Here is a 57,671-nt window from a genome sequence, read left to right as displayed (position 1 = left end):
TAATGCACAATTGGTAGACAGCATGGTGGCTGATGGTTTAACCGATGCCTATAACCAGTATCACATGGGTATTACCGCAGAAAATATTGTAGAAAAACTGGGTTTAAACCGTGAAGAGCAAGATCAACTTGCATTGACTTCACAACAACGTGCTGCGGCAGCTCAGGCAGCTGGCAAGTTTAAAGATGAAATTGCCGCAGTCAGCATTCCACAACGTAAAGGCGAGCCTGTCGTATTTGCTGAAGATGAATACATTAAAGCCAATACCAGCCTTGAAAGCCTAGCAAAACTACGCCCAGCCTTTAAAAAAGATGGCAGCGTAACCGCAGGTAATGCTTCAGGCATTAATGATGGAGCAGCAGCAGTACTGATGATGAGTGCAGACAAAGCGGCAGAATTAGGTCTTAAGCCATTGGCACGTATTAAAGGCTATGCCATGTCTGGTATTGAGCCTGAAATTATGGGGCTTGGTCCTGTTGAAGCAGTGAAGAAAACCCTCAACAAAGCAGGCTGGAGCTTAGATCAGGTTGATTTGATTGAAGCCAACGAAGCATTTGCTGCACAAGCTTTGGGTGTTGCTAAAGAATTAGGCTTAGACCTAGATAAAGTCAACGTCAATGGTGGTGCAATTGCATTGGGTCACCCAATTGGGGCTTCAGGCTGCCGTATTTTGGTGACTTTATTACATGAAATGCAACGCCGTGATGCTAAGAAAGGCATTGCAACCCTCTGTGTTGGGGGTGGTATGGGTGTTGCACTTGCAGTTGAACGTGACTAAGTACACCATTGCATCGAATCTTGAAACTTGATTAAGATTGACAAAAAATTCAATACATAATGGGAGCTCAGGCTTCCATTATTTTTTTAGATGCATGCTGGAGTGAATAGCCACCGATTTTATCGACAAGTTCAAAGCAGGATGAATCGGTGCTTTAATCCACAGAAAGTAAATGCTGAATGTGGTCGCTAAAATGATAAAAATTCATGCTATCAGGTTGTTGTTTAAGTTGCTGCCATGCTTCAGCCAGTGATAGCCAACCTAAATCTTTGAGCAATTGCACAATAATTTCCACTTGCGCTACTGTCATGTCCTTAGATTGTTTAAGTCGGATTTGTCGATCTAACTCTTCCAATTTTTGCCCCAATTGAAAGAATAAAAAAATATTTTGCGGCTCAGCTTCTAGAACATCGTGGCAGTCTTGCACCACATCACAAATATAAGCAGCATTGTCACGGGCATTTCGAATGAGGCGTATCAATTCTGTATAGGCTTGAGGTGATAACACATCTGCTAAATTATGAATTTTTACGCTACTTTGCTGGAATTGCATGGCAAATGACGCGGGTTGCTCTTCATTTAAAATTAGCTCATTTAGAGATGCAGCATCAAAAGCAGGTAAACAAAAAGCATGTGCATAGCTTAAAGCAGCCGCATTTTGTTTAAAGGGAAATTGCTGACATAAATATTGAATACGGGTTAAATAGCGGGCTAACCAAAAAATTTCTCGTGCATCGCTGCTAGATAAATTCACGGTTGATTGTTCCTCCTTATTTCAAGTTAGGTTTTGTCCAAATTGTGTGCTTAATTAAACTACAGCACCATAAGGCAATACGTGTTTTTATTTACATAAACCCGCCTCAAACACACAAGAAAAAGACTTGACCTTACTTAAAGCATACAGTTTAAGCTTGCTTATTAAAAAGCACCCTCTCAAATCACCCGAAATTCTGAGTTGTCTTGCATCAATCACATACTTTTTCACATAGTTTAATCTAATTTAAAATACGTTAATCCTCTGAACTCACTGCATAGATGCATGATCTGAATATGTACTGCACCGCCCTTTTTGAGTAAAAAACTTGCTAAACATTCTAAGTTTTCTTATTGTGTTAACACTCACGTTCTGACTCATTTAAAACGACCAAGCAAATACTGAATATGTCTATACAAGAAAAAGAAACATCGAATAGTTTATATCGCCAATGGCAAATTTTATCGCGACTCTCTACAGGTAAATGGATGGGTACGCGTGAATTACACGATGTCTTGCAACGTGAAGGCATTGACATCAGTTTGCGCACCATTCAGCGTGACTTAAACCAAATTTCGCAACGCTTTCCTATTGAAAGTAACGGTACCGTGCCACAAGGTTGGCGTTGGCGATCAGATGCACCTATTCAAAGCTTGCCACACATGACCAGCTCACAAGCGGTCACCTTTATGATGGTCGAAGAACATTTAAAACACTTGTTGCCACCAAGTCTGATTGAAGAAATGAACCCTTGGTTTGATTTGGCACGGCGTAGTCTATCTACGCAAAATAATGTTCGCCAATGGATTAACCGTGTACGGATTGTGCCTGCAACACAACCCTTAATTCCACCACTGGTAGACCGTAATGCGCAGCAAGCAATTTATGAAGGCTTGCTACAAGACAAACAACTGGAATGTATTTACCAATCACGCAGCAGTTCAGGTGAAGAAAAAACCTATGTGCTAAATCCTTTGGCACTGGTACAAAAAGGCGCAGTCATTTATTTAATATGTACCCGCTTTGATAAAACAGATATTCAGACCTTTGCCCTGCATCGTTTTAAAGCCGCAAAAGTTTTAGATTCACGCGCATTACACCCTGTCAATTTTGATATTGATGCTTATATTGAATCTGGCGAACTGGGCTTCAGAGTCAATTTCAGCAAAGCCACAGAAAATATTCAGCTCAAACTGACCATGCAAAAAGCTGATGCAATTTACTTTGATGAAAGTCAGTTAAGTAAAGACCAGACCATTGAAACACTGGAAAATGGTGATGTATTGGTAACAGCCACTGTCCCTTTTACCTCGCAATTGGTTTGGTGGTTACGCAGCTTTGGTAAAAAGTTAATTCAAATTGAGCCTGCTGAAGTAGCGACTGCAGTGCATCAAAGCAATGAATGATAAACTGAGAAATAAAAAGGTCCCAAATACTGGGACCGATAGTTTTATATTTATTATTTAAATTTTGTTGTTAGAGCTGCTGATTTAAAATTTAGACCTAACTTGGCATTGCGTTTATTTAGCATGCCAATTCAGCCGTATTATAACGAATCTTTTTTAAAGTCATGTTTTACTCCTATCTATGTTGATAAAAGCCACTTTAACTGTTCTCGTCCCTGCCGTGAAATCATAATATTCGTAGTATAAATCTTTTATTTTCTTAAACTTAATTTCTACTTTACTTAGCATCTTTTTAAAATTTTAGCGCATAAAAAAAGCCCGCAATCTGCGAGCTTTCTTAACAGGCATATCAAATCTTAAGCAGATTTACGTCCCTGTGCATTTTTACGAATGGTGATCATCACCAATTGTACTGCTGCAGGTGTCACACCTGGAATACGACTGGCTTGCGCTAATGTTTCAGGCAAGACATGCTTCAACTTTAAGGTAATTTCACGTGACAAGCCTGACACAGCATCATAATCAAAATCGGCTGGAATTTTGGTTTCTTCCAGACGTTTTAACTGAGCCACATCTTCATGCTGACGGTCAATATAACCTGCATATTTCACTGCAATTTCAATTTGATCACCAACTTGTGCAGACACTTCTGAACCAGTCAATTCTGCAATTTGCGCAAAACTGATATTAGGACGTTTAAGCAGATCAATTGCAGAACATTCTTTAGATAAATCTGCACCAGTCATTTCTACAAATTTTTTACCCATTGGGTTGTTCGGTGCAGCCCACAAATGCTGTAAACGTCCTGTTTCACGCTCTACAGCTTCCATTTTTTCACAATAAGCCGCCCAACGGGTATCATCCACCAAACCAAGTTCACGACCAATTGGGGTTAAACGCTGATCTGCATTGTCCTCACGCAACATCAAACGATATTCCGCACGTGACGTAAACATGCGGTACGGTTCTTTAGTGCCTAATGTGATCAGGTCATCTACCAATACCCCGATATAGGCTTCGTCACGTTTTGGCGTCCATTGTTCCTGATCCCAAGCACGACGTGCCGCATTCAAACCTGCCAATACACCTTGCGCACCTGCTTCTTCATAACCGGTTGTACCGTTAATTTGTCCCGCAAAATACAGGTTATTAATGGCTTTGGTTTCTAAAGTAAATTTCAATGCTTGCGGGTTGAAGTAGTCATATTCAATCGCATAGCCTGGACGCAAAATGTGCGCATTTTCCATACCACGAATTGAACGTACCAATTCAAACTGCACATCAAACGGCAAAGAGGTTGAAATACCATTTGGATACAACTCATGTGTGTCTAAGCCTTCTGGCTCCAAAAACACCTGATGCGAGTCTTTGTCTGAAAAACGATGGATTTTATCTTCAATAGATGGGCAATAACGTGGGCCAACGCCTTCAATCACGCCTGTGTACATTGGTGAACGATCTAAGCCACCACGAATGATTTCGTGAGTGCGCTCATTGGTATGGGTAATATAGCAATTCACTTGCTCTGGATGCATCGACACATCGCCCATGAATGACATGGTTGGTGATGGAAAATCACCTGGCTGTGGAATCATCACAGAAAAATCGACTGAACGTGCGTCAATACGAGGTGGCGTACCTGTTTTTAAGCGTCCCACTGGCAAATTTAATTCGCGTAAACGTGCTGCCAAAGCAATTGATGGCGGATCGCCTGCACGACCGCCGCTTGATTTTTCCAAACCAATATGAATAACGCCACCTAAGAAGGTACCTGTAGTCAATACCACCGTTTTTGCATCAAAGCGAATGCCCATTTGGGTCACAACACCTTTTACGGTATCGCCTTCAACAATCAGGTCATCTGCAGCTTGCTGAAAAATATCTAAATTGGCTTGGTTCTCCAAAGTGCTACGAATGGCTGCTTTAAAACGCACACGGTCTGCTTGCGCACGTGTTGCACGAACCGCAGCACCTTTACGCGAGTTTAAAATACGGAACTGAATACCGCTTTTATCGGCAGCCAAAGCCATTGCGCCGCCCAAAGCATCAATCTCACGCACAAGATGAGATTTACCAATACCACCAATGGCAGGGTTACAGCTCATCTGCCCTAAAGTCTCAATGTTATGAGTTAACAGTAAGGTTTGACGACCCATACGTGCTGCTGCAAGCGCCGCTTCAGTGCCTGCATGACCGCCGCCAATAACAATGACATCGTAAACTTTAGGATAGTGCATAATGGTCAATGAGAGATATAAAAATAAAGACGGAATATTATAGCAAAACTTCAGGCATAAGTTGACAGATTCAGTCGATTTTATTGGCGGTGATGCACTATAGAATTAATACTTTGTAATCTAAATTTGCATTTTTACTGTATATAAAAACATTTAAACCCATCAATTAACCAGATCACCGTTGTTTTAATTTGCCTATTTTTTATCCTATTAAGCACAGGTATTAGAAACAAAGGGAAACATCATGAATAAGAAAATTTTACTGTCATCTATGCTTTGTGGTTTATTTATTAGTCCATTTGCAGTGCAGGCAAATGACAAGGTAGAAACCATCTACAATGCGCAAAAATTTCAGCAAGTCTGTAAAGGAAAAACTCAAGGTACCGCTGTAAGTTTTGCGCATCGTGGCATTATTTGGAATGGTACGTGCGAACCACAATTCTTTAGTTCATCTAAAGCAGTACAATTACAAGGCAACGAACCTGAGTTATACCGTGCCTGTATGGCAGATGCACAGACCACTAGCATTACGCTCAATGGTACAGAACTGAAAGGAAAATGTGCGCTCGGCTTTACTCCGCCACGCCCACAAGCGATGTAATTCAGCATAAAACAACGTAGTCTAAAATTTGCTATCTAATAACAAGATCAGTAGCTTTTACCCCCAAAAGCAGTCACTTAAAAATAAGTGACTGCTTTGTTTATTGCACAACACTAAAAAACAATTAAACTGCAAAAAGGATCACAAGAATAATGTCACGATAAAAGATAAAAGGATGTGCAATGGACTCCAGCTTTTTTACCTTTTTTCTACCGCTCACCCTAGCAGTCATGATGATGGGTTTAGGCTTACAACTCACGCCTAAGGACTTTATTCGTGTCAATCAATTTCCTAAAGTCATCTTTTTAACTTTATTTTCGCAATTGGTGATTTTGCCTGTTCTGGCTTTTTTAATTTGTTTATTTCTAGAGCTCCCGCCATTATTGGCCATTGGTCTCATGTTATTGGCCGCATCCCCTGGCGGTCCAACAGCGAATCTATTTAGCTACGTTTATAAAGGTGATGTCGCCTTAAATATTACCCTAACAGCCATGAACTCGGTGATGGCCACATTTACACTGCCTTTTATTGTAAATCTGTCTTTTCTATATTTCATGACTGACCAACAACAAATTGGCCTACCAATTGAAAAAATGGCGCAAGTGTTTTTATTGATTATTGTACCTGTTTGTGTAGGCATGGCCGTGCGTAATGCCATGCCACAAATTGCGACACACTTGGGCAAACCGATGCGTTTAATGTCCATTTATTTTATTTTTGCCCTGTTTTTTTATGCGTTGTTTCGTGAACGCGCCAACGTCTTTGACTATTTCAGCGCAATTGGTATTGCCACCGCATTATTTTGTTTTTTAAGCTTATTAATTGGGTATCTGGTTCCTTATCTGTCGGGTGTTCCAGACCAGCAGGCTCGCTCTTGCTGTTTTGAAATAGGTATTCATAACACCGCCGTTTCACTCACCATTGCCCTATCGGTTTTACAAAGCACAGAAATTGCCATTCCTTCTGCGATTTACACGATTTTTATGTATATGTTCAGCTTTATGTTAGGCAATATGATGGCAAGACAGTCTGCCAAACACAGCCTAGCTTTAGAGCAAGGACAAAACTTTAGCCACAAGAAAAATGCAGTCTAGCAAGAGCAATATCGCACTAATATTTTAAATCAAACAAAAACTAGAGATGTCTTAGTTTAACAAGGAGTGTTTATGGATTCAGGATTAATCACAATATTTTTACCACTCGCTCTAGCTGTTGTCATGGCTGGACTGGGTTTAGAACTCACACCGAATGATTTTAAACGGGTCAGCAAACACCCTAAAGCAGTATTGGTGGCTTTATTTTGTCAATTGGCACTCTTAACAGCCATTGCCTTTGTCATTTGTAAACTGCTCAATTTACCACCGCTGCTCGCTGTAGGTTTAATGCTACTTGCTGCATCGCCAGGTGGCCCAACGGCAAACCTATTTAGTTATTTATATAAAGGTGATATTGCCTTAAATATCACACTCACCGCAGTCAATTCCGTTATTGCCGCATTTACCTTGCCACTCATCGTCAATTTTGCAATTCAGCACTTTATGCAAGATGGACAGCAAGTCGGTTTACAGTTTGCCAAAGTATTACAAGTCTTTCTCATTATTATTGTGCCAGTCACGATTGGTATGCTAGTCAGACATTTCAGTCCACAGATTGCAGATCGACTCAATAAGCCTGTGCGTATTTTTGCCGTGGTTTTTCTGATTGTGATTATCATTGGAGCAATTGCCAAAGAGCGCCATAATATTATGCTATATCTAGCCGATGTCGGACTTGCAACTGCCCTATTCTGTGCCTGCAGCTTATTGATTGGTTATTTTGTACCACGTTTCTTTGGGGTAAATAGTCAGCAAGCTCGCGCCTGTGCATTTGAAATTGGCATTCACAACAGTACCCTTGCCATGACGATTGCACTTACCGTGATGGCAAGCTCCACGATTGCAATGCCTGCTGCGGTCTATTCGATCTTTATGTATATCTTTGCGGCCATTTTGGGCACTTTGCTCAATAAGTTTGTCCCGACACCCGCAGCAGAAACATCGGCATCTTAACCCAGACTAGAGACTATTTATTACAACCCCAAACCCGTATTGTGTTTGGGGTTTTATTTTTTGGCTATGATTTTTGCATATTCATGGTCAAAAAAAAGAAACTAACTCAGCGAACTATTCCCGCTCGTTTCCCAAACAACAGCAGGCTAGCTGAATAAAAAATAGCGGCAATTGCCTGAGTTCAGTTACAATAGTGCTTTCGCATAGAATTTTAGGTTATATCCGTGAAGTGGTTACAAATACATATTACTGTTGATCAAGCACAAGTTGATTTTACTGAAACGCTACTCAGTTCTTTGGGTGCGGTAAGTGTCACATTAGATGATGCAGAAAATCAGGACTTGCTTGAACCACTTCCAGGTGAAACACCGCTTTGGAATAAAGTGATTGTGACAGGCATCTATGCACAAGATGAAGGTGAAGAAATTGATGTTACCGCTCTGGAAACATTTATTCGCACTCAAATGCCAGATGCTCCTTTACGCAGTGAGTTTTTGGAAGACCAAGTCTGGGAACGCTCTTGGATGGATTATTATGAACCTATCCAAATTGCTGATAAATTCTGGATTGTGCCTGAATGGCTTGAGCCACCTGAAGCAGATGCAGTAAATATTAAACTGGATCCAGGTTTAGCCTTTGGTACAGGCAACCATGCCAGTACCTTCCTATGCCTACAGTGGTTAGGCAAAACAGACGTAAAAGATAAAGTCGTGATTGATTATGGTTGCGGCTCAGGCATTTTAGGGGTCGCTGCTTTATTGCTTGGTGCGAAAAAAGTCTATGCAACCGATATTGACCCACAAGCAGTTTTGGCAACCAAACAAAATGCTGAACTGAATGGCGTACTTGAAAACTTGTACGTGGGCTTGCCTGAAGAGTTTAATCAGACTATTGCTCAGGAAAAAGCTGACGTATTGGTTGCCAATATTTTAGCTGGGCCGTTAATGATGCTTGCGCCAGAGTTTGCAACTTTAATTAAATCTGAGGGAGAGTTCGCACTTGCAGGTGTAATTGAAGAGCAAGTTGCTGAAGTTTCTAGTGTTTATTCTGAATTTTTTGATATAGTACAGGTCGAAAAACGCGAAGAAAACTGGTGCAGAATTTCTGGGAAACGCCATCCTAACTAACTACATTTTTTGAATTATGAGCGACAAGCAAACCAAGTGCCCTGAATGCCAAACTGTCTATAAAGTTTCTGTTGCGCAACTGACCGTTGCGCAAGGCATGGTTTGTTGTCCAAAATGTTCTAACAACTTTAATGCGCTTTCACATTTGGTGCAGGCGCATAAACAAGAAGTTAGTCCGCGCTCTAATCTACAACGCATACAAAACCGTAGTTTAATTCCTGTAACCGAACAGATTCCACAAGAACAGAACATTTTGGACATTTTCCAGCGTAAGGTGGAACACTCCAATATTGATCTGAAAACCTATTTAAATAATCTGAACTATTTCAGCACAGAGCCGATCGGCACTATTCCTGCCATGAATTTGTCTATTCAAGACATTGAACAGGAAAAAAAGCACAGTAATGGCTACTATTTACTGTGGGGCATTATCAATACCTTACTGATTGGTTTGCTGGTCTTTCAGATTTTATGGTTTAACCCAAAATTCCTGAACAGTAGTCCTGCGCTGAACTCTGTATTCACTCAGGTATGTCAGGTATTCAAGTGTCAGAGTCTAGAAGAGCGCTATAGTTTAATTTCTATCAATCGTGTTCGTGAAAAACGTATTGACCGTCTGAATACGCAATTTACAGGCGAGCTGATTAATTATCACGATAAAAGCTTGGCATTGCCCAATATTAAAGTCACCCTAAAAGAAAACCAGAGAACTTTATCGACTTATATTTATTCTCCACAGGAGTATTTGGTCAAAAGTCTTTCGAGTATTCAACGTATTCCTAAAAATAGTCCTTTTAAGTTTGACATTTTGGTTCCAGTGGCACGAAACAGCTTCGATACCTATAGTTTAGAAATTATCAAGCCTTAATCGACAAAAAAAAGTAGAAAAAATTGCGAAAAAAATTAAAAAAATTGCAGTTTTCTTGCTCACTTTTTCTCATACAATGGTATCATACGCGCCACGAAAGCTTTGTGCTGCAAACTCCTCGCAAAATTCACAACAAATATAGTTCTGCCTAATGCGCTTTATTTTTATATTGCGTACTGTGTAGATTTTTTTGTTTTGATTTTGGTCTGTAACAATTATTAATGTATTGTTACGCTTAAATTTCGACCAAGCGCTCGAGTTGTGGCAAGCTAAATGTTCCAGTTTTAGAGCTTACCGTTTTAGGATCTAAAACGGAGTTCATTTATTTATAGACCACATTGATATATCACTTTATCCAAGTGATATCTGATTTTCGGATTAATTCGCATGAATAGCAAATCTCCTATTTTTACTGCACAATCTGATGTTGCTTTACGTATTCACGTAGATCGCGCAGTTCGCCATTATTTTGCACAATTGCAAGGTGAACAACCTTCTCAGGTGTATGACATGGTGTTAGCAGAAATGGAGAAACCTCTTTTATCTGTTGTTCTTGAATACACTCGCGGTAACCAAACACGTGCTGCTGAAATTCTTGGACTAAACCGTGGTACTTTACGTAAAAAGTTAAAAGCTCACGGTTTAATGAGTGAATAAGTGATAAAATGCTTGCGGCCTCCGCAGGCATTTTTTTTACCTGCATTTTGCTACTTTGTTTTAATCTGTAATTGAAAACTGTGACGAAGATCATGACTATTAAACGCGCTTTAATCTCTGTTTCTGACAAAACAGGCATTGTTGAATTTGCACAAGACCTTGCTGCACTTGGGGTAGAAATTTTATCTACTGGCGGTACTTATAAGTTGCTTAAAGACAACAACATTGCTGTTGTAGAAGTGTCAGAGCATACTGGTTTCCCAGAAATGATGGATGGTCGTGTAAAAACGTTACACCCAAAAATTCATGGTGGTATTTTGGCTCGTCGTGGTCTAGACGAAGCAGTCATGGCAGAACACAATATTGATGCCATCGACCTTGTTGTTGTTAACCTATACCCATTTGCAGCAACGGTTGCTAAACCAAACTGTTCACTTGCTGATGCAATTGAGAACATTGACATTGGTGGTCCAACTATGGTTCGTGCTGCAGCGAAAAACCATGCATCTGTGGGTATTGTGGTTAATGCTTCTGACTATGCGACTGTCATTACAGAAATGAAAAACAGCGGTGCTTTATCTTACGAAACTCGTTTTGATTTAGCCGTTAAAGCGTTTGAACACACTGCACAATATGATGGCATGATCGCATCTTACTTGGGTGCACGTGTAGGTAAAGAAGAAGGTACTGCAGATCAGTTTGCACGTACGTTCAACACGCAATTAAACAAAGCTCAAGATTTGCGTTACGGCGAAAACCCGCACCAATCTGCTGCATTCTATGTAGACCCTGCTGCAACAGAAGCTTCTGTTTCAACTGCGCAACAGTTACAAGGTAAAGAATTATCGTATAACAACATTGCAGATACTGACGCTGCACTTGAATGTGTAAAATCATTTGCAAAACCTGCTTGTGTAATCGTAAAACACGCAAACCCATGTGGTGTTGCTGTGTCTTTAGAGGGTATTCAAGCTGCTTATGATCTTGCTTATGCAACGGATCCAGAATCTGCATTTGGTGGCATCATCGCATTTAACCGTGAGTTAGATGTTGCAACTGCACAAGCGATTGTAGACCGTCAATTCGTTGAAGTCATCATTGCGCCAAGTATTGCAGATGGCGTACTTGAAGTGACTGGTGCGAAGAAAAACGTACGTGTACTTGTCTGTGGTGAGCTTCCAGCAATTGATGCTCGTGCACCGCAAATGGATTACAAACGTGTTAACGGCGGTTTATTGGTTCAAGACCAAGACTTGGGCATGATCACTAAAGATGACTTAAAAGTTGTGACCAAACGTGCACCAACTGAACAAGAAATTGATGACATGATCTTTGCTTGGAAAGTTGCAAAATACGTGAAATCCAATGCAATTGTTTATGCGAAAAACCGTCAAACGATTGGTGTAGGCGCAGGTCAAATGAGCCGTGTAAACTCTGCACGTATTGCTGCAATCAAAGCTGAGCATGCAGGTTTAGTGGTTGAAGGTGCTGTTATGGCATCTGATGCGTTCTTCCCATTCCGTGATGGTATTGATAACGCAGCTAAAGCGGGTATCAAATGCATCATTCAACCAGGTGGTTCAATGCGTGACGAAGAAACCATTGCCGCAGCAGATGAAGCTGGTATCGCAATGGTATTCACAGGTATGCGTCATTTCCGTCACTAATTTTTAGACGATCCTCCCTAGCCCTCCTTTATTTATAAAGGAGGGTTTTCTATATTATTGTAGAACGATGGGAGTTCCCCTTATACAAGGGGGATTATTTTTTAAGGATTTTAATAAATGAACATTTTAGTTTTAGGTAGTGGCGGTCGTGAACATGCATTGGCATGGAAAATCGCACAAGATGAAAAAGTTGCTAAAGTCTTTGTTGCCCCTGGCAACGCAGGGACTGCAACTGAAAAAAAATGCGAAAATGTGGCGTTAGACATTCAAAATAACCCTGCCATTATCGAATTTGCCAAAAATAATGCAGTAGATTTAATTATTGTTGGCCCTGAAGCGCCATTGGTAAATGGTGTAGTGGACGCTTGCCGTGAAGCAGGCTTAAAAATTTGGGGTCCAACTCAATTTGCGGCACAACTTGAAGGTTCTAAAGCCTTTGCTAAACACTTCCTAAAACGTCATAACATTCCAACTGCATTCTATGACGTATTCACCGAAGTAGATGCTGCCAAAGCTTATGTAGAACAAAACGGTGCGCCAATTGTCATCAAGGCCGATGGCCTTGCAGCAGGTAAAGGCGTGATCGTGGCGATGACCAATCAAGAAGCTTTTGATGCCATTGACGACATGTTGGCAGGCAACAAGTTTGGTGATGCAGGTTCACGTGTTGTGATTGAACAGTTCTTGGATGGGGAAGAAGCGTCTTTCATTTGTATGATTGATGGCAACAACATCTTGCCAATGGCAACATCACAAGACCATAAACGTATTTTTGAAGGTGACCAAGGGCCAAATACTGGCGGTATGGGTGCCTACTCTCCTGCGCCTGTAGTGACTGCAGACGTATTTGAAAAAGTCATGCAAGAAATCATGCGTCCAACTGTAGACGGCATGAAAGCAGATGGCCATGACTATACAGGTTTCTTGTATGCAGGCTTGATGATTGATGCAACGGGTCAGCCACGTGTGATTGAATTCAACTGCCGTTTTGGTGACCCAGAAACACAACCTATTATGATGCGCTTAAAATCATCTTTAGTAGATTTAGTCGAGGCAGGTATCGCAGGTAACTTGCCTGCAGAAGCAAACTGGGATGAACGCAAAACTGTTGGTATTGTGTTAGCAACTGCAGGCTACCCAGAAACTTCAGGCAAAGGTGATGTCATTTCTGGTTTAGATACACAAATGGCCGATGCGAAAGTGTTCCATGCAGGTACAGCAAGCAATGCCAATGGCGAGATTGTGACCAATGGTGGTCGTGTACTGTGTGTGACAGCATTGGGTAACAGCATTGGTGAAGCTCAAGCCAAAGCGCTTGAACTGTGTGAAAAAGTGACCTTTGATGGCGTGCAATATCGTAAAGATATTGGTTATCGTGCCATTGCGCGTGAAAATGCTTAATATTTTTAGTTTAAAAATTTAAGTCCATAAAAAAGCTCGTCACAGAACGGGCTTTTTTATGGTCAACATTTTGACCTGAATCTGAATGGACTGCTCTAACCTACATCCCACTGCAATTTTTAATCTTTATATTGCAGAATAAATGCTAAAGAATCTAAATTATTTAAACACTTGTTCAAATCCACCATCTTTACAGAATATATTTATTAATAAGAACTTATTTTGACTAAATTGCTTTCTTTTGTAAAAACAGTGATATGCATTACAGACTCTCCCCTATATAGAATTATTTTTTATTGTTATCATGTTGCAAATTTTTGAAAAGCCGCAAAGCTTCCTTATCGCCTCGTATTTGATGAATGCGGCAGATTGGACGAATCGATTTTCAATACACAGACATTTCATACAGATTTAGAGGTTTGGTATAAATTGCATACAACTGTATTAAATGCAATTTAACTACCTCCACAATGGCAAGTTTTAGGCATTCGCTCAAGCTTGCTTAGGATATATTCATGAAAAAGTTCCTTGGTCTTGTACTTGGTCTTTCAGTCGGCTTGGCGGGCTGTGGCAAACAAGAAGCGCCTGCGACTGACGCAGCACAAAAAGATGCATCAGCATTGCAAACCGTTACTATGGCTTCTACTGGTTCAGACGCAGATATCTGGCGTTTTATTGCAGACTTGCCTGAAACTAAAGCTGCAGGTATTCAACTTGAAGTGAAAAACTTCACAGACTACGTGTCTATGAACACAGCGGTTGCCAATAAAGAAATTGATCTAAACGCATTCCAATCTTATGCCTATATGGTTGCGTTTAATGCCAACAATAAAGATCAGATTGCACCTGTTGCCACTACTTATTTAGAGCCAATGGGCATTTACTCAAGCAAAGTCAAAAAAGTGGAAGCATTCCAAAACGGTGCAACCATTGCCATTCCAAATGACGGTGCCAATGAGTCACGTGCTTTGCTTTTACTTCAATCTGCAGGCTTGGTTAAGCTGAAAGATGGTTTTGACTATGTGCAAGGTACACCTGCGGACATTATTGAAAACACCAAGCAAATTAAAATCAAACCTATTCAAATGGCAACTGCTGTACGTGTAAAAGACGAAGTTGATGCAATTGTTTTGGGCAATACCCTTGCAATGGAAGGTGGCTTAAACGTATTAAAAGACTCTATTTATTATGAGCCAATTGACCAAAGCACAAAAATGAATGTCAACATTATAGCGACTGCTGCAGAGCGTCAAAATGACCCTGTGCTACAAAAAGTTGGTGCGCTTTACCATACCGCAGCAGTGCAACAATATATTGATCAAAACTTTGGCGGCACCAAAGTGGATGTGAACAAGCCGGTCAGCTATTTCACTGAAACAGCAAAATAGTAATATAATGCGCTAAACAAAACAGGCAAAGCGAACTTTGCCTGTTTTTTCATTTATGGACAGTTTTTGACGATATGATTGAATTTAAAAATATTTCAAAGCACTATCAACTCAAAGGTCAAACTTTACGTGCATTGGATCAGATTAATTTACAGATTCCGGCAGGCAGTATTTTTGGCATTATTGGTTATAGTGGTGCAGGTAAAAGCACTTTAATCCGCTTGATTAATTTGTTGGAACGTCCGAACGCAGGGCAAGTCATCATTCATCAAAAAGATTTTACTGCGCTGAATGCACGTGAATTACGTCAAGAACGTGCCCATATTGGGATGATTTTTCAGCACTTCAATTTATTGCAGACTAAAACTGTGGCCGCCAATATTGAAATGCCGATGAAACTTCTCGGCTGGAGCAAAGCCGAACGTGAAAAACGTTTAAATGAATTGCTTGAGTTTATTGATTTAAAACATAAAAAAGACGCTTTTCCCGATGAGCTTTCAGGCGGGCAAAAACAACGTGTTGGCATTGCCCGTGCCCTAGCCAATCATCCTAAAATATTGCTTTGCGATGAAGCCACTTCTGCACTTGATCCGCAAACCACTAAATCGGTGTTGGAACTACTTAAAAAAATTAATCAGGAACAAGGCATTACCATTGTAATGGTGACCCATGAAATGGATGTGATTGAATCTGTTTGTGATTATGTGGCGGTGATGGAACAAGGCAAAGTGATTGAAACAGGTTCAACACTGGAAATTTTTAGTCAGCCGCAACATCCAACCACCAAAAGTTTTATTCAAACGGTTTTACAGCAACAATTGCCAGTTAATATTCTGCATAACCTTGAAAACCAAAATCAGCACAGTATTTATTGCCTGAAGTTTTTAGGAAAATCTGCTCAGGAAACCGTGATTCAGGCCGTCATTAAACAGTTTGATATTAGCCTGAATATCCTATTTGCCAACATGACTGAAATAGATGGCGCAGTAATTGGGCAAATGTTTATTCAATTATTGGGCGATGCTGCAGAAATTCAGAATGCCATTGCCTTCTTGGAAAGTAGCGGTGTACAGGTTGAGCAGTCAGGAGTACAAGCATGAGAGATTTAATTGTACAGTGGCTGACTTCGCTGACCGCTCCATTTTGGAAAAGCTCCTTATCCATTGACCAGTTTGTCACAGCTTTGCAAGAAACTTTTCACATGGTGTTCTTTGCCATGTTGTTTGGTTGTATTTGGGGCTTTATTCAGGGCATTACCCTTTTGGTCACTCGTCCAACAGGTATTTTGCCAAACCGTGTGATTTATCACGGGCTCAACCCCATTGTAAACGCACTACGCTCTCTGCCATTTATTATTTTGTTGATTGCGGTCATTCCCTTAACCAAGCTCTTGGTTGGTACCTCTATTGGAACTTGGGCAGCGATTGTACCGCTGACGATTTATGTCGGCCCCTATATTGGTCGTTTGGTGGAAACTTCATTACTTGAAGTCAATGAAGGAATTGTCGAATCTGCACAGGCGATGGGTGCAACACCATTACAAATCATCTTCAAATTTATTTTACCCGAAGCACGCAGCTCACTCATTTTAAACTTGACCACAGCCACCATTAGCTTGATTGGCGCAACTGCCATGGCGGGTGCTGTCGGTGCAGGCGGTATTGGTGACCTTGCCATCTCCTACGGTTATCAGCGTTTTGACAGTAGTGTTGTCATGCTAACGGTGGTGGTGTTATTAATTTTAGTGCAGTTGGTGCAAAGTTTTGGTGACTGGTTATCTAAGCTGAGATAAAACAATCATCACTCAATTGCGTATAACTTAGCCTGTTCACCCCACTCAATGAAACGGCAAAAGTTAGTGCATAAAATTAAAATTGTGTTAGTTGTTGAAGATCACTTCAGCACAGAAAAACACTGCGGCATGTTTTGTCTTGAGCAGAGCATGCTAAACTAACCCGTGATTTTTTAAGGGACTGATTCATGCGCTTTGTTCATTTAGGTATACATACAGAATTTTCGATTACCGAGTCGATTGTACGCGTACCTGACTTGATTAAAGCTGCAGTCAATGAAGAAATGCCTGCCTTGGCATTGACCGATTTATCCAACTTACATGCTGCCGTAAAGTTTTATGGCAAATGTTTGGGACAAGGCATCAAACCAATTTTAGGTTCAGTGCTGCGTTTAAATGATGCCGATCATCGCGTGACCTTATTATCGATGACCAATCACGGTTGGCGCAACCTGACTGAACTGGTTTCTCGTGGCTATATTGAAGGTCAGCAACTCAATATCCCCTGTGTGAATAAAACATGGATATTAGAACAAGCCGATGATCTGATTGTATTGCTGGGTATTCAAAGTGATGTCGGCAAAATGCTGATCACCTCCAATCCGCAAAAAGCAGAACCCTTGCTTGAAGAATGGATTGAAAAATTTGGCAATCGGGTTTATTTAGCCCTGACCCGTACAGATCGCCCTGATGAAGACACCTTTATTGCCGAAGCAGTTAAATTAGCTAAAAAATATAATATTGGCGTGGTAGCACATAACGATGTGCATTTTATTCGCCGTGAAGATTATGAAGCGCATGAAGCGCGCGTCTGCATTGCCGATGGTTATGTCTTAGGGGACAACCGTCGTCCAAAAACTTACAGTCCTGAGCAATATTTTAAAACCGCCGAAGAAATGACGGCGCTGTTTTCTGACATTCCAAGTGCCATTGAAAACAGCTATCACATTGCCAAACGCTGTAATGTCACACTGCAATTGGGTAAATACTTCCTTCCAGATTATCCAATTCCAGAAGGACACACCATTGACACCTACTTTGCACACTTGTCCAAGCAAGGTTTGGAAGAACGTCTAAATGTGCTTTATCCTGTTGCACAGCGTGACGAAGATTGGGCAGAAATTCGCAAACCTTATGATGAGCGAATTGAATACGAAATTAATATTATTAATTCCATGGGTTTCCCAGGTTACTTCCTGATTGTCATGGACTTTATTCAGTGGTCTAAAAACAACGGCGTACCTGTTGGCCCAGGCCGTGGTTCGGGCGCAGGTTCACTGGTTGCCTACAGCTTAAAAATTACCGACTTAGACCCACTGCGCTATGAACTATTATTTGAACGTTTCTTAAACCCAGAACGCGTATCTATGCCCGACTTTGACGTCGATTTCTGTATTGCAGGACGCGATAAAGTCATTGACTACGTAGCTCGCACCTATGGACGTGATGCAGTATCGCAAATTGCCACTTTCGGTACCATGGCAGCCAAAGGTGCAATTCGAGATGTCGCACGAGTTTTGGGTAAGTCTTATGGCTTGGCAGACCGTATTTCCAAACTGATTCCAACCAAACCCTTAGGACTCAGCCTAGAAGAATCAATTGAAGCCGAACCCCAACTTAAAGATGTAGTCACCAACCCGTCTAACCCAGACTATGATGATGCCTCTGAAATTTGGGAAATGGCCCTAAAGCTTGAAGGCATAACCCGAAATACAGGTAAACACGCGGGTGGCGTGGTCATTGCACCCACTAAAATCACCGACTTTTCTGCAGTCATGTGTGATGCCGATGGTACCGCACGTGTTGCGCAATACGATAAAGACGATGTCGAATCGGCAGGTTTGGTCAAGTTCGACTTCTTGGGCTTACGTAACCTGACTGTTATTGAAGATGCGGTACAAAATATTAATAAACGCATCAAAGCCGATACACCGCTAGATATTGCTCATATTCCACTGGATGATAAAGACGCCTATTTAGTCTTTGCCAATGCCAATACGACTGCAGTATTCCAGTTTGAATCCGTGGGCATGAAAAAGATGCTGAAAGAAGCACGCCCAAGTAAATTTGAAGAAATTATTGCTTTCGTGTCATTGTATCGTCCAGGCCCAATGGATCTAATTCCAGACTTTATTCACCGTATGCATGGTGGCGAGTTTGAATATCTACATCCTTTGCTAGAAGGTGTGCTTGAGCCGACCTACGGTATTATGGTCTATCAGGAACAGGTCATGCAGGCAGCACAATATTGTGCAGGCTATACACTCGGTGGTGCAGACTTACTACGTCGTGCCATGGGTAAGAAAAAACCTGAAGAAATGGTGAAACAGCGCCAAATCTTTATTGAAGGTGCTGAGAAAAAAGACATTGATGCCGCCACAGCCAACCATATTTTCGACTATATGGAAAAATTCGCTGGCTATGGTTTTAACAAATCACACGCAGCTGCCTATGCCTTGGTGGCATATCAGACTGCATGGCTCAAAGCACACTACCCTGCTGAATTCTTGGCAGCGGTCATGTCATCGGAAATGCAAAACACCGATAACGTGGTGTTCTTGATTGATGATTGCCGCCACAATGGCTTAGAAGTGTTACCGCCTTCAGTGAATATGTCTTTGTATCATTTCCACGCAAGCGATGAACGTACCATTGTCTATGGACTTGGTGCGATTAAAGGCGTGGGTGAACAGGCCATGCAATCTGTGATTGATTCACGCCAAAAAGAAGGACCATATCGCGACTTATTCGATTTCTGCCATCGTATTGATTTGAAAAAAATCAATAAACGGACTTTAGAAGCTTTAATTCGTGCGGGAGCTTTAGACTGTTTAGGCATCGAACGTTCTAGTTTAATGGCACAATTGCCAGAGGCAGTACAAGCAGCAGAACAAGCCCGCTCTAACCGTGAAACAGGCATTATGGACCTGTTTGGTGAGGTTGAAGAAGTACAGCGTAAACCTGCCAAACCTGTGAAGCCATGGTCAGATGAAGTACGGCTCAAGGGTGAAAAAGACACTTTAGGTTTATACCTGACAGGCCACCCGATAGATGTTTATCGCAATGAACTCAAAGCCTTTATACCTAGTAAGATTAATGAACTAACCCCAACCCGACGTGGTGTGACCACCGTCTTTGCAGGTCTAGTGGTGGATGTTGCTAACTTCCCAAATCGGATGGTGGTCACTTTAGATGACGGTACCGCACGTATAGAAGTCTCTGCCAACCATGAGCGTTTCCAACGTTTTAAAGACATCGTACAAACTGAAAAAGTGGTGGTGATTGAAGGCGAAATTTACGAACGCGAAGGTTTTGACCGCCCTATGGGTCGGTTAACCAAAGCCTTTAGCTTAAATGAAATTCGTCAAAAACGTGCCAACAGTATTCAGATTCATTTACATACAGAACATTTAAGCAAGACCCTGAGTCAAGACTTACAAACAATGTTGCTGCCTTATTGTAATGTAGATTTATGCACCCATATTCCAGTCATTTTGCATCTAGATTATGCCTATGCTCAAGCTGAATTGCATTTGGGTATTCAGTGGAAAGTTGCCCCTTTAGATGAAGCCTTAGTCAAACTACGTGATTATTTTGGCAAGGAAAACCTGCATATTGAATATCAGGTGAAATCGAAGGCAGCCCGAGTCGCAGAAGTTGCTAAACCTGCAAATATTGCACCGCCGCCTGCGGACATGAGCATGGACGATGCACTAGATTTATATAATGCAGAAGCTGATCAATATTCTTAAAAATTTAACCCATTTGGATTTGTTATGAGTCAAGTTGACAATGCCGCTGTTGCCGCACATCTCTCCCACGTGCGAATTGTCATGGTAAACACCACCTTGCCTGCCAATATTGGCAGCGCCTTACGTGCCATGAAAACCATGGGGCTATGTAAATTAGTTTTGGTTTCGCCTAAAACCTATCCACATCCAGATATTGACGCTTTAGCCGCAGGTGCAACCGACCTAATTGAGCAGATTGAAGTGGTGGAAACACTTGAAGATGCCATTGCAAATTGTCATCTGGTTTTTGGTACCAGCGCACGTAGCCGTACAATTCCTTGGCCATTGCTAGATGCACGACCTGCCGCAGAAAAATCGTTAAATGCTGTGGCACAGCATGGGCAAAATGTCGCGATTATTTTTGGCCGTGAAGACCGTGGTTTAACTAATGAAGAACTGGCTTTGGCCAATTATCATGTCACTATTCCTGTCAATGAGGAATATGGCGTGCTAAATGTCGCTCAAGCCATTCAGGTCATTTGCTACGAAATGCGTATGGCAGCCATGGATATTGTGGGCAAAGTTGCCGATCCTACTGCAACCATGCAAGTAACAGATTCTGAAGCCATGCAATGGGATGAGCCTTTGGTGAATCACGAACAAATGCAGCAGTTCTATCCACATTTAGAAAAAATGCTGGCAGAAATTGAATTTATGGATCCAAAAAATCCACGATTATTGCCTTTACGCTTGCGTCGGCTTTTCGGACGTATACAATTAGATCGTATGGAATACCATTTACTTCGCGGTATTTTTAGCCGCGTACAAGCAATGAATAACGGTTCATGGAAAAAATCTACATCAACACAGGACGAGGATCAAACTAATGCTTAAACAGCTCAAAGAAGACATTCAAGCTGTCTTCGCGCGCGATCCTGCTGCTCGAAATACACTTGAAGTCTTAACCACCTACCCAGGCATTCATGCATTGCTCATGCACCGTGTGGCACATGAGTTATGGAACAAAGACTGTAAAGGTTCGGCTCGTCTGCTTTCTTCATTCAGCCGCTTTGCAACAGGCATTGAAATTCACCCAGGTGCAAAAATTGGGCGTCGCTTTTTTATTGACCATGGCATGGGTGTGGTGATTGGTGAAACCGCCGAAATTGGTGATGACGTCACTTTGTACCATGGTGTCACCTTAGGCGGCACCACTTGGAATAAAGGCAAGCGCCACCCAACTTTAGAAGATGGTGTGATTGTGGGTGCGGGTGCAAAAATCTTAGGCCCATTCACCGTACATAAAAATGCAAAAGTTGGTTCTAATGCTGTGGTGACCAAAGAAGTACCTGAAGGTGCAACCGCTGTAGGCAACCCTGCACGTTTTATTATCAAAAACAAACCTGCAGATGATCAGGAAGCACGTCGTCGTGATTATGCAGCCAGCATTGGTTTCCAACCTTATGCCGCGACTGAAGATCAATCTGACCCCGTGCTTGACGGTATGCGTGTGTTACTTGACCGTTTACAACAGAATGAAAAACGTATGAATTTGTTATGTCAGCGTTTATCTTTGCTTGATCCAACCTTTAAAAGTCAGCAACAAGATGAACAACCGTATAGCGCTGAAGAATTAAAAATAATTGAAGATGTTAGACGTGAATGTGAAACTCAAAGCAAATAATCTTTTGCTTTAAAAACTTCGTATCACTGTGTAACCAAGCCCCCTCATTTGTATTGCATGTTCGGAACAGATTTCTTAGACTGACCAACATGCAATATTTTCATCTAACACAATCACCACTCACTTTTAAAATAAATTGAACGGAAGAACACCATGACCCTTAAGCCTTTGGCACTCAGCATCCTTGCTTCGACGCTCGTCAGCGCTTGTGTAGCAACACCAAAACAAGAAGTGAAACCACCTATCGTTTTTACAGAGCCTGAATTAAGCGCACCATTTTATGCCTTAAACCCTTTTAATTACGATGCCCCACCTCCGTTTGAAATTAACCTACAAAAAGCAGCAGCACAGCCTGTCACCAAAATGGTGGTGACTGACCCGAACAATCCAAGCCAAAGCATCACTTTAGATCAGAACAAATTGATTGTACCTACGGTGAATAACAATCAACGCAGCTTAAAGTTTGCGGCCTTGGCGGGCGAAAATGAAATAGACATCACTGAAATTGATGATTTCTTACAACTGGTTGAAGGTAAGGCACGTCACTATCCGCCGCGTTTTAGTGAGCGTCAGGAACGCCGTGGTTTTGAAGCCAAACTTAAAGAAGTAACCGCACAACTAGACACTTTGGCAGCCAATGAAAATGCCTCTTTTGATATTTTAATGCGTGCATTTAAAGCCAGCGTCATGGCACGTAACCTTGACTTAGGTTCTATCTACACTACCCGTTCACTCAGCTATGCACAGCGTATTTTAAAAATTAATCAGGAAGATGCAGAAGCCAACTTCTGGTTTGGTTTTGGCCTATCTGAAGGTGGTGGTCATCGTGAAGCAATTTCATATTTAGACAAAGCGATGAAAGCGGGTGTGCAGGAAGCTTATTTGTCTGCAGCCAATAATTATATTGCGCTAGAACAAAAGAAAAATGCGGTACAAACGCTGAAAAACTACAAAATCAAATACCCGCAAGAAGCTGAAGTTGCAGACCGTTTAATTGCTGAAATTGAAAAACAAGGTCGCTGGAATGTTTGGCAAGTGATTGCACCACGCACTTAATCTGCACCGATACAAAAATACCTTAAAATAGGCCGTTTCGACGGTCTATTTTTATGGCTAAGCAATTGAATTACGCCTAAAAAAACGTATGATGGAAAAAAATCTTAAAAATTAAGCCAGACTTTCCATGAATAAAATTGTGATTGCTGCACTGCTCAGTACAACACTGCTGTCTGGTTGTCAGGTAGTGAGTGTCAAAAATCAAGCTTTAAAAGTCAGTATCGCCAATGAACGCGATAGCATTTTGTCACGCAAAAAAATCAGTGAAGCCAGTTTGAATGTGCTATCGATGACAGGACGTGAAGCCACTATTTGTGCCCAACAACCTGCAGAATGTGTCAGCGCACTGAAGCAAATTCCACAGATCCAAGATGAACAATTACTGTCTACGGCAAGTGAATTATATTTAGCCAAAGCCATTGCACTGGAAAACTCCTCGTCCTGCAAAATTGGTATTCTGAATAGTAAAAGATCGGAAGAACAACAGAAAATTAATCAGGCCAATTATGAACAATGTTTAGATCAGCAATTAAATATGCTGGATCAAAGCATTCGTTACAGTTATGCCTACATGTTTCAGACCAAACGTGCTCCACAAGACCGTATTTTTGACAACCGCCAAGTCCAAATTCGAGATTTTTATAATCAGGCGATTGCCAAACTGGTCAGTAGCTATGCACTACGACATAAACACAACGAATTACAGCATCAAATTCGTGTCGGCAATAGCATTTATGAAATTGATTTTGATCACTATCCACAGTTGAAACAACAAAAAATTCAGCAATTGATGTCGACCTATAACTTAAACTTTTCGGGTTTACGCTCCATTACCCGCCGTGATGGTTTTGGTTCTGAGTTTTTGGTGGTATTACCTGAAAACCCAAATGATGACATCAGCCAAAGTAAATATATTATTGACCCACTGAAGCACGACTATCCTGCTGGAAAAAATCCAAACATTCACCAAGCACGATATTTAGCAGCAACCCTCACCGCAGAACCACTTAGCGCTCGTTCAATTGAAGATATTTTATATAGTTCACAATTTAAGCTAAAAGCTTACGATCCTTATAAATACGAAGCTGCAAATATTGCTCAAAAGAACTATCCATTGGCGGCAAACTTTTCTGCGCCTTATGGCTTGTGGTTAGCACAGAATAACTTGGGTAAATCGGCTTATCTTTCACTGATTGACCGTGAAGAACGCCTGAGTATGCCGCATCTGTATTTGCTGGAGCCTTATAACCCTAACAAAAAAGTGATCGTACTGATACATGGTCTTGCCAGTAGCCCTGAAGCGTGGGTGCGTTTAACCAACGATATTATGGGTGATCCTGTATTGCGGGAAAATTTTCAAGTGTGGCAAGTTTTTTATTCAACCAATATGCCTATTTTAGAAAGTCGTTTCCAAATTTATGCTTTATTGCAACAAGGCTTTAAACAGGTCAACTCTTCTGCTGCAGCCAAAAAAGATGCCGTAGTGATTGGACACAGTATGGGTGGCATTTTAGCTCGATTACTGGTGAGTGATACTGACCTTACCCAACCAGCAATGCAAATGCTGAAGAACAGACGTCTGGAACGCTTTAAATCTGACCCGTTATTGCAAGCCCGTTTGCGACTTAAACCCATCACAAATTTTAATCGGGCAATTTTTTTAGCGGCTCCACACCGTGGTACAGAGTTTGCCGACCGTTGGTTTACCCTTGCTGCCCGTAAAGTTATTCGTTTGCCAGGTGCATTTTTAAATGCATTTTCAGATACCTTACAACAGCATGATGTTGACCTAAAAAATCTTGCTAAAGAAATTGGGCATGGAGTCATTCAAAATGGCCCAAGTGATTTAAGTAAACATTCTAAATTTACTGAACTGACTGAAAATATTCTGCCCGTAAAAGGTTTTAAATATCACAGCATTATTGGCAACAATACTGAAAGCAAAGACCCCCTACTCATGAATGATGATGTTGTGCACTACAACAGCGCACATCTTACAGGTGCTGTTTCTGAAAAAATTATCAAAGGCAGTCATTCTATTCAAGAAACGCCTGAAGCTGTACTGGAACTCAGACGTATTCTACGTTTGCATTTGCAAGAGTTAGGTTTGTATAAACCTTAAAATCCAATTTAATCTACGCAACAAAAAACCGAAGTGAATATTTCATCTTCGGTTTTTTGTTGACTTAAACATTCAAAATACTTAGGCAGGTGCTTGCCCCCAGTACGCTTTGGTCAATAATGCTTCTAATTCGGCATAGTCATATTCACGTGGGTTGTAATATGGACTATCACAAATAATACCTACGACTTCTGCGGGTGCTGTTGCAGGCAAGCCCAAATCTTTCAGTGCCATTGGAATATTTAACTTCTGATTGAGCTGATAAATTGCTAAGCCCAATTGATCTCGATCTGACACATTTAAAGCAACTGCCAATCGATTCATGGCTTCAACATCTGCATGGCGGTTATAGTGCACTGAATATGCCAGCATAATGGCATGGGTTTGTGCATGTGGTAATTGATAACGCCCACCAAGGCTATGACAAATTTTATGGTGGATTGCCATACCTACCGAACCCAAACACACCCCTGCTAACCACGCACCATACAAGGCTTGTTCACGTGCCTGAATATTGTGTGGCGTTTCTACAATTTCAGGTAAAGCCTGTGCCAGTTGAGTAATCGCTTCTTCCGCCATTAAACTGATAATTGGATTTTTATCTTGTGCATACAAGGCCTCAACCGCGTGTGCCATTGCATTCATACCTGAGCATGCCGAAATTTCTGTAGGCAAATTCAGGGTCAATTCTGGATCATAAATCACCACTTTAGGCAGTACCTGTTCAGCTTTTCCTGTGGTTTTCAGCTGATTTTCAGTAATACCATATACTGTTGTCATTTCACTGCCAGCGTAGGTCGTAGGGATTGCAATAATCGGTAGATGAGTTTCCAATGCAATCGCTTTGGCCAAACCAATGGCTGAACCGCCACCTAATGCCAAACAGCAGTCGGCTTTTAAATGCTTCGCATCGTGTATGGCTTGCTGTGCCACTTCTTTTGGCACATGCATCACAGCGTGTGGATATACCGCCACAGCACTGTCTTGGATTTGTCTAAATAAACGCTCACCTGCTGCTTGTTGTCCTGCAGTCGTAATAATTAAAATACGTTGATAACCGTAAGGATGTAAAATGTCCTGAATGTTATTCATTTGCTCCGAAGCAATATGAACATCTACAGGCAAAGCCTGATAATGAAATGCTTGCATCTTATTGATCTTAAATTTTGTGACACTTTGAGTTTAAAGTGAAAAAGAGAGTAATTAACTATAACTAAAAATATAGACAAATATTTGCATAAGTGCTCATTTTGTCTATGTCGATTCAGTAGTGGCAAGGTGGGTATTTATTAGAGATTTAAATGATTATCTTTTGTATTTTAGGTGAGTGTCTTGGTATATTAGCATCCATATCTATTGATTATCCAATCCCTTAACCTAGGCATGACTTTGTGAAATTAACACGCATCCACCATTGTAAAAACTTGAATGTGCAAAAGTACAAACAGCTTGAGAAACAAGCTGTTTTACTTGGTCGTGTTCGTAGCGAGGTGTGGGCTAAATATGGTGCTGTTGCAGGCTTAAATATCAGTGACAGGGCTATTCGTGATGCGTGGATGAAAGAAGGTCGCAACTTCGGTGTATCTGCAAATGCGTGGAAAGAAACGCTACGTGATTGCATAGGTGATATTAAAGCCTATCGAGAAGCATCAAAAGACAAAGTAAAGCAGGCGATCCGAAAACGCTCCTCCTGTAATAATGAACAAAAAAGACTATACACCTTGCTTAAAAAAGATGAATGGATGACTGATAATTTCCTCCATCGTCAAATGCGTAATCACTTTAAGCATGGTGTTAATCACACACATAATCAAATTATTGTTCGTGCGGATATGTGTAAAACCTTTGAGTTAAATGGTCAATGTTGGCTTAAAGTGCCGAGTCTAGTCCCTCGACAAACCATTAAAATCCCATTAAATACGACTGTTGATTTTGCACCGCAAGGCACATTAAGAATTATTCTAAAAAATGGCAATATTGAAGTTCATTCAACCTATGATGCAGTTGAAACACAAGATTGTGGTCAGGAAACAGTAGGTGTTGATAAAGGGTACTCAGAAGCTTTTGTGGACTCTGATGGCGATGTATATGGGAGTGGTCTAGGCAAGCTGATCTCAAGTGAATCAGATTATTTAAATCAAAAGTACAAGCACAGAAACAAGCTCAGAGCGATTGCTAAAGCTAAACCACACAAGAAACAGAAAATTGAGTTAAATAATCTAGGTCGCAAGAAGCTAGATAAAAGGCAAGATGCTCAGAAAGCAAAGCTCAAGACATTGATATTTACAGCAACTCACAAGTTGGTTGATAAAGCCAAAGTGATTGTTGCGGAGGATTTAACCGCACCAATCCAAAGTAAGCGTAGCTATGGTAAAAATACCAATAGACGTTTAAACACATGGGTTAAAGGCTTATTAGCCGATGCCCTAACTTCTATATCTCACCGTAGAGGTTCTACGGTGCATCTAGTCAATTCTGCATACACTTCGCAAAGTGATTCTTTCTTGCATGGCCTTTTAATAGGTACACGTAAGGGAGATCGTTTTCACCGTTTCAATGGGGAAGTTGTGCAAGCTGATTGGAATGCTGCGAGAAACGTGCTTGCAAGATTAAACGACAATGAGATAAGTCGTTATACGCCTTACAAAACTGTAAAGCGTATATTGCAAGAACGGACTGACCGCTACAAGTCGGAACTGACCGACTCAGGCTCTAGTTACACGCTTGGCAACAAGACATTAACAGAGTGCGAATTAGTCCTTGACTATGTTTGACTACATTTTAAGGAACAGGCTTGAATAGCCCAATTCTGCAACGCTGCTTTGCAAAAAGAAAACCATCAATCGTGTATATTTTAGATTTGGATTAGGTCGCATCGAATAAGTAATAGCAGTCTAAAAATACAAAAGCCCATTTTAAAATGGGCTTTGGCTTTCTTTTCAAAATTAAAACTGCAAATTTTGTACTTAGTCGATCTCTTTTAGGCACACTGCAGATAAAATTGGCACACCAAAGCACGGAAGTAACAATAGAATCCAGTATTCTACAACCGTTTCTTCGCTGATCATATTAATAAATAATCCGCCAATGACCAGTACCGCAGCAATTAAACCTAGAAAAATTCCAAAAAATCTTGCAGGCATTTTACGTCCCCTGAACAATCGAACAAAAGTGTTGAGTCTAGTATATACCCTATATTTGAATAATATATTATTTTTTAAGTAAAGATTAACAAAGCCATACAATCTTAGAGGTAGATCGAAAATGGCGATATTGCACAGAATAAAGCATTATCTCAACTCGCATTGTTTATTTAACTTGGGATGATACGCAAGGCATTAGCTGTTTCCACCATGCTTTCATACCACCCTGTAACTGCGATGTCTGATAGCCCATTTTGTTCAATTTTCGAGTTGCAGGAATACTTCTATGCGCAGACAAACAAATTGTCACCACAGGCTTTGCAAGGTCTAAAGCCAACGCTTGGATATTGGCTTCAGTCATTTGCGTTAACGGTAAATGCAACGCACCCTCAATATGACTATCACAGAACTCTTTTCGAGTACGTACATCTACAATTTGCACATCTTGCCGTTGTTGTAATAAATCCTGTGCACTAATTTCAGATACTTTGCCCCACGGCAAATACATTATTAAATTCCACATTTCTCACTCCACAACCAACAAAAACTTGAATATTCCAACAAATAATTTAAACCTTAGCACAGCAAAGCTGGTCAAAATTTGACTATTTTTAGATATGAAGCATCTAGACACATTTTCTAACAATAATCAAAACCCATTTAATATATAAGTTTATATTATATAATATCAAAATAAATGTGAGTGTCATGATGAAAACACCCGATCAACTTATTTCTGAAGCTAAAAGTGAAATTACAGAAATTAGTGTCCTAGAATTGCATGAAAAATACTTGAAACATCCTGATATTATTTTGATTGATGTACGTGAACCTGAAGAACACCAAGCCTGTGCAATTGACCGTGCTGTCAACTTTCCTCGTGGTATGCTAGAAATGAAAATCGCACAACATCCTGTTGTGAACCACTACTGTGAAGTTGAACGAGCACTTGCTGATCTTGCAGAAAAAGATATTTATTTGGTCTGTGGAACAGGCGGTCGCTCTGCTTTGGCAACTCAATCTTTGCAAAGAATGGGTTTTGAAAAAATCTTTTCAGTCCAAGGTGGCATGCAGGCTTGGCTAGATGCGGGTTTACCCACAATTTCCATTTCTGGCTAATTTAGTTTCAGGAAATGTAATCTAGTTAATATAGCATCAGGCGTGTATGTGTAATCTTTATGGTTATATGTCTGTATAAACAGCTATTTTACATTTAATTTTCACCTTTAATTTCATGCAATATTTCTATTACAAAATCAAAGATTTTGGTTTTTGTGATAGTGTTACATGCAAACTTTGAATAAAAGATCAATGCAGTGTTAATGATGTGGGGAAGATTGCTAGGCCTATCTGCAATCTTGTTGCAAGTCGCTGTATTTTTACAGCCATTATTGCCAGAGAAACAACATTTTTCCTCTGTGTGTAAAACTGTTGTCCAAGCATTATTTTCTGGTCAGGCCAAATCTGCAAGTCCACTATCTGCAGATCATACGCATCACTCATCAAACATCACTGCGTCTAACTCCAATTCAAATCAGACAATTACACATTCAGCTCAGCATCAGGATTCTTCTGAACAAGATTCGCATGCCAATCATGAGTGTGAATACTGTTTGGTATACAGCTTTGCGCTGCCATTATTGGATACCAAGCTCAGATATGTGTTAATTCGCACACAAATTCGAGTTTTAGCTTTTAAAACAGCGTTTACTTCAACGCTGTTTCAGAGTGAGCCTTTCTTTTTTCTCCCACAAAGCCGTGCACCCCCTTCTGTCTTATAAACTCTTGTGATATTTGGTGATGGCGCAGCGATACACTTAGCTGCAAATCCCTATGATAAATATATCCAAACCGATTATTTATTTGAATGAATTGACTCGTTTATTCGACCCTAAGGAGGAGATAACCATGCATCTGCTTCAACACAGTCATAACTATGTAAATCATGATGTAGATCAAGTGGTATGCTTAGATTTAGCCCAACAAATTGTTAAAGTTCGACAAAAAATGAATATTTCACAAGCAGAACTTGCGGCAAAATTATGTATCTCTGCCAGAACTTTGGAAAGTTGGGAACGTGGTGTTCGTCAACCTTCTAGTTCTGCCCAAGCTTTGATTCGATTATTTATTAAATCACCGCAATTTGTGTTAGAAAGTTTGGCTTAAAACATCTGTTTTGATTTTTTAAAGCCTTTTAAAAACAATATAAAGAAGCTCTTGAGGGAGCTTCTTTAACTATAAAATCAATTTAAATGGTCAATCACTTCGAGCCTGTAAATAATTTTGTGTAATTGCTTTTCATAAATTTAAAGGTGATTGCTTAAGCGGTCACCGAATTCAATAATAAAGCGGCTCATGGCTAAACGCCAGTCGCGAATAGGCATATTCCACTTTTTAGACGCTGCATCAATTGCCAGGTAAATCACTTTACGTACAGAATCATCCGTTGGAAAGACTTTACGCTTTTTGATCGCCTGACGTATTACGCTGTTTAATGATTCGATCGCATTGGTGGTATAGATGGCTTTGCGTATCTCGGCTGGATAAGCAAAGAAGGTATTTAGATTCTCCCAGTGTGTACGCCAGCTTTTGCTGATCTGTGGGTACTTGTCATCCCATGTTTGGGCGAATTGATCCAAGGCCATCAAGGCTGCCTCTTCAGTAGGTGACTGATAAACGGCTTTTAAATCCTGAGTGACCGCCTTGTAATCTTTCCATGATACGTATTTCAAGCTGTTACGCAGCATATGGATAATGCACAGCTGGATATGGGTTTGCGGGTATACGCTGTTAATGGCATCAGGAAAGCCTTTTAGTCCATCCACACAGGCAATTAGAATATCCTGCAACCCTCGGTTTTTAAGCTCAGTCAGGACAGTCAGCCAGAACTTAGCGCCTTCATTCTCCGCCATCCACATACCGAGCAGTTCTTTGTGTCCATCAAGATTAATGCCCAAGGCTAGGAATACAGCCTTATTGATAACACTGCCATTATGACGGACTTTGACCACAATGCAGTCCATATAGACGATAGGATAGATCGCATCTAATGGACGGTTTTGCCATTCAGCAACCTGCTCCTTAACAGCATCTGTCACCCTGGAAATAAGCGTTGGAGATACATCGGCATCGTACATTTCCTTGAAAGTAGCCACGATTTCACGGGTGGTCATGCCTTTGGCATAAAGGGATAGAATTTGGCTATCCATTTGCGTGATACGGGTCTGATTCTTTTTAATCAGTTGTGGCTCAAATGTGCCATCACGATCTCGTGGTGTGGTGATTTCAATCTCACCATCATCACTCAGGAGGGTCTTACTGGAATAGCCATTACGGGCATTAGAACCGTTCTTACGAGCATTCTTTTCATGTCCGAGGTGTTCGGTAAGTTCGGCATTGAGAGCCGTTTCAACAGTGAGTTTAGTCAACAATCGGGTGAATTGATTGAGATCGTCTTCTGTTTTGATTCCTTTAGCAAATTCTGCTGCAAGGTCTTTTAGTTTTTGTTCGTTCATCATGTTGCCTGACTCCGTTGTGAATATGAACATAGCAAATTCAGGCAATTACACAATTTAATTTACAGTCTCATCACTTCATCTTTTTGTTTAATATTCACCACAAATATTCTGAAGATCACAAATCACTTTTTTCAAAACCTTAAATATACAGTGTTTAATGTATTTACAAGATTACGCTGCATATTCTCTACTTATTCACTAATTTAACTAAGATGACGTAAAATAGACGCTCACCTATTTACACTCAAATCACGCCTCAGACTAAAGGATTCCAACTGCATGAACATGAAAGAAATCATGGCTGATCTATCTTCCCACACCCCAATGATGCAGCAATACCTACGGGTGAAGATGGAACATCCACATTCTTTAATGTTCTATCGCATGGGTGATTTTTACGAATTATTTTTTGATGATGCACACAAAGCCGCCAAGCTTTTAGGTATTACACTCACCCATCGTGGTAAAACCAGCGGCAAGCCTATTCCAATGGCAGGTGTGCCGTACCATGCCGCAGAAGGTTATCTGGCTCGCTTGGTCAAAAAAGGCGAAACTGTGGTCATCTGTGAGCAAATTGGCGAAGTGACAGGTAAAGGCCCTGTAGAGCGTGGTGTGGTAAGAATTATCACCCCAGGTACACTTACCGATGATGCCTTGCTTAACACCCACCAATCTTCCAATTTGGTCGCTTTATGCTTACAGCAAAACCAGATTGGCATTGCATTACTGGACTTGAGTGCAGGTATTTTTAAAGTTCAGCAAATGGATTATCGACCTGAACAACTCGCAATTGAACTCTCACGTTTAATGCCAAGTGAAATTGTGGTCGATGAAGATATTGTCGATCCAAATATTATTGAACAGGTTAAAAAACAGCTCGACTGCCCTGTGACTAAACGCCCAAATGTCGATTTTAACCTGAACAATGCACAAAAAACTCTCTGTGATCAATTCAGCGTTTCTACCCTGTCAGGTTTTGGTCTTGATCACCTACCTTTAGCCAAAGCCGCTGCGGCTGCTCTGATTCACTATGCCAAAGAAACACAAAAAACGGCCTTACCGCATATTCGCAGTATTCAGTTAGAGCAAAGCAGTGATTTTATCGCACTAGACCCTGTGACCCGTCGCAATCTTGAATTGGTTGAACCATTGTTTGAACATGGAACATCTTTATTTCAACTCATCAATGACTGCCAAACTTCCATGGGTGGCCGCTTGCTTAGTCGTACCCTAATGCAACCTTTGCGTGATACTGCACTGCTTGATGCACGTTTAGATGCCATCCAAGCCTTGTTACAGGGCTATCATGAATCTCCAGTACGTTTGGTACTTAAAGAAATAAGTGATATTGAACGGGTACTGAGCCGTGTCGCACTGGGTAGCGCTCGCCCACGTGACTTGGTTCAACTACGCCAAGCTTGTGCGCAAATTCCATATTTACGCCATGCATTACAGCCGATTGTTTCTGCACAGCAATCGCAACTCATTCAAAACCTGAATGAAGAATTGGGCGATTTTCATGGGCTGCATCAACGTCTTATGCAGGCCATTGTGGAAAATCCACCTGTTTTATTGCGTGATGGTAATGTCATTGCAGAAGGTTTTGACAATGAACTGGATGAACTGCGTAAAATTCGAGATCACGCAGGACAATTCCTTATTGATTTAGAAATTAAAGAGCGTGAACAAAGTGGCATACCTACTTTAAAAATTGGCTACAACCGTGTCAGTGGTTATTACATTGAACTGACCCGAGCCCAAGCTGAGCAAGCACCTGAGCATTATATTCGTCGTCAGACTTTAAAAAATGCAGAGCGCTATATTACCCCTGAGCTGAAAAGCTTTGAAGATAAAGTACTTTCTAGTGAATCTCGTGCTTTGGCACGTGAAAAAATGCTGTTTGAAATGCTACTGGATGAATTACGCCAAGACATTGCTCAATTACAGATGATGAGCAGTGCGATTGCACAAATTGATTTATTAGCTAACTTTGCCCATCAAGCCCGCTTACGCAATTGGGCACGTCCTGAATATAGTCCTGAAACAGGTATTAAAATCACTGCTGGGCGTCATCCTGTGGTTGAAGCCTTGAGTAAAACAGCATTTACTCCAAATGACACCATGCTGGACTACAATCATCGCTTGGCAATTATTACTGGCCCGAATATGGGCGGTAAATCAACCTATATGCGTCAAACGGCACTGATTGCCCTACTTGGTTATTGTGGCAGTTATGTACCTGCACAAGCCGCTATATTAGGGCCAATTGACCGTGTATTTACCCGAATCGGCTCTGCGGATGATCTATCTACGGGTAAATCGACCTTTATGGTAGAAATGACTGAAACATCACAAATTTTACATCATGCCACCTCGCAATCTTTGGTGCTCATGGATGAAGTTGGTCGAGGCACTAGTACTTACGATGGTTTGTCTTTGGCATGGGCATGTGTTTTAGATTTAAGCAAACGCATCAAATGTTTATGTTTATTTGCCACACATTATTTTGAGCTGACCGAATTAAGCAAAGAGTCAGGGGTAGATAACTACCACGTTACTGCAAAAGAAATGAATGGAAACTTAATTCTGTTACACAAAGTTCAACATGGTCCAGCCAGTCAAAGTCATGGTTTACAGGTCGCAAAACTGGCAGGTATTCCTACTAATGTGATTAAAGAAGCACAAAACCGCTTAAGAATTTTAGAAAAGCAGCAGCTTAAAAATGTTAATTTGGCCGTTCAGGATGATTTATTCACCCCTGCTACCAGCTTGGCAGAAGCTGAAATTATTGAACGTGTGATTGAAGTGGAAAAACCATCACCTGCGCTAGACTTATTGCGCAGTATAGATGTAGATAATTTGACTCCACGTCAAGCATTAGATCAGTTATATGCTTTAAAAGAGCAACTGAATAGCTAATTTAAACCGCTAAGATTTTTAGAAAAAATTAACAAACTAAAGACTCTCAATTGAGAGTCTTTTTCATTTATAAGTTTTTTTGATGGTTTTACCCACTTTTTATCAAATTTAGTAGCACTATCTATATCAAATATCAGTAAAAGCAATTGTTAGTTACAGTGTTTTTTGCCTAAAATAGACTATTCTGAATTAGAACCATATTTTTAGGTAGCTGTCGCCATGACATTTGTTGTCACTGAAAACTGTATTAAATGTAAATACCAAGATTGTGTTGAAGTTTGTCCTGTTGACTGCTTCTACGAAGGTCCAAACTTCCTTGTCATTAATCCAGACGAATGTATTGACTGTGCATTGTGTGAACCTGAATGTCCTGCAAATGCAATTTTCTCTGAAGATGAATTACCAGAAGGTCAAGAAGTCTTTATTGAGCTAAATGCAGAGCTTTCACAAACTTGGCCAAACATTACACAAATTGGCGATCAACCTGCTGACCGTGAAGAATGGAATGGCAAGCCAGACAAATTACAATACTTAGAAAAGTAAGTTTGTCCTGTTTTTAAAAAGATCAGCCTGTGCTGATCTTTTTTTATACCTAAAACACACATTTGATTGCAATATTTTCAAATTTTAACCCGTATTTTCGATTAGAATACGGACACTTTAAATAAATATCTGATTTGCCTAATGAAGCAATTTTTCAAGGCGCTGTTTTCGTTCAGCATTGTTCCCATGCTTTTGGTGGCTTGTAGCTCAACCCCAGACAGAACAACAACGATTACCACGCCCGATGGAAAACGAATTTTCATTCCTCAAGAAAAAATTACCTACGAACGACAGGCAGCACCGAAAATTGTGCCCTACGCCTACAATGCTTGGGTCGCCGTAAGTGACAATTTACGCCAAGTCCGTGAGTACGAACGCTTCTTAGAACAAAATGGTGTGGGCAATATTATCCCTAGTTTTGAATTAATGCGTACTGCGCGAGATTGGCAGCGTTGTGGACGTTCACAGTTTATGATTCCAAGTCGTGAATTGTGGAAAAACCAAGTACCAACCCTACGCGTATTTAAGTATTTAGTTGCCTCTAAAGTTTTAACCGACTTTGAAGTCACCTCAGTGTATCGTGATTTACCACTGAATCAGTGTGCAGGCGGAGCAAATTCTTCTCGCCATTTATTCAACTCTGCGATTGATTTTAGAATTGGTCCACAATTCCCAAATGCCGAAGATTATGCCTACATTGAAAGTACCAAATACCGACTGTGTCAGTTCTGGCATCAATATGGGCAAAGTTTAAATATGGGTTTGGGCTTATATGCTTCTGGTCAAATTCATATTGATACTCAAGGCTATCGTACTTGGGGGCCTGATTTAAGCCGTCATTCATCTATATGTAATTTCTAACTTTTGTTGTTTCAAATGAATGTTTAAAAGAGGTCAACACTGGCCTCTTTTTTACATCTATCGCATCTAAAAGCAGTCGCATTCAACAGTAACCCAGCGTAATAAATTGCACTCTAAGCAGAAAAGTTTACAATGCACACATCGCAACAAAGGTGAGCTGACTATGCAACAAATGTGGACGGATATCGATCACTATATCGAATCACATTTAATCCCCGAAGACCCAATTTTGACGCAAACTTTGGAAAATACCGATGCCAAAGGTTTTCCAGACCATCTTGCCGTTGCCGCAAATCAGGGGATGTTGCTACAAATGCTCATTCAGATGAACCAATGCAAACGGGTATTGGAGTTGGGTACTTTTGCAGCTTACAGCACTATGTGGCTCGCGCGCGCCCTACCTGAAGATGGTTATATTCTAACAATTGAAGGACGGGATACTCACGCTGCTTTAGGTCAAGAAAATATTGATCGTGCCCAGTTGAAACAACAGGTTGAATTGAAAGTCGGACGAGCTGCCGATATTTTAAAAGCACTCCCTGCCGATACAGCAGCCTTTGATTTTATTTTTATTGATGCAGATAAACAAAGCTATCCTGAATATTTAGAACTCAGTCTTAATCTTTCCCATTCAGGTACAATTATCTTTTTAGACAACGTGATTCGCGCGGGTGAAATTTTAAATCCTGAAAATCACAAGCCGAGCATTGAGGGTATTCGTGATATGTTTACTGCAATGCAAAACCATCCTCGAATTTTATCTTGTACCGCATTACAAACTGTAGGCAGCAAAGGTCACGATGGCTTTGCTTTAGCGATTGTAAAGTAAACCCAACGTAAGGTTAAAAAACAACCTGAATCGATTTTACATTATATATTATAATGTTACATGTACTGTCCATACAGTTATCCACAATTTATGCGGATAACCATGGACAGTTGCTCAACAGTTAGATCAGCTCAGCTAAACAATTGCTTACCCTGTCTTTTAATACGTTTTTACTTTGCAACCAATAACGGTACAGTCGAATTACGGAAAATACTGGTGGTAATACTGCCCAAGAAGAATTGATGAATTTTGCTGTGACTAAATGCACCCAACACAATCAGCTGAATACCATGCTCACGCTGATAATCTAAAATATTCTCTGCAACATCACCATAACGGTATTCCACCACCACATCCAAACCGGCTGAGGTTAAGAAATCCGCAGGTTCATTTAACACTTCTGGATGATCGCCCACATAGAGCAAATGGCATTGCAATAATTTAAGCAAATCACTTTGTGCAATGCGCTTCATCATTTTGATACAGGTTGGTGAATATTCATAGGCAAAAATAAAACGTGTCGGCGCTTTAAAATTTTCACCCACAGTCATCACTGTACAATTTGCCCCACGGATAAAGTTTTCAACATTGCTACCCAAAGCTTTATTGCGCTCAGCCGATTTCTCTCCTACTCGGCCAATGACCACAATATCTTCTTCATTCAACAAACTGAAACTTTGTTCTAAAAAGTCGCCTTTTTCCTGTAAATGAGTCGGTACGATACCAAACTTTTCCTGAATCATATTGGAAATATGCTGCAACAGATTGTTGCTGTAGTCTAAGGCTAATTCACTTTGTTTTTGTTCAAGTTCTGATAGTTCTTTTAATAGCATGGCATTACTTTCAAAGCCAATCACACCGCTGATTTCCCCCAAATGATAGCTAGCGGGGTAATAGTCCAACACTTGCAATAACACCAATTCACGTTGAGTTTGTGTTGCAATCCACGCAGCAGCTTCTGCAAGCGCATTAATACAGGGCGAAGAATCAATACAAGCAATTACACGTTTCATTGTTGCCTCACTTACTGCCTTTTGCAGGCTATTTTTAATTGTTATTTTTAACTTAGCACAACTCGTGTTGCAGGGACATGAAAAAATGTAATCAAGTTTAAAGATTTAGCCTGACTGAATAAAAGCTAGTCACGATAACGAATCCGTTTTGCTGGATTTCCTGCTACAATTTCACGTTCCTGAATGTCTTTGGTGACCATGCTATTCATACCCACAACGGCATGTGCTGCAATCTTTACACCATCTTTAACCCCAACATGCGCACCGAGCCAAACATCTCGTCCAATTTCAATGCCTTGTGAACTTACTGCTTGTTGATAGATCGGCTGATCTAATGCCATACCATGATCAAAAGCATATAAATGACAATAGGCTGCAATACGCACTTGGTCATGTAATTTAATGCCTGCACGACCGCCATCTAAAATACAGTGATGGTTTATCGCAACTTCATTGCCAATCTCTAAAGGGCCATGCAAAGTGCAATCTGCTGCAATAAATGTGTTATCGCCAATTTTGATCTTACGACCAGGCTCTGCAAAAATATGTGCCAAAGGTGAGATAAAACAGTTTTGACCTATTTCAACTGTTTCCATTGCCCTTAAATAGTCTTGATATTCCTGCTGCCAAGCTTCTGCCCAAATACGATGTTTAGGCTTTAATGACCAATATAGCCACGGCATATAATTTAAACGGTGCTTATGCTGTTCACGATATTTCAAGAGTGGATCTGCATTGCTTGATTCAGTCATGTTGATCTTCTTCAATTATTTTAAGTTGTTCACGCCCACGGCTTATATCTTGTAATTTGAGTCTTAATGGATCAATTTGATGTATCTGCAGCAAGGCCTGCACCACTACACCATTTGCAATATAGTCTTCCTGATACTCAATCTGCTGACTGTTCAACTCGTACTGTAAAATTGCCCATTCATTAAACTGACAGGCAAATTGCACCATTTTTTTCTCAATCAGTTCTATTTTTTCTGCTAAGGCCAAACATTGCCCTGCGCAGCCACCATAGGCACGCACTAAACCGCCTGTACCCAATTTAATACCACCATACCAACGATTGACCAATACCAAAACATTGGTCAGCTCATTGCCCTCAATCGTGGCTAAAATTGGGCGACCAGCCGTACCCGAAGGCTCGCCATCATCATTAAAACGTAATTGATGCCCTATTTTCCATGCCCAGCATTGATGTGTGGTCGATGGATCACGTTGCTGTTCTAGAAAAGTTTTTACCGCTTGCTCATTGTCTACAGGCACTGCGATGGCTTGAAATCGACTTTTTTTAATTTCTTCTTCAAAAGTGATTGGCGCAGCAATGGTAAAAGGCATAACAATCCAGACAAATAACCAGATAAATAAAACCTGAAGATTATAACGTGTTTAGAGCACAACCGACATGAAAAAACCTTCTATCGGATTTCGATAGAAGGTTGAGTAGTAGTGTATTCATCTGGATTAAAAGTCATCTTTTAACGCAAAGAAAACCATTCAAATTTTTAGACAAAAAAGTCTTCACCCAAATACACTTCACGTACGGTTTCATTTTCCAGAATTTCTTGTGGAGTTCCTTCAGCAATCACTGAGCCTTCACTAACAATATAAGCACGTTCACAAATAGCTAAAGTGTCACGCACGTTATGGTCAGTGATTAATACACCAATGTCGCGGTCTTTCAAGGTACGGATAATATCTTTAATATCACCGACTGAAATGGGATCGACCCCTGCAAACGGTTCATCTAGCAACATAAACTTAGGGTCTGCGGCCAAAGCACGTGCAATTTCAGCACGACGACGTTCACCACCTGACACACTCATCCCTAATGAATCTTTAATATGGGTGATTTTAAAATCTGCCAACAACTCAGCCAAACGCTGCTGACGTTGCTGTTTATTTAAGTCTTTTCGTGTTTCCAAAATAGCCATAATATTTTCAGCAATGGTCAATTTTCTGAAAATCGAAGCTTCCTGGGGTAAGTAACCAATACCCTTACGTGCACGTTCATGCATCGCAAGATCAGACAAATCCAGTTGATCTAAATGGATTTCGCCTTTATCCATACGCACCAAGCCCACAACCATATAGAAACTGGTAGTTTTTCCTGCACCATTTGGCCCTAGCAAACCTACAATTTCACCACTTTTCATTTCAAATGAAACGTCTTTTACCACCCAGCGCTTATTGTAGTTTTTTGCCAAATGCTTAATACATAGCGTTTGCTGACCGCGCTGTGTGCTGTCTTGTGTTGCGCTGCTTTGATCCATTAATCACGCGCTCCCGGGAATGATTTTGAGCTTGATGGTGGAATCACAATTTTGACACGACCCGCATCTGAACCTGTTTTATTTGGTGTACCAATTGCCTCAACATCACCTTTGTTCATGCTATAGCGCAAGGTATTACCACGAATACTGGCACCATCTTGTTCTAAAAGCGCACCACCCGATAAGGTAATAATGCCTGTTTCTGCATTGTAAACAATCTTCTGCGCTTGGCCTTTCGCTAGCCCTTTGGCAGGATCGGTTTTTTGCTGAAATTGTGCAGGTCTACCTGTAGCCGTAATTACACTAATTTCTTTTTTACTGTTCAAATTAGCAACAATAGAGTCAGCCTGTAGCTTCATGGTGCCCTGTTCAATAATCACATTGCCAGTATAAGTCGTTACACCCGAACGCTCACTAAAGGTTGCACGGTCTGCCACCAAGCTAATTGGCTGATTACGGTCAGAAGGAATTGCCCAACTACCTGCCGATGAAAGCACCGCCAAGCCTACAAGTACTGCTTGTTTTATCAACGTTTTAGACGCGGTAAGCTTAGTTTTATGGTTCATACTTTCCTCGAATATTAAAAAATTCGTATTGGCCGTCATTTAAATTGGCTTTTAAACCCTGACTGATAAAATCTGCTTGTGGTGACTGTACCACCACCTGCTTATCAGTATTGATTTCACGTGTTTTGGGAAGCACGTTTAATTCTGCTGTTTCAAGCGTAAGCTTGCCTTGATTAAGTAACTTTGTTGCTAAAACCTGATCGGACAACACCACTTTTTCATTGTCATTAAAACCTTGCGCTTGCTTGGCATAGAACGTGGCATCTACCTCGCCCGCCTTGTACATCGAAGCATTTAAATTTTCCAGCTTAGAGGTCTTTTGCTGCATATCTTGCTCTAAACGGTCAATTTGAGCGCGTACATATAAATTGCCCTGCTCATCGGTCTGGGTCAGATGAATTTGCTCGGCTGAATAAGTCATCGAACGTGCAGCGTCAGTTTCCAGTTTTTTGCCTTTACCGCTGTAATAGTAATAACCACCACTTACAGCTGCAATTGCAATCGCAGTAACGTATAAAACTTTAGTATCCATAAGTGGGGCTGTAACTCAAATCTTTGAATGCATGACGTATTAATGAGGGATTGTGAGATATTTTTCAAGTAACTCTTGGTATACGCCTTTGGCAGTTAAAATCATATCGCAGATTTCACGTACCGCACCACGACCACCCATGGCTTGTGTTACTAAATCTGCACGGCGACGCACCTCAATATGTCCATTAGGTACAGTCACTTTCATACCTGCAATGGAGAATGCCGACAGATCAGGCCAGTCATCACCCATGTACATACAATCTTGAGGTGATAAACCCAGTTGTGCACACGCTTCCTGTAACGCTGTACCTTTGTCTTCACGCCCTTGATAGACCAAGTCTACGCCTAAATCAGACATGCGTTTTTCGACAATATTGCTTTTACGCCCTGTAATGATAATGACCTTGACGCCAGCCTGCTGCACCAATTTCATGCCTAAACCATCACGAATATCGAATGATTTAATTTCATCACCACTGTTGGTCAGGGTAACAAAACCATCACTTAAAATTCCATCGACATCTAAAACCAAAGCTTCAATATGACGTGCTTGCTCTAATAAAATATAAGATGCCATTGTTTAGTTCACCCCTGCTTGAATCAAGTCATGCATACTGATCACACCAATGACCTTATTGGCATCATCCACCACCACAAACTGATTAATTTTACGGTCACGTAATTGTTCTAAAGCTTCAACTGCACGCGCTTCTTGTGAAATAGTTGCAGGGTGCTGTGTCATCACTTGCCCGACTTGTAAATTCACATCAAAGCCCTGTTGCTTATCAATTAAACGACGTAAGTCACCATCGGTGAAAATGCCTAATAAGACATCATTCTCATCCACAATTGTGGTTAAACCTAGACGTTTGTTTGAAATTTCGTATAACACCTTGTTCATTGGTGTATCTGGTGCAACTTTTGGTAGCTCGGTACCCGTGTGCATCAAATGCTTCACATGCAATAACAGACGTTTACCTAATGCTCCCGCAGGATGCGAACGAGCAAAATCATCGGCAGTAAAACCACGTGCTTCAAGCAAGGCGACCGCCAAAGCATCACCCAAAGCCAAGGTTGCTGTAGTACTGGAGGTTGGTGCCAAACCAAGCGGACAGGCTTCCTGAATATTACCCAAAGTCAGTGCCACATCGGCATTTTGTGGCATTGGCCCACGATCATCACCACTAATCGTGATTAGCGGCACTTCTAGATGCTTGATGAGTGGCATTAACATCATGATTTCATCACTTTTGCCTGAGTTGGAAATGGCAATTAAAACATCTCCACGTACCAGCATACCCAAGTCACCATGCCCTGCTTCACCCGGATGCATGAAGAAAGACGGCGTACCTGTAGATGCAAATGTTGCTGCCATCTTACGGCCGATATGCCCAGACTTCCCCATACCCGTGACAATCACCCGACCTTTGCAATGCAGCATAATTTCGCAAGCACGGCTAAAGCGATGGTCAATTTGCGTAGCCAAGACCTGCAATGCTTGCTCTTCTATTTTTAATGTGTCTAAGGCTACAGATTGAAAATCAATGGTATTTGGCATGTTTTCTATTCAATGTTGGACTTAAATAAAGTGTGGTACACAGCCTAATAAAACAGGTTTATTAGAGCCGCTTAGATTTTCGCAATTTTAGCATATCTATGCAATTCTAAGCTTTGATTCTGAGTGTGTTTTTTGTTTTTATCGTTTTGTAGATATTCCTTAAAGCTCTTCAATATCTACACCTATTTGACTTGTTCTTTTTTGACAAGCCCTGAGTTAGAAATAAAGTTCCTGCTTAGGTTATTTAATGAATATCTATGTAAACGACGCCTGAACTTTTTGCTGTGTCTAAATGAATACTGCAAAAAAACTTCCATAAAAAAACGCCTATCTTTCGATAGGCGTTTTTAAAATTTTGGAGCGGGAAACGAGACTCGAACTCGCGACCCCAACCTTGGCAAGGTTGTGCTCTACCAACTGAGCTATTCCCGCAATATGGAAGTGAATTATAGAGAATTTCATACAACTGTCAACTCTCTATGCTTCCAAGTGCTCAATTAATCAGCACGACGCCATACTGTACCCTGACGGGTATCTTCCAATACTACGCCTTGATCAAGTAAAGACTGGCGAATTTCATCGGCACGGGCAAAGTCTTTGGCTTTTTTGGCATCCTGACGCTGCTGAATCAATTCTGCAATGGCTTGTTCAGACAAACCTAAAGCATCCTGACCAATATCAGACTTCAGGAATTCATCTACATCATGCTGTAACAAACCTAAAATATTGGTCAAATGACGCAAGGTTGAATAATACACAGCCGCCTGTTCTGCCTGCTGCTCTTTTACCGCACGGTTCAGCTCTTTATTGACTTCAAACAGAACTGCTATCGCTTCTGCAGTGTTAAAGTCATCACGCATTGCAGCATTAAAGCGCTCTACCAAAGCCTCATCTAACGGCTCAACAGTTTTCGCACCATAAGCTTGTTGATAAGCTTTAAATGAGTGATAGAAACGTGATAAAGCAGTTTTCGCTTCTTTCAAGGCAACATCGGAGAAGTTTACAGGGCTACGATAATGTGAAGACACAATAAAGTAACGGATCACTTCAGGATGGAACTTTTCCATCACATCGCGGATAGTGAAGAAGTTACCCAATGACTTTGACATTTTTTCGCCATCGACATTAATAAAACCGACGTGCATCCAGTAATTCACATACTGCTCACCTGTCGATGCTTCAGACTGGGCAATTTCATTTTCATGGTGTGGGAACATTAAGTCTGAACCACCGCCATGAATATCGAAATGGTTGCCTAAGCAGCAAGTCGACATTGCAGAACATTCAATATGCCAACCAGGACGTCCATTGCCCCATGGAGAAGCCCAAGATGGTTCATTTTCTTTGGCATGTTTCCAAAGAACAAAGTCAAATGGATGCTTTTTATCGACTTCAACATCTACACGTTCAGATGCACCCGCTTGCATGTCTTCCAGCTTACGGCCTGAAAGACGGCCATATTTGTCAAATTTTTCGACCTGAAAATAAACATCGCCATTGCTTGCAGGATAAGCCGTGCCTTTATTTACTAAATTGCCAATCATGTTTTGCATTTGGTCAATAAATTCAGTGGCACGTGGTGCTGCATCTGGCTCAGCACAGCCTAAGTTTGCTGCGTCTTCATTCATGGCTTGAATAAAACGATCCGTTAAAGCCTGAATACTCTCGCCATTTTCATTGGCACGTTTAATAATTTTGTCGTCAATGTCGGTGATGTTGCGTACATATTTCACCTTCCAACCCTGACTACGTAAAAAGCGAATGATGTAGTCAAATGCAACCATAACCCGCGCATGTCCAATATGACAGTAATCATAAACCGTCATACCACAGACATACATGTCGATATGTCCTTCTTTACGCGGAACAAATTCAACTTTTTTACGTTGCTCTGAGTTATATAGAACAAATGGTTGCATAGGTTTTCAAAATAGGTCTATTAAAAGATGCACCATCTTAACCTAAGCATTATTTTTCATAAAGTTTTTCGATGTTTTTATTCTGTATGAGGATATTGCGAGTGATGAGTACACTCTCGACCAGACCTTCTCCCGAAGGAGAAGGAACGTTCAATACTGATCTTAAACTTGGATTGATCTTATAAAGTGAGTAAACCTTATGCCGCGTCGCGTTTTTGTACCAAAATCGCACCGACAGAGTAACCCGCACCAAATGAACACAGTACACCATATTCACCATTATCGACTTCATGTGCAGTACGGTGTAAAGCAATAATTACCCCCGCTGAAGAGGTATTGGCAAACTCATCTAAAATAATAGGTACTAGACCAGGTTGTGCCGCTTCTTTACCCACCACCAATTTTAAAATCAGTTCGTTCATGCTGGCATTGGCTTGATGCAACCAGAAACGCTTCACATCGGTTGGTGCAATCTGATTTTTTTCCAATTGCGCAGTAATCATTTTAGCCACTAACGGACAGACTTCTTTAAAGACTTTACGGCCATCCTGATGGAAGCGTTTATCATCAATATCTGCATTTTCACTTAGGTTTAAGAAACCGAAGTTATTGCGAATATTGTTAGAGAACTGGGTGAACAGGTTCATATCTAAAATTTCAAAACCTGCTTTTGTATCTGTCTCTTCTAAAATTGAAGCGGTTGCCACATCACCAAAAATAAAGTGGCAGTCACGTGAGCGGTAATCGTTATGCCCTGATGTAATTTCGACATTCACCAACAGTACGCGACGCGCGCCTGCTTTAATCGCATCATGCGCTTGCTTAATACCGAAAGTTGCAGCAGAACATGCTACGTTCATGTCATAGGCATAACCTTGAATACCAAGCGCAGTTTGAATTTCAATCGCCACGGCAGGATAAGCTCGCTGCAAGTTTGAGCAAGATAAAATGACCACATCAATATCTTCTGCGGTCACGCCTGCATTTTGCATTGCTTGTTTTGCGGCAATTACGCCCCATTCAGCTTGTATTGAAATTTCATCATCACTACGTTCACGTAAATTAGGACGTAAACGGTTGATGTCTAAAATACCTGTCTTTTCTGCAACGTAACGACGTTTTACGCCCGAGGCTTTTTCGATAAAGTCTGCACTTGAGCCACGACGTTCTTCTAGCTCACCTGCTGCAATTTTGTCAGCATTCTGCTGATTATACTGTTCCACATAAGCATTTAAACTTTCGACCAACTCTTCGTTGGTAATAACATCTTCTGGGTGATAAAGACCAGTACCTGTAATGCGAATGCCCATGTAAAACTCCTTCTAGAAATTATCTATATCTTAACTGATTCCGAGCTTTTCCCATACTTTTTGCAGCCGAGTTGCAGAAATTGGCATTTTGGTTTTCATGGGTTGAGAGAACAACGATATGCGTAATTCTTCTACCATAAAGTACAATTCCTTAAGGCGGGCATCTTGTTTGTGTTTGAACAATTTGTCCATCCAAGGGTCAATTTGGGCGATGGCAGCATTATCTCTTTGCAAGTTGTTGGGTAAGCGGTCTAAACGTAATAACAACGCTTTTAAATAGCGCGGATATTCGCTCCACACCTCTACAGGCTTGCTATACACAAAGTCTGCCAGATGCATTAAATCCAGCTGATCTTCAATATCATCCATATTTTTGGAAAAAACTGCTTCATCAAGCATCAATAGCTGACGGCGAATATCTTGCCAAGCAATATAAATTTCATTAAAGATACGAAGCGTGGTTTGACCATGACTAAGAAAAGTCTTTTTTACCTCAAGCTGTAAGTTTTGAAACTCTTCCAAATTGACTGGCAAGTCACAAATAGTGCTTTGCAAGGTCGCATAGATCAACATTTGTTCAAGTTGCGCTTTATCGCCCAAAGGTGAGTAGGCCAAAGCCAATGGTTTAGCAATTTGTTTTTTCAGTTGGCGCGATAAATCGCCCAATTGCACATGCAGTAAACGAATCACCCCTTCACGATGCTGACGAATCGCCTCGCTCTGATCATTAAAGGTTTGAATCACCACACCCGATTCATCTTTCTGGCTCAATTCTGCAAAATCTTTGCTTGGCACCAAAGCCTGATATTGCTTGACCACCACACCGGTAACTTTTTGTGAAGCCTCAAAAATGAATCGTTCAGGAAAGGTCTGAAATTCACCTTGCAACTGCTTCACAGGGCTGTGAGTTTCGGTACGACAACGTGCTTTTAATTCTGCTAAATCACGCCCCTGTTCAATCACCCGCCCTTTTTCATCCAGTACTTTGATGAACGGTAACAAATACGCATCTACACGCTCAAAACTAAAGTCTTTTTCGGTAATTTGTTCTGCACGTAACTGAAATGCCAAAAAGCTAAAAATATGCTCACGTAAATTGACAGCATCAATGCGTTGCAACAGTTTGCGTGCAGTGTCCGGAATAGGCACTAAGTGACGACGCTTTTCCTTCGGCAAGGTTTTGAGCAAAGCTTCAATTAAATTTTCACGCCAGCCTGGAACACCCCATGACCAAATATTTTCATCGACCTGTGCCAATGCTTGCACAGGAATTTTAACCGTTGCACCATCTTCATCATGGCTTGGATCAAAACGGTAACTGGCTGCCAAACGCAGCTCACCATTACGCAAATAATCTGGAAATTGCTGCGTGGTCGGACGATCATTCAACCAAAGTGCATCATCTTCCACAAATAAATAACGTGGGTTTTGCGGCTCCACGGTGGCACGCCAATCTTCAAATGAACGTCGGCTAGCGACTTCTGCAGGGACTTTAGCGGCATAGAACTGATAAATAGTTTCTTCATCGACCACTAAATCACGACGACGCAACTTGTCTTCAACCCGTTCCACTTCTTCAAGTTTGAGTAGGTTGTGTTTTAAGAATGGCGGTGTAATGCCCAAGTTGCCTGTGGTTAAAGCATCACGTAAGAAAATTTCATGCGCAGCTTCTTGATCGACCTTTTCATAATTTACAGCACGTTTCGGTTCAATAATCAGCCCAAACAGTGAAATTTGATCATAGGCATTTACCACGCCAGCTTTTTTAGACCAATGCGGCTCGAAATAATGATGCTTGAGCAAATCACGTGCGGCCAATAAAATCCATTCAGGTTCAATTTTTGCCAAGGTGCGCAAATACACTTGTGAAGTTTCCACCATCTCAAATGCCATCACCCACGGCGTATTGGTTTTATGCAAGGTAGATGCAGGGAAAATCCGTGCTTTTTGCTGGCGTACGGCCATGAACACGTTACGCTCATCGGTTTTATTTGCAATAAACGATAACAAACCAGTTAACAATGCTCGATGCAGATTTTCATAACTGGCTTTTTTCTCATTAAAAGACAGTTTTAAACTACGTGCTAAATCAACCAATTGTTCATGCGTTTTCTTCCATTCACGTAAGCGCAACCAACTTAAGAAATGCTGACGTGCAAAAGTACGACGTTTGTTTTCACTCATACCTTCACGGTTTTCGTGCAAAGTTTCCCAAAGCTTTAAATAAAATAAAAAGTCAGAATCTGCTTCACGGAACAAAGCATGTTTTTGATCGGCCTGCATTTGTTTATCTGCAGGACGTTCGCGCGGGTCTTGCACCGCTAGTGCCGCCACAATAACTAATACTTCATTGAGCACACCAAAATGCGCACCGCCTAAAATCATACGTGCCAGTCGTGGGTCAATTGGCATTTTCGCCATCTGCTGACCAATTTTGCTGAGCGGATTTACAGTCTTAGATGAAACATCTTTGGCTTTATGTTCTGTCAGCGCACCTAATTCCACTAATAATTTGCGACCATCATTCACTAAACGATGATCGGGCGGCTCAATAAAATCAAACTCTTCAAGCGTACCCAAGCCCAGACTTTGCATCTGTAGTATGACAGAGGCCAAGTTGGTACGTTTAATTTCAGGCTCAGTGAACTCTGGACGGCTTAAAAAATCCTCCTCAGAATACAAGCGAATGCATACCCCAGGCGCAATACGACCGCAACGCCCTTTACGCTGATTCGCTGCCGCTTGAGAAACGGCTTCAATGGGTAAACGCTGCACCCGTGAACGATAGTTATAACGTGAAATACGTGCAAAACCACTGTCTATTACGTAGCGGATATTTGGCACAGTCAAAGCTGTTTCAGCCACGTTGGTGGCAATAATAATGCGACGCCCACCACCCGTTGGGTTAAAGATTTTTTGCTGTTCAGCTAACGCCAAACGCGCATACAAAGGCAAAATTTCTGTATGACGTGGCCCATGTTTGTGCAAGGTTTCCTGCAGTTCACGAATTTCCTGTTCAGTGCTGGCAAAAATTAAAATATCGGCGTGTTCAGGATGACCTTTTTCCTGCGCATCGGCAAAGCACTCTTCTACTGCTTGTACCACCGCACGTGGCAAGTTTTCTTCAAAATCATCAAATTCATCATCATCACTGCCACCAATACTTAATTCAGAAATTGGACGATAACGTACTTCTACAGGAAAGCTACGTCCTTCAACTTCAAAAATCGGTGCGCCATTAAAGTAATTGCTAAAACGCTGCACATCTAAAGTTGCAGAGGTAATGATGACTTTTAAATCAGGGCGGCGTGGCAACAGTTGCTTTAAATAACCCATGATGAAGTCAATATTTAAAGACCGCTCATGCGCTTCATCGATAATAATGGTGTCGTATTTGTTCAAATAACGGTCATTGGCAAGCTCTGCCAATAAAATACCATCGGTCATTAAACGAATAATAGAGTCTTGAGAACCTTGTTCATTAAAGCGGACTTTAAAACTGATCGATTCACCCAGTTTTTCGCCGACTTCTTCTGCAATACGCTGCGACACACTACGTGCAGCCAAACGTCTTGGCTGGGTGTGACCAATGAGACCAGTTAATCCACGACCTGCCAACATGGCAATTTGAGGTAACTGCGTGGTTTTACCTGAACCCGTTTCCCCTGCCACAATAATCACTTGATGCTGCTGAATTGCTTCTGCCAATTGCTTAGCGTATTGAGTTACAGGTAAATCTTGATTCAATTGAATATTGGGAATGCGCTGAGCACGCTCCAACACTTTGAAATTGGATTTTTCAAATAATTCCTGATATTGCTTTGGATTGGCATCTTTGCCTTTTCGTAGTCGATTTAAACGATGACGATCACGCGCCAAAACGAGGTGGTCTACATTTAAATGACTCTGCACAGAATACGCTTCCTAACCAAAACACAAACACGTATTTTACGCACTAATGCCCTGAAGCGAAAGAACAGCGCTACAGAACAATCATTTAAATATTTTTTGATGCCACCTTGAACTTTTAAATTACATCCCCATATTGTTGAATGTAACTCAATTGCTGATTTGGTTTTATTGGATAGCCCACAAGTGGCTGTCATTCAATCATCATCATTTTAAGGCCTAATAAAGTCTCAAAATTGTATTGATGAACTTGTTGATATTTACATTCTCATTTGTTTTTCCGATGCTAGTAATGTAAAAATACCATTTCAGCAATAAAACAAAATTAGATACTCTATTGCTAACGAAATACAAACCTTAATCATGGAGACAATGATGAGCTTAATTAATACTGAAGTTAAACCATTTAAAGCTAATGCATACCATAACGGTCAATTCGTTGAAGTAACTGAAGCTGATCTTAAAGGCAAATGGTCTGTTGTATTCTTCTATCCAGCTGACTTTACTTTCGTTTGCCCAACTGAGCTTGGTGACCTTGCAGACAACTACGCAGAATTCCAAAAATTAGGCGTTGAAATCTATGCAGTTTCTACTGACACTCACTTCACGCACAAAGCTTGGCACGACTCTTCAGAAGAAATCAAAAAAATTCAATACGTAATGGTTGGCGACCCAACTTGGACGCTTTCTAAAAACTTTGAAGTATTAATCGAAGCTGATGGTCTTGCTGATCGTGGTACTTTCGTTATCGATCCAGAAGGCAAAATCCAAATCATCGAAATCAATGCTGGCGGTATTGGTCGTGATGCTCAAGAACTTCTTCGTAAAGTTAAAGCAGCTCAATACGTTCACGCTCACCCAGGTGAAGTATGCCCAGCTAAATGGAAAGAAGGTGATGCAACTTTAGCACCATCTATCGACCTAGTAGGTAAAATCTAAGTCTTAGATTTCACTACTCACAAAAACCACGCTTAGGCGTGGTTTTTTTATTCAAGCTGTTTGTTTACAGTAATGCATAAAAACTCCACTTTTCTACCTAATTTATTCATCATTGAATCGTAAACTAGATTGACTACAAAACAGCCAGCACATGGCACATTTGATTTTTTAAGTTGTAATTTATGAGGGCGGTTCTATGAAAAAATTATTGGTACTTTCGACTTTACTGGCATTTTCCGTGCCTGCATTGGCAGATGTAAACTGCAATGGCACCATTAAAAATCGTACCATTGATGATAATGTAAAAATTCAAAAGTTATGCACCCTAGATAATGTGACTGTTAAAGGTAATGTCATGCTGCATAGCAGTGCACAAGCCACAATCAAAAATAGCCGTATTGATGGCAACTTAGAATCTAAAGGACAATTTAGCCGAGTAAATGCTCAGGCCAACCGTATTGATGGCAACATTCAATTAGAAGATGGTCGAAATATTCAACTCAGCTCCAATCGTGTTGATGGTAATATTCAGCTAAAAGACAATACTGGCAGTATTATTGTTAAAAATAATCGTGTTTCTGGTAATTTAGAATGCGAAGATAATCGCCAAAAACCTACTGGCGGTTCTAATCGCGTTTCAGGCGATAAAGAAGATCAATGTCGTCATTTATAATGCCTAAAAATGCAAAATAGCAGACTTAAAAAAACCACATCTTATGATGTGGTTTTTTAACTTTGATCAACAACACAATATAAAATAAGATCAAATCTATTTTTACAATTCTGTAATACTTTTTATTTCATACTTCACTTATGTTCAGAATAAGCAGATTAAATCTGTGAAAAATAATATAAAAAATAAAGGAGTTGCTTATGGATAAAGCACTTGTCGTGACATCCTGGACATACAGCGCATCTTCACGTTATTTGAAAATTTTTTACGAAAATGGCTCTGGGGATTTATTCCACCCTGTACCGCAGTCTATTTATGACAACTTATTGAGGCGCAGCGACAAAGCTGCTTTTGTGAGTAAATATTTAGCATACGACCTAAGCTTTAACCGCATTTCCATTCAATAAATCATCATTACATTTTAATTATTTTAACTTTAAGAATTATCTAATTACTCAATCTATCCAATTAGTTTAATGCCGATTGGATAGACAAAGCTAAAATTTAAAGTACTTCTTGTACAAGTTTAAAACGCTCCAATTCTCGATCATCATCCAAGGTGATGGTTTCAGTAAACATTGACAGTGGTCTTACCCAAATAGAGTAATCTCCATATAAACACTGATAGACCACCAACTTTTCTTGAGTTTCACTATGGGTTGCCACATGCAGCACTTGGTACAACTGCCCTTTATAATGTTGATAAATACCTTTTTTAAGCATTGTGCTGTCCTTCTTCAACTAAACAGCAACAATGTACAATAAAAAATGAATTTCTGCTTATCAATACAATACAGCTTTATTCAACACACTCTCCCCCCAAGCAACCTGGGCATAACACATAAAGATCGACCCCATAGACACTATTTAGGCTAAAAACTATTACATTTATTGAACAATTATGCGTATCGGGCTGTATATTTTTTAGTTATATTCGCTTTATCCCATCTTAAGTGGATGTAAAAAAAGGAAACATGATAATGAATAAACTACTTCTTGCTTTAGGTCTTGCCGCTACTGTGGCGCTTGTTGGTTGTGCAAAAGAAAAAGCACCTGAAACTGGGGCAACCACTGGTGAACACTTAGAAAATGCTGCAGCTCAAGCGGCACATGATGCTGAAGATGCAACTCATGAAGCTGCTGCCGCTACAGCAACAGCTGTAGATAATGCTGCTGAAGCGACTGAAAATGCTGCCCACAATATTGCAACTGCAACTGAAAATGCTGCAGATGCAACTGTTCAAGCTGCTAAAGATGCGACTGCTGCAACTGCGGGTGCTGTTGAACAAGGTGCTGCAAACGTAAAAGAAAAAGCACAACAATAATTGATTGTGTCAATAAAAAAACTCCTGAGTCTCTGCTCAGGAGTTTTTTGATTTTAATGTCGGTGTTTTATGTGACACGTTTCATTTCAACATCTAAAGTACATCTTCTATTAGACTATGTAGAAAGCTCCCATTGCCTACTATAAAGCTGCCTTTAAATTGCAACCATAACCCATCGTCTGCTGGACTTGTCGGTAACTGGTATAGCGATTCAAAATAAAATCATAATATGCTTCAGGACTTGCAAAGTTAGCCGGCAAATTCTCTTTTTCAGCTTGCGGCAATTGCACATCTTTTAGCAACGCTAGATTGTAATGCCCCAGCCGATACAACTCTGAAAAATAGCCATTCATCATGTCACAATATGCAATTTTAGTCGGCTTCAACGCAGTACTGCTCACGAGATGCTGATTTAAACTTCGCAGGTTATTTACATCTAATGGAAATTGATGTGAAAACGCAATGCTTTCCACTTGTTTGAACTGCTTAAAATCTTGAGCTAATTTAGTATTTAAAGCATCTATACGTTGCTGCAATGCTACTGCATCCTGCACCTGATATTTTTGAGGATCAACTTGCTGTACTTTTGGTTCTTCACGACAAGCCACTAAACCCAGCACAGTAAGTAAAGCACCGTAAACTAATGGTTTCATTTATTTACTCAATCATTTCACACTTGTTAGACATTATGCCTGAAAAAAGTGAAAAGAATGACTAAAACGAACCTGTACTTTCCCCCTCCTACATAGTTAAAGTTTAGTGCTGATATTTCTAGAATAAATGATGAATATGATTTGCCAATTTTTATAGACTTGGGCAAAGTAGATAAAAACTGGAGTAAATAATATGGCTTTATTAAAACAACTGAATATAAAACATCCTATTTTTCTTGCTCCAATGGCGGGTGTTTCAACCCCTGAACTTGCTGCAGAAGTTTCTAATCAAGGTGGATTAGGCTCGCTTGGTTTAGGCGCACATACACTCGAAGCTGCGCGTGAACAAATCATTCAAACTCAAGCCCTCACCGACAATTCATTTCAAGTAAATTTCTTTTGCCATGAATCCACACCACTCAATGAACAGATTGCACAGGCATGGATTACACAATTTGCGCCAATTTTTGCCCAATATGATGTCACCCCACCTGCACAACTAAAATGTATTTATCCAAGCTTTAAAGACCATGATGATTATTTAAATCTGGTTTTGGAAACCCAACCACAAGCAGTAAGTTTTCATTTTGGAATTCCACATGAGCATCAAATTCAAGCATTAAAAGATGCAGGAATCATCACCATGGTTTCTGCTACAAATTTAGCCGAAGCTCAGGCGATTGAAGCAGCAGGAATTGATATTATTATTGCGCAAGGGATTGAAGCTGGTGGGCACAGAGGTGTTTTTAATCAGGCATTTGATAGTGCTGTGAAAACCAGTGATTTAGTGCAACTGATTCATCAGCATTGCACAACACCTGTGGTCGCTGCAGGTGGAATTATGAATGGTCAGCAGGCCAAACACATGCTTAACCTTGGTGCATCTGCCGTACAACTGGGTACTGCGTTTGTACAATGTAAAAGTTCAAATGCCAATGCGGCTTATCGGCAAGCTTTGTTCCAACAAAACATCACCCAAATTACAGAAAGTATTTCTGGACGTCCTGCACGTGGTTTGATTAATCACTGGCACACAAAGATTGATACACCTAATCGTATCGCTGTGCCTAGCTATCCATACACTTACGATCTCGCCAAACAATTACATGCAGCAGCAGTCAAACATGGTGAGCAAGGTTATGCGCCATTCTGGGCAGGCAGTAATGTTAGCCAAATTCGTGAATTAGAAGCTGCAGATTTAATCAATCAATTGATGCTAGAGATGATTCACGCACATTAAACAAGAATACAACCGCTCTGCTTTAAACAAGCAAAGCGGTTAAGAGTGAAATTTTAACTATAAAATCAAAATCTTAAATGCTAATCAAGTATCCAGTAAATTAACACTTTCTACTTGTACATCACTCATGATTTCACCATGTGCCAATAACTGATTGAAGTAGTCCTCCACCACTTTAAATTGTTCGGCAGTACTTTCAACTTTATACATGTTTTGGCGAAACTCATTACTTGAACGTAAACCTTTGGTGTACCAAGCAATGTGTTTACGTGAAATTCGACAACCTGAATATTCCCCATAAAACTCATAAAGCTCGGCTAAATGCCCCAATAAGACTTTTTGAACTTCTGCAATACTCGGTGCGGCAAGCAACTCCCCTGTTGCTAAATAATGTGCAATTTCCCGAAAAATCCACGGACGTCCCTGTGCTGCACGTCCAATCATAATGGCATCAGCACCTGTGTAATCTAGTACATATTTGGCTTTTTCAGGGCTATCTATATCACCATTGGCAATGACTGGAATCTGCAACATACTTTTCACGTCTTTAATCAGTGAGTAACGTGCATGATTTAAATACATATCTTCACGGGTACGACCATGCAAAGCCAAAGCGGCAATACCGGCTTGTTCCGCACGCTTTGCCACACGTAAGATATTTTCCTGACCATTTAAAAAACCCAAACGGGTTTTAAGGGTTACAGGTACATCAACCGCAGCAACAACTGTGTCTAAAATACGTGCCACCAAATCTTCATCTTGCAACAAGGCAGACCCCGCCAATTTATTACAGACTTTTTTGGCAGGACAGCCCATATTGATATCAACAATTTGCGCCCCGTTGGCCACCTGATAGCGTGCTGCTTCCGCTAAATCATGCGGATCTGAACCTGCAATTTGTGCAGAAATTGGCGCAAGCTCCCCATCAAAATTGGCACGATACAAACTCTTTTTACTCATGCGCAAAGTTTTGTCAGATGTCATCATTTCACTGACTGCATGCCCAGCTCCAAAGTATTTGCACAGTGAGCGAAATGGCCGATCAGTAACGCCTGCCATTGGGGCAACAATCAAATTATTTGACAGTTGATAGGGACCAATATACATATATATTCTTAACTTTAATGATTGGCATAGTATACTGCATCTGCCCTTTGGGCTCATCCATTTGGAACGAGTTTTCCCTATCTATGAAAGACACTGTATTCACTTCTTTGATGAAACCCTTCAGCGTGCTCGCCTTATCCTTAAGCTTAGCAGCCTGTGGAGACAGCGCATGGTGGTCTAAGGACAATGAGCCAACCTTGGAAGCAGAACATATTCGCAAACTGATTCCTAACCGTGTCAGTGAACGCAGTGCTTGGGCTAAAGATATTTATGATATTTCTGAGCAATTAGGTATTCCACAAACCAAAGAAAATATGTGCACCATTATTGCTGTGGTTGATCAGGAATCCAACTTTGTAGCAGACCCGCAAGTTTATGGTTTAGGCGAAAAAGCTGTTAAAGAAGTACAAGATCGTTTGGATGAAAAATTTAAAGATAAACTGGGCGAAGCAATTGGCGGTACGGTCGCAGGCTATTTTCAGGATGTGCTGAAAAATCACCCTAGCCCTGAAGATAACTATTTGAGTCAAATGCGTCGGGTAAAAACTGAACGTGAATTAGATGAACTATACCGTGAAATTTTTGACTACATGGCAAAGCATTATCATGTTTCCGCACTAACAGGTGCTGCCAAACTGTTTGGTCAAAATATTGGTGAAAAACTTAATCCAATTACCACTTTAGGTTCTATGCAAGTGCATATTAGCTATGCCAAAGAGCATAAACGTCAAAGTGGTAACATCGCAGAGTTACGCAGTGATCTATATACCCAGTATGGTGGCTTATATTATGGGATTCATCGTTTAATGATGTACCCTGCTGACTATGATCAACCGCTATACCGTTTTGCTGACTATAACTCGGGCATGTATTCGAGCCGCAATGCTGCATTCCAAAGTATGCTGAATGATTTAACCGAAGCTGAACTCGATTTAGATGGTGATTTACTTCTTTACGCTAAAGATGGCGGTGTGCGTAATGCAAAGAGTGAATCAGAACGTGAATTAATTGCTGTTTTTGCTAAACATAATATTTTGGTTACACCACGACAAATTCGTGCAGACTTAAAAAAAGAAAAAGAAAAGAAATTTGAAGATACTGCGACCTATCTGGCTGTCACTAAACTCTATAAAGCACAAACGGGCAAAGAGCCATTTTATGCCATGATGCCACAAGTGGTGATTTCAGGGCCTAAACTGAGTCGAGATTACAACACCAATTGGTTCGCAACACGAGTCAATGGACGTTATAAAACATGCATACAAAAAGCCAAAAATATAAAAATCTAGCCTTATTTGATTTTGATGGCACCCTGTGCAGCAAAGACAGTTTTACGGGGTTCATTTTCTATGCCTTGTCTAAACGACACATTATCAAACAAGGTTTAAAAACCTTACCGTGGATTCAGGCCTTTTATTTAAAAGTCTATCCTGCACATGCCATGCGCCCTAAATTGTTTAATGCTATGTTTAAAGATGCAAGTACAACTGAAATATTAGCACTTGCACAACGCTAT

53 protein-coding genes and 1 tRNA gene (2 of these 54 only partly in view) are annotated in these 57,671 nt (G+C 40.7%); 33 read left to right on the top strand and 21 right to left on the bottom strand.

Annotated features, from left to right (window positions below; translation table 11 throughout):
* Window positions 1-778: the 3' portion of an acetyl-CoA C-acetyltransferase gene (locus tag ACNS8M_RS05395; RefSeq protein ID WP_168417479.1), read on the top strand. 401 nt of this gene lie to the left of the window's left edge; 778 of the gene's 1,179 nt are visible here — the last part of the coding sequence; its start codon lies off the left edge, out of view; the stop codon is at window positions 776-778.
* Between the two features lie 154 nt (window positions 779-932).
* Here the strand turns inward: ACNS8M_RS05395 and ACNS8M_RS05390 are convergent, their stop codons facing one another.
* Window positions 933-1,532 carry a hypothetical protein gene (locus ACNS8M_RS05390; protein ID WP_154320684.1) on the bottom strand — a complete coding sequence of 200 codons (600 nt, stop codon included), beginning with the start codon at window positions 1,530-1,532 and terminating at the stop codon, window positions 933-935.
* Between the two features lie 407 nt (window positions 1,533-1,939).
* On the opposite strand from ACNS8M_RS05390, the gene ACNS8M_RS05385 reads away from it, so the two are divergent.
* Window positions 1,940-2,938 carry a helix-turn-helix transcriptional regulator gene (locus ACNS8M_RS05385; protein ID WP_168417480.1) on the top strand — a complete coding sequence of 333 codons (999 nt, stop codon included), beginning with the start codon at window positions 1,940-1,942 and terminating at the stop codon, window positions 2,936-2,938.
* Window positions 2,939-3,294: 356 nt separating this feature from the next.
* Here ACNS8M_RS05385 and mnmG read toward each other — a convergent pair whose 3' ends face one another.
* Window positions 3,295-5,175 (bottom strand): tRNA uridine-5-carboxymethylaminomethyl(34) synthesis enzyme MnmG, encoded by a 1,881-nt coding sequence (gene mnmG / locus ACNS8M_RS05380; protein ID WP_168417481.1) that lies wholly within the window; start codon window positions 5,173-5,175, stop codon window positions 3,295-3,297.
* Window positions 5,176-5,419: 244 nt separating this feature from the next.
* Between mnmG and ACNS8M_RS05375 the strand changes: the two genes are divergently transcribed.
* From ACNS8M_RS05375 to ACNS8M_RS05300, 16 genes are all read left to right on the top strand, one after another.
* Window positions 5,420-5,776 (top strand): hypothetical protein, encoded by a 357-nt coding sequence (locus ACNS8M_RS05375; RefSeq protein ID WP_154320682.1) that lies wholly within the window; start codon window positions 5,420-5,422, stop codon window positions 5,774-5,776.
* A gap of 182 nt (window positions 5,777-5,958) precedes the next feature.
* A complete protein-coding gene (locus ACNS8M_RS05370; RefSeq protein WP_168417483.1) occupies window positions 5,959-6,870 on the top strand; it encodes a bile acid:sodium symporter family protein in 912 nt (303 codons plus the stop codon).
* A gap of 72 nt (window positions 6,871-6,942) precedes the next feature.
* A complete protein-coding gene (locus ACNS8M_RS05365; RefSeq protein ID WP_168417484.1) occupies window positions 6,943-7,824 on the top strand; it encodes a bile acid:sodium symporter family protein in 882 nt (293 codons plus the stop codon).
* Window positions 7,825-8,048: 224 nt separating this feature from the next.
* Complete coding sequence (prmA, locus tag ACNS8M_RS05360) at window positions 8,049-8,951, top strand: 50S ribosomal protein L11 methyltransferase (protein WP_168417485.1); 903 nt, start codon at window positions 8,049-8,051, stop codon at window positions 8,949-8,951.
* Window positions 8,952-8,967: 16 nt separating this feature from the next.
* On the top strand, window positions 8,968-9,819 hold the full coding sequence (locus ACNS8M_RS05355) for a zinc-ribbon and DUF3426 domain-containing protein (protein ID WP_419225252.1): 852 nt from the start codon (window positions 8,968-8,970) through the stop codon (window positions 9,817-9,819).
* A 387-nt stretch (window positions 9,820-10,206) separates the two neighbouring features.
* Window positions 10,207-10,476: a DNA-binding transcriptional regulator Fis gene (fis, locus tag ACNS8M_RS05350; RefSeq protein ID WP_001086304.1), complete on the top strand. Its 270-nt coding sequence runs from the start codon at window positions 10,207-10,209 to the stop codon at window positions 10,474-10,476.
* Between the two features lie 92 nt (window positions 10,477-10,568).
* A complete protein-coding gene (gene purH / locus ACNS8M_RS05345; protein WP_419225251.1) occupies window positions 10,569-12,143 on the top strand; it encodes a bifunctional phosphoribosylaminoimidazolecarboxamide formyltransferase/IMP cyclohydrolase in 1,575 nt (524 codons plus the stop codon).
* Between the two features lie 117 nt (window positions 12,144-12,260).
* The gene (gene purD / locus ACNS8M_RS05340) at window positions 12,261-13,544 is read left to right on the top strand and encodes a phosphoribosylamine--glycine ligase (RefSeq protein ID WP_419225250.1); all 1,284 of its coding nucleotides are present in this window, start codon (window positions 12,261-12,263) and stop codon (window positions 13,542-13,544) included.
* Window positions 13,545-14,059: 515 nt separating this feature from the next.
* Window positions 14,060-14,932 carry a MetQ/NlpA family ABC transporter substrate-binding protein gene (locus ACNS8M_RS05335; RefSeq protein ID WP_168461387.1) on the top strand — a complete coding sequence of 291 codons (873 nt, stop codon included), beginning with the start codon at window positions 14,060-14,062 and terminating at the stop codon, window positions 14,930-14,932.
* Between the two features lie 74 nt (window positions 14,933-15,006).
* Window positions 15,007-16,032, top strand: a complete 1,026-nt coding sequence (locus ACNS8M_RS05330; RefSeq protein WP_168525434.1) for a methionine ABC transporter ATP-binding protein — start codon at window positions 15,007-15,009, stop codon at window positions 16,030-16,032.
* Window positions 16,029-16,724 carry a methionine ABC transporter permease gene (locus ACNS8M_RS05325; protein ID WP_419225249.1) on the top strand — a complete coding sequence of 232 codons (696 nt, stop codon included), beginning with the start codon at window positions 16,029-16,031 and terminating at the stop codon, window positions 16,722-16,724. Before ACNS8M_RS05330 ends, ACNS8M_RS05325 begins: the two co-directional genes overlap by 4 nt.
* A gap of 188 nt (window positions 16,725-16,912) precedes the next feature.
* On the top strand, window positions 16,913-20,476 hold the full coding sequence (gene dnaE / locus ACNS8M_RS05320) for a DNA polymerase III subunit alpha (protein WP_168461384.1): 3,564 nt from the start codon (window positions 16,913-16,915) through the stop codon (window positions 20,474-20,476).
* Between the two features lie 24 nt (window positions 20,477-20,500).
* A complete protein-coding gene (locus ACNS8M_RS05315; protein WP_168461383.1) occupies window positions 20,501-21,349 on the top strand; it encodes an RNA methyltransferase in 849 nt (282 codons plus the stop codon).
* Window positions 21,342-22,139 carry a serine O-acetyltransferase gene (gene cysE / locus ACNS8M_RS05310; RefSeq protein WP_168417494.1) on the top strand — a complete coding sequence of 266 codons (798 nt, stop codon included), beginning with the start codon at window positions 21,342-21,344 and terminating at the stop codon, window positions 22,137-22,139. The genes ACNS8M_RS05315 and cysE overlap by 8 nt, the downstream gene beginning before the upstream one ends.
* A 153-nt stretch (window positions 22,140-22,292) precedes the next feature.
* Complete coding sequence (locus ACNS8M_RS05305; protein WP_419225248.1) at window positions 22,293-23,195, top strand: ABUW_2363 family tetratricopeptide repeat lipoprotein; 903 nt, start codon at window positions 22,293-22,295, stop codon at window positions 23,193-23,195.
* A gap of 127 nt (window positions 23,196-23,322) precedes the next feature.
* Window positions 23,323-25,317: an esterase/lipase family protein gene (locus ACNS8M_RS05300; protein WP_286428939.1), complete on the top strand. Its 1,995-nt coding sequence runs from the start codon at window positions 23,323-23,325 to the stop codon at window positions 25,315-25,317.
* An 81-nt stretch (window positions 25,318-25,398) separates the two neighbouring features.
* Here the strand turns inward: ACNS8M_RS05300 and ACNS8M_RS05295 are convergent, their stop codons facing one another.
* Window positions 25,399-26,466 (bottom strand): maleylacetate reductase, encoded by a 1,068-nt coding sequence (locus ACNS8M_RS05295; protein WP_286428936.1) that lies wholly within the window; start codon window positions 26,464-26,466, stop codon window positions 25,399-25,401.
* A 242-nt stretch (window positions 26,467-26,708) separates the two neighbouring features.
* Between ACNS8M_RS05295 and ACNS8M_RS05290 the strand changes: the two genes are divergently transcribed.
* A complete protein-coding gene (locus tag ACNS8M_RS05290; protein ID WP_419225247.1) occupies window positions 26,709-28,091 on the top strand; it encodes an RNA-guided endonuclease TnpB family protein in 1,383 nt (460 codons plus the stop codon).
* A 192-nt stretch (window positions 28,092-28,283) separates the two neighbouring features.
* Here ACNS8M_RS05290 and ACNS8M_RS05285 read toward each other — a convergent pair whose 3' ends face one another.
* Both ACNS8M_RS05285 and ACNS8M_RS05280 read right to left on the bottom strand, forming a co-directional pair.
* Window positions 28,284-28,460 carry a hypothetical protein gene (locus ACNS8M_RS05285; RefSeq protein ID WP_168417930.1) on the bottom strand — a complete coding sequence of 59 codons (177 nt, stop codon included), beginning with the start codon at window positions 28,458-28,460 and terminating at the stop codon, window positions 28,284-28,286.
* A gap of 166 nt (window positions 28,461-28,626) precedes the next feature.
* On the bottom strand, window positions 28,627-28,983 hold the full coding sequence (locus ACNS8M_RS05280) for a rhodanese-like domain-containing protein (RefSeq protein ID WP_168461723.1): 357 nt from the start codon (window positions 28,981-28,983) through the stop codon (window positions 28,627-28,629).
* Between the two features lie 188 nt (window positions 28,984-29,171).
* Here ACNS8M_RS05280 and ACNS8M_RS05275 point away from each other — a divergent pair, with 188 nt between their 5' ends.
* The 3 genes from ACNS8M_RS05275 (at window position 29,172) to ACNS8M_RS05265 (ending at window position 30,626) form a co-directional block, all read left to right on the top strand.
* Window positions 29,172-29,579, top strand: coding sequence for a rhodanese-like domain-containing protein (locus tag ACNS8M_RS05275; RefSeq protein WP_168417992.1), 408 nt, complete (start codon window positions 29,172-29,174; stop codon window positions 29,577-29,579).
* A gap of 203 nt (window positions 29,580-29,782) precedes the next feature.
* The gene (locus ACNS8M_RS05270; RefSeq protein ID WP_286429700.1) at window positions 29,783-30,241 is read left to right on the top strand and encodes a DUF2946 family protein; all 459 of its coding nucleotides are present in this window, start codon (window positions 29,783-29,785) and stop codon (window positions 30,239-30,241) included.
* 127 nt (window positions 30,242-30,368) lie between these two features.
* The gene (locus ACNS8M_RS05265) at window positions 30,369-30,626 is read left to right on the top strand and encodes a helix-turn-helix domain-containing protein (protein ID WP_168417933.1); all 258 of its coding nucleotides are present in this window, start codon (window positions 30,369-30,371) and stop codon (window positions 30,624-30,626) included.
* Between the two features lie 140 nt (window positions 30,627-30,766).
* Here ACNS8M_RS05265 and ACNS8M_RS05260 read toward each other — a convergent pair whose 3' ends face one another.
* Window positions 30,767-31,975 (bottom strand): IS256 family transposase, encoded by a 1,209-nt coding sequence (locus ACNS8M_RS05260; protein ID WP_419225320.1) that lies wholly within the window; start codon window positions 31,973-31,975, stop codon window positions 30,767-30,769.
* Window positions 31,976-32,257: 282 nt separating this feature from the next.
* Between ACNS8M_RS05260 and mutS the strand changes: the two genes are divergently transcribed.
* The 4 genes from mutS to ACNS8M_RS05240 all read left to right on the top strand — a co-directional run bounded on the left by mutS (window position 32,258) and on the right by ACNS8M_RS05240 (window position 37,130).
* Window positions 32,258-34,897, top strand: a complete 2,640-nt coding sequence (gene mutS / locus ACNS8M_RS05255; protein WP_168417934.1) for a DNA mismatch repair protein MutS — start codon at window positions 32,258-32,260, stop codon at window positions 34,895-34,897.
* A 219-nt stretch (window positions 34,898-35,116) separates the two neighbouring features.
* Window positions 35,117-35,440, top strand: coding sequence for a ferredoxin FdxA (gene fdxA, locus ACNS8M_RS05250; protein WP_004973093.1), 324 nt, complete (start codon window positions 35,117-35,119; stop codon window positions 35,438-35,440).
* 141 nt (window positions 35,441-35,581) lie between these two features.
* A complete protein-coding gene (locus tag ACNS8M_RS05245) occupies window positions 35,582-36,301 on the top strand; it encodes a D-Ala-D-Ala carboxypeptidase family metallohydrolase (protein WP_168525430.1) in 720 nt (239 codons plus the stop codon).
* Window positions 36,302-36,464: 163 nt separating this feature from the next.
* Window positions 36,465-37,130: an O-methyltransferase gene (locus tag ACNS8M_RS05240; protein WP_168417936.1), complete on the top strand. Its 666-nt coding sequence runs from the start codon at window positions 36,465-36,467 to the stop codon at window positions 37,128-37,130.
* 170 nt (window positions 37,131-37,300) lie between these two features.
* On the opposite strand, the gene ACNS8M_RS05235 is transcribed toward ACNS8M_RS05240, so the two are convergent.
* The 12 genes from ACNS8M_RS05235 to hrpA all read right to left on the bottom strand — a co-directional run bounded on the left by ACNS8M_RS05235 (window position 37,301) and on the right by hrpA (window position 50,221).
* The gene (locus ACNS8M_RS05235) at window positions 37,301-38,143 is read right to left on the bottom strand and encodes a universal stress protein (protein WP_168461718.1); all 843 of its coding nucleotides are present in this window, start codon (window positions 38,141-38,143) and stop codon (window positions 37,301-37,303) included.
* Between the two features lie 125 nt (window positions 38,144-38,268).
* Window positions 38,269-38,895, bottom strand: a complete 627-nt coding sequence (locus ACNS8M_RS05230) for an acyltransferase (RefSeq protein ID WP_168417938.1) — start codon at window positions 38,893-38,895, stop codon at window positions 38,269-38,271.
* A complete protein-coding gene (locus ACNS8M_RS05225; RefSeq protein ID WP_168417939.1) occupies window positions 38,888-39,487 on the bottom strand; it encodes an IMPACT family protein in 600 nt (199 codons plus the stop codon). The genes ACNS8M_RS05230 and ACNS8M_RS05225 overlap by 8 nt, the downstream gene beginning before the upstream one ends.
* Window positions 39,488-39,654: 167 nt before the next feature.
* Entirely contained in the window at window positions 39,655-40,422 is a 768-nt protein-coding gene (gene lptB / locus ACNS8M_RS05220) for an LPS export ABC transporter ATP-binding protein (RefSeq protein ID WP_168417940.1), read from the bottom strand.
* The gene (gene lptA / locus ACNS8M_RS05215; protein ID WP_104852159.1) at window positions 40,422-40,988 is read right to left on the bottom strand and encodes a lipopolysaccharide transport periplasmic protein LptA; all 567 of its coding nucleotides are present in this window, start codon (window positions 40,986-40,988) and stop codon (window positions 40,422-40,424) included. The genes lptB and lptA overlap by 1 nt, the downstream gene beginning before the upstream one ends.
* Window positions 40,978-41,520 (bottom strand): LPS export ABC transporter periplasmic protein LptC, encoded by a 543-nt coding sequence (gene lptC, locus ACNS8M_RS05210; RefSeq protein WP_168417942.1) that lies wholly within the window; start codon window positions 41,518-41,520, stop codon window positions 40,978-40,980. The genes lptA and lptC overlap by 11 nt, the downstream gene beginning before the upstream one ends.
* A 39-nt stretch (window positions 41,521-41,559) precedes the next feature.
* The gene (locus tag ACNS8M_RS05205; RefSeq protein ID WP_168417943.1) at window positions 41,560-42,099 is read right to left on the bottom strand and encodes a KdsC family phosphatase; all 540 of its coding nucleotides are present in this window, start codon (window positions 42,097-42,099) and stop codon (window positions 41,560-41,562) included.
* A gap of 3 nt (window positions 42,100-42,102) precedes the next feature.
* Window positions 42,103-43,080: a KpsF/GutQ family sugar-phosphate isomerase gene (locus ACNS8M_RS05200; RefSeq protein ID WP_168417944.1), complete on the bottom strand. Its 978-nt coding sequence runs from the start codon at window positions 43,078-43,080 to the stop codon at window positions 42,103-42,105.
* Between the two features lie 356 nt (window positions 43,081-43,436).
* Window positions 43,437-43,512 (bottom strand) — tRNA-Gly (locus ACNS8M_RS05195).
* 65 nt (window positions 43,513-43,577) lie between these two features.
* Window positions 43,578-44,999 carry a cysteine--tRNA ligase gene (gene cysS / locus ACNS8M_RS05190; RefSeq protein WP_168417945.1) on the bottom strand — a complete coding sequence of 474 codons (1,422 nt, stop codon included), beginning with the start codon at window positions 44,997-44,999 and terminating at the stop codon, window positions 43,578-43,580.
* 197 nt (window positions 45,000-45,196) lie between these two features.
* A complete protein-coding gene (locus ACNS8M_RS05185; protein ID WP_168417946.1) occupies window positions 45,197-46,309 on the bottom strand; it encodes a beta-ketoacyl-ACP synthase III in 1,113 nt (370 codons plus the stop codon).
* A gap of 30 nt (window positions 46,310-46,339) precedes the next feature.
* A complete protein-coding gene (gene hrpA / locus ACNS8M_RS05180; protein ID WP_419225246.1) occupies window positions 46,340-50,221 on the bottom strand; it encodes an ATP-dependent RNA helicase HrpA in 3,882 nt (1,293 codons plus the stop codon).
* A 372-nt stretch (window positions 50,222-50,593) separates the two neighbouring features.
* On the opposite strand from hrpA, the gene ahpC reads away from it, so the two are divergent.
* From ahpC to ACNS8M_RS05165, 3 genes are all read left to right on the top strand, one after another.
* Entirely contained in the window at window positions 50,594-51,157 is a 564-nt protein-coding gene (gene ahpC, locus ACNS8M_RS05175; protein WP_005178834.1) for an alkyl hydroperoxide reductase subunit C, read from the top strand.
* Between the two features lie 196 nt (window positions 51,158-51,353).
* Window positions 51,354-51,830 (top strand): right-handed parallel beta-helix repeat-containing protein, encoded by a 477-nt coding sequence (locus tag ACNS8M_RS05170; protein ID WP_168417948.1) that lies wholly within the window; start codon window positions 51,354-51,356, stop codon window positions 51,828-51,830.
* A gap of 200 nt (window positions 51,831-52,030) precedes the next feature.
* Window positions 52,031-52,237: a KTSC domain-containing protein gene (locus ACNS8M_RS05165; RefSeq protein ID WP_168461712.1), complete on the top strand. Its 207-nt coding sequence runs from the start codon at window positions 52,031-52,033 to the stop codon at window positions 52,235-52,237.
* Between the two features lie 97 nt (window positions 52,238-52,334).
* On the opposite strand, the gene ACNS8M_RS05160 is transcribed toward ACNS8M_RS05165, so the two are convergent.
* Window positions 52,335-52,553, bottom strand: a complete 219-nt coding sequence (locus tag ACNS8M_RS05160; RefSeq protein ID WP_168417950.1) for a DUF1653 domain-containing protein — start codon at window positions 52,551-52,553, stop codon at window positions 52,335-52,337.
* A 257-nt stretch (window positions 52,554-52,810) separates the two neighbouring features.
* Between ACNS8M_RS05160 and ACNS8M_RS05155 the strand changes: the two genes are divergently transcribed.
* Window positions 52,811-53,155, top strand: a complete 345-nt coding sequence (locus ACNS8M_RS05155; RefSeq protein ID WP_168417951.1) for a hypothetical protein — start codon at window positions 52,811-52,813, stop codon at window positions 53,153-53,155.
* A 140-nt stretch (window positions 53,156-53,295) separates the two neighbouring features.
* On the opposite strand, the gene ACNS8M_RS05150 is transcribed toward ACNS8M_RS05155, so the two are convergent.
* On the bottom strand, window positions 53,296-53,808 hold the full coding sequence (locus ACNS8M_RS05150; RefSeq protein WP_104852169.1) for a hypothetical protein: 513 nt from the start codon (window positions 53,806-53,808) through the stop codon (window positions 53,296-53,298).
* A gap of 193 nt (window positions 53,809-54,001) precedes the next feature.
* Between ACNS8M_RS05150 and ACNS8M_RS05145 the strand changes: the two genes are divergently transcribed.
* On the top strand, window positions 54,002-55,048 hold the full coding sequence (locus tag ACNS8M_RS05145; protein ID WP_419225245.1) for an NAD(P)H-dependent flavin oxidoreductase: 1,047 nt from the start codon (window positions 54,002-54,004) through the stop codon (window positions 55,046-55,048).
* Window positions 55,049-55,132: 84 nt separating this feature from the next.
* On the opposite strand, the gene dusB is transcribed toward ACNS8M_RS05145, so the two are convergent.
* On the bottom strand, window positions 55,133-56,155 hold the full coding sequence (dusB, locus tag ACNS8M_RS05140; RefSeq protein WP_168461352.1) for a tRNA dihydrouridine synthase DusB: 1,023 nt from the start codon (window positions 56,153-56,155) through the stop codon (window positions 55,133-55,135).
* Window positions 56,156-56,238: 83 nt separating this feature from the next.
* Here dusB and ACNS8M_RS05135 point away from each other — a divergent pair, with 83 nt between their 5' ends.
* A complete protein-coding gene (locus ACNS8M_RS05135) occupies window positions 56,239-57,444 on the top strand; it encodes a DUF1615 family protein (RefSeq protein ID WP_168525427.1) in 1,206 nt (401 codons plus the stop codon).
* A protein-coding gene (locus ACNS8M_RS05130) for an HAD-IB family hydrolase (protein ID WP_168525426.1) crosses the window boundary here: on the top strand, window positions 57,411-57,671 show its start. The gene runs 387 nt beyond the window's last position; only the first 261 of its 648 coding nucleotides appear in the window; its start codon is at window positions 57,411-57,413; the stop codon falls past the right edge of the window. The genes ACNS8M_RS05135 and ACNS8M_RS05130 overlap by 34 nt, the downstream gene beginning before the upstream one ends.

Origin of the sequence: Acinetobacter sp. A2 (assembly GCF_048537555.1) — a bacterium.
Taxonomy (GTDB): Bacteria; Pseudomonadota; Gammaproteobacteria; order Pseudomonadales; family Moraxellaceae; genus Acinetobacter.
This window is presented reverse-complemented; position numbering and strand designations above follow the sequence as displayed.

Coding starts and splice junctions, on each gene's coding strand:
- ACNS8M_RS05385 (WP_168417480.1), top strand. CDS start 1,940: ATGTCTATACAAGAAAAAGAAACATCGAATAGTTTATATCGCCAATGG.
- mnmG (WP_168417481.1), bottom strand. CDS start 5,175: ATGCACTATCCTAAAGTTTACGATGTCATTGTTATTGGCGGCGGTCAT.
- ACNS8M_RS05375 (WP_154320682.1), top strand. CDS start 5,420: ATGAATAAGAAAATTTTACTGTCATCTATGCTTTGTGGTTTATTTATT.
- ACNS8M_RS05370 (WP_168417483.1), top strand. CDS start 5,959: ATGGACTCCAGCTTTTTTACCTTTTTTCTACCGCTCACCCTAGCAGTC.
- ACNS8M_RS05365 (WP_168417484.1), top strand. CDS start 6,943: ATGGATTCAGGATTAATCACAATATTTTTACCACTCGCTCTAGCTGTT.
- ACNS8M_RS05355 (WP_419225252.1), top strand. CDS start 8,968: ATGAGCGACAAGCAAACCAAGTGCCCTGAATGCCAAACTGTCTATAAA.
- fis (WP_001086304.1), top strand. CDS start 10,207: ATGAATAGCAAATCTCCTATTTTTACTGCACAATCTGATGTTGCTTTA.
- purH (WP_419225251.1), top strand. CDS start 10,569: ATGACTATTAAACGCGCTTTAATCTCTGTTTCTGACAAAACAGGCATT.
- purD (WP_419225250.1), top strand. CDS start 12,261: ATGAACATTTTAGTTTTAGGTAGTGGCGGTCGTGAACATGCATTGGCA.
- ACNS8M_RS05335 (WP_168461387.1), top strand. CDS start 14,060: ATGAAAAAGTTCCTTGGTCTTGTACTTGGTCTTTCAGTCGGCTTGGCG.
- ACNS8M_RS05330 (WP_168525434.1), top strand. CDS start 15,007: ATGATTGAATTTAAAAATATTTCAAAGCACTATCAACTCAAAGGTCAA.
- ACNS8M_RS05325 (WP_419225249.1), top strand. CDS start 16,029: ATGAGAGATTTAATTGTACAGTGGCTGACTTCGCTGACCGCTCCATTT.
- dnaE (WP_168461384.1), top strand. CDS start 16,913: ATGCGCTTTGTTCATTTAGGTATACATACAGAATTTTCGATTACCGAG.
- ACNS8M_RS05315 (WP_168461383.1), top strand. CDS start 20,501: ATGAGTCAAGTTGACAATGCCGCTGTTGCCGCACATCTCTCCCACGTG.
- cysE (WP_168417494.1), top strand. CDS start 21,342: ATGCTTAAACAGCTCAAAGAAGACATTCAAGCTGTCTTCGCGCGCGAT.
- ACNS8M_RS05305 (WP_419225248.1), top strand. CDS start 22,293: ATGACCCTTAAGCCTTTGGCACTCAGCATCCTTGCTTCGACGCTCGTC.
- ACNS8M_RS05300 (WP_286428939.1), top strand. CDS start 23,323: ATGAATAAAATTGTGATTGCTGCACTGCTCAGTACAACACTGCTGTCT.
- ACNS8M_RS05295 (WP_286428936.1), bottom strand. CDS start 26,466: ATGCAAGCATTTCATTATCAGGCTTTGCCTGTAGATGTTCATATTGCT.
- ACNS8M_RS05285 (WP_168417930.1), bottom strand. CDS start 28,460: ATGCCTGCAAGATTTTTTGGAATTTTTCTAGGTTTAATTGCTGCGGTA.
- ACNS8M_RS05280 (WP_168461723.1), bottom strand. CDS start 28,983: ATGTGGAATTTAATAATGTATTTGCCGTGGGGCAAAGTATCTGAAATT.
- ACNS8M_RS05275 (WP_168417992.1), top strand. CDS start 29,172: ATGAAAACACCCGATCAACTTATTTCTGAAGCTAAAAGTGAAATTACA.
- ACNS8M_RS05270 (WP_286429700.1), top strand. CDS start 29,783: ATGATGTGGGGAAGATTGCTAGGCCTATCTGCAATCTTGTTGCAAGTC.
- ACNS8M_RS05265 (WP_168417933.1), top strand. CDS start 30,369: ATGCATCTGCTTCAACACAGTCATAACTATGTAAATCATGATGTAGAT.
- ACNS8M_RS05260 (WP_419225320.1), bottom strand. CDS start 31,975: ATGAACGAACAAAAACTAAAAGACCTTGCAGCAGAATTTGCTAAAGGA.
- mutS (WP_168417934.1), top strand. CDS start 32,258: ATGAACATGAAAGAAATCATGGCTGATCTATCTTCCCACACCCCAATG.
- fdxA (WP_004973093.1), top strand. CDS start 35,117: ATGACATTTGTTGTCACTGAAAACTGTATTAAATGTAAATACCAAGAT.
- ACNS8M_RS05245 (WP_168525430.1), top strand. CDS start 35,582: ATGAAGCAATTTTTCAAGGCGCTGTTTTCGTTCAGCATTGTTCCCATG.
- ACNS8M_RS05240 (WP_168417936.1), top strand. CDS start 36,465: ATGCAACAAATGTGGACGGATATCGATCACTATATCGAATCACATTTA.
- ACNS8M_RS05235 (WP_168461718.1), bottom strand. CDS start 38,143: ATGAAACGTGTAATTGCTTGTATTGATTCTTCGCCCTGTATTAATGCG.
- ACNS8M_RS05230 (WP_168417938.1), bottom strand. CDS start 38,895: ATGACTGAATCAAGCAATGCAGATCCACTCTTGAAATATCGTGAACAG.
- ACNS8M_RS05225 (WP_168417939.1), bottom strand. CDS start 39,487: ATGCCTTTTACCATTGCTGCGCCAATCACTTTTGAAGAAGAAATTAAA.
- lptB (WP_168417940.1), bottom strand. CDS start 40,422: ATGGATCAAAGCAGCGCAACACAAGACAGCACACAGCGCGGTCAGCAA.
- lptA (WP_104852159.1), bottom strand. CDS start 40,988: ATGAACCATAAAACTAAGCTTACCGCGTCTAAAACGTTGATAAAACAA.
- lptC (WP_168417942.1), bottom strand. CDS start 41,520: ATGGATACTAAAGTTTTATACGTTACTGCGATTGCAATTGCAGCTGTA.
- ACNS8M_RS05205 (WP_168417943.1), bottom strand. CDS start 42,099: ATGGCATCTTATATTTTATTAGAGCAAGCACGTCATATTGAAGCTTTG.
- ACNS8M_RS05200 (WP_168417944.1), bottom strand. CDS start 43,080: ATGCCAAATACCATTGATTTTCAATCTGTAGCCTTAGACACATTAAAA.
- cysS (WP_168417945.1), bottom strand. CDS start 44,999: ATGCAACCATTTGTTCTATATAACTCAGAGCAACGTAAAAAAGTTGAA.
- ACNS8M_RS05185 (WP_168417946.1), bottom strand. CDS start 46,309: ATGGGCATTCGCATTACAGGTACTGGTCTTTATCACCCAGAAGATGTT.
- ahpC (WP_005178834.1), top strand. CDS start 50,594: ATGAGCTTAATTAATACTGAAGTTAAACCATTTAAAGCTAATGCATAC.
- ACNS8M_RS05170 (WP_168417948.1), top strand. CDS start 51,354: ATGAAAAAATTATTGGTACTTTCGACTTTACTGGCATTTTCCGTGCCT.
- ACNS8M_RS05165 (WP_168461712.1), top strand. CDS start 52,031: ATGGATAAAGCACTTGTCGTGACATCCTGGACATACAGCGCATCTTCA.
- ACNS8M_RS05160 (WP_168417950.1), bottom strand. CDS start 52,553: ATGCTTAAAAAAGGTATTTATCAACATTATAAAGGGCAGTTGTACCAA.
- ACNS8M_RS05155 (WP_168417951.1), top strand. CDS start 52,811: ATGAATAAACTACTTCTTGCTTTAGGTCTTGCCGCTACTGTGGCGCTT.
- ACNS8M_RS05150 (WP_104852169.1), bottom strand. CDS start 53,808: ATGAAACCATTAGTTTACGGTGCTTTACTTACTGTGCTGGGTTTAGTG.
- ACNS8M_RS05145 (WP_419225245.1), top strand. CDS start 54,002: ATGGCTTTATTAAAACAACTGAATATAAAACATCCTATTTTTCTTGCT.
- dusB (WP_168461352.1), bottom strand. CDS start 56,155: ATGTATATTGGTCCCTATCAACTGTCAAATAATTTGATTGTTGCCCCA.
- ACNS8M_RS05135 (WP_168525427.1), top strand. CDS start 56,239: ATGAAAGACACTGTATTCACTTCTTTGATGAAACCCTTCAGCGTGCTC.